The organism is Spirosoma sp. (genome assembly GCF_026391055.1).
Lineage (GTDB): Bacteria > Bacteroidota > Bacteroidia > Cytophagales > Spirosomataceae > Spirosoma.
Genome location: NZ_JAPLET010000031.1, coordinates 288,141 through 345,811, shown reverse-complemented (window position 1 = coordinate 345,811; position 57,671 = coordinate 288,141). Strand labels below are relative to the sequence as shown.

The 57,671-nt window shown below is 49.5% G+C and carries 52 protein-coding genes (2 of these 52 cut by a window edge); 31 read left to right on the top strand and 21 right to left on the bottom strand.

Annotated elements, in window-relative coordinates:
* The 6 genes from NT073_RS33230 to NT073_RS33205 all read left to right on the top strand — a co-directional run.
* A protein-coding gene (locus NT073_RS33230) for a pyruvate carboxylase (protein ID WP_297382655.1) crosses the window boundary here: on the top strand, window positions 1–2,462 show its 3' portion. The gene continues 988 nt to the left of window position 1, outside the view; only the last 2,462 of its 3,450 coding nucleotides appear in the window; the start codon falls outside the window, past its left edge; the stop codon is at window positions 2,460–2,462.
* Window positions 2,463–2,787: 325 nt separating this feature from the next.
* Window positions 2,788–3,177: a DUF4870 domain-containing protein gene (locus NT073_RS33225; protein WP_297382653.1), complete on the top strand. Its 390-nt coding sequence runs from the start codon at window positions 2,788–2,790 to the stop codon at window positions 3,175–3,177.
* A 49-nt stretch (window positions 3,178–3,226) separates the two neighbouring features.
* Window positions 3,227–3,547, top strand: a complete 321-nt coding sequence (locus NT073_RS33220; protein ID WP_297382651.1) for a DUF3467 domain-containing protein — start codon at window positions 3,227–3,229, stop codon at window positions 3,545–3,547.
* A gap of 156 nt (window positions 3,548–3,703) precedes the next feature.
* Window positions 3,704–4,132, top strand: coding sequence for a 30S ribosomal protein S12 (gene rpsL / locus NT073_RS33215; protein WP_012928934.1), 429 nt, complete (start codon window positions 3,704–3,706; stop codon window positions 4,130–4,132).
* Between the two features lie 147 nt (window positions 4,133–4,279).
* The gene (gene rpsG / locus NT073_RS33210; RefSeq protein WP_012928933.1) at window positions 4,280–4,747 is read left to right on the top strand and encodes a 30S ribosomal protein S7; all 468 of its coding nucleotides are present in this window, start codon (window positions 4,280–4,282) and stop codon (window positions 4,745–4,747) included.
* Window positions 4,748–4,833: 86 nt separating this feature from the next.
* The gene (locus NT073_RS33205) at window positions 4,834–5,706 is read left to right on the top strand and encodes an aldose 1-epimerase family protein (RefSeq protein ID WP_297382646.1); all 873 of its coding nucleotides are present in this window, start codon (window positions 4,834–4,836) and stop codon (window positions 5,704–5,706) included.
* Between the two features lie 85 nt (window positions 5,707–5,791).
* On the opposite strand, the gene NT073_RS33200 is transcribed toward NT073_RS33205, so the two are convergent.
* The 5 genes from NT073_RS33200 to NT073_RS33180 all read right to left on the bottom strand — a co-directional run bounded on the left by NT073_RS33200 (window position 5,792) and on the right by NT073_RS33180 (window position 12,504).
* Window positions 5,792–7,378: a hypothetical protein gene (locus NT073_RS33200; RefSeq protein ID WP_297382644.1), complete on the bottom strand. Its 1,587-nt coding sequence runs from the start codon at window positions 7,376–7,378 to the stop codon at window positions 5,792–5,794.
* Between the two features lie 276 nt (window positions 7,379–7,654).
* Window positions 7,655–8,317 (bottom strand): OmpH family outer membrane protein, encoded by a 663-nt coding sequence (locus tag NT073_RS33195; RefSeq protein ID WP_297382642.1) that lies wholly within the window; start codon window positions 8,315–8,317, stop codon window positions 7,655–7,657.
* Window positions 8,318–8,335: 18 nt separating this feature from the next.
* Window positions 8,336–8,908, bottom strand: a complete 573-nt coding sequence (locus tag NT073_RS33190; protein WP_297382641.1) for an OmpH family outer membrane protein — start codon at window positions 8,906–8,908, stop codon at window positions 8,336–8,338.
* A gap of 150 nt (window positions 8,909–9,058) precedes the next feature.
* Window positions 9,059–11,656, bottom strand: a complete 2,598-nt coding sequence (gene bamA / locus NT073_RS33185) for an outer membrane protein assembly factor BamA (protein ID WP_297382640.1) — start codon at window positions 11,654–11,656, stop codon at window positions 9,059–9,061.
* Window positions 11,657–11,766: 110 nt separating this feature from the next.
* Window positions 11,767–12,504 (bottom strand): isoprenyl transferase, encoded by a 738-nt coding sequence (locus tag NT073_RS33180; protein ID WP_297382638.1) that lies wholly within the window; start codon window positions 12,502–12,504, stop codon window positions 11,767–11,769.
* A 238-nt stretch (window positions 12,505–12,742) separates the two neighbouring features.
* Here NT073_RS33180 and NT073_RS33175 point away from each other — a divergent pair, with 238 nt between their 5' ends.
* From NT073_RS33175 to NT073_RS33155, 5 genes are all read left to right on the top strand, one after another.
* On the top strand, window positions 12,743–13,699 hold the full coding sequence (locus tag NT073_RS33175) for a fasciclin domain-containing protein (RefSeq protein ID WP_297382636.1): 957 nt from the start codon (window positions 12,743–12,745) through the stop codon (window positions 13,697–13,699).
* An 89-nt stretch (window positions 13,700–13,788) separates the two neighbouring features.
* Window positions 13,789–14,724, top strand: coding sequence for an FKBP-type peptidyl-prolyl cis-trans isomerase (locus NT073_RS33170; RefSeq protein ID WP_297382634.1), 936 nt, complete (start codon window positions 13,789–13,791; stop codon window positions 14,722–14,724).
* A 152-nt stretch (window positions 14,725–14,876) separates the two neighbouring features.
* The gene (locus NT073_RS33165; protein ID WP_297382632.1) at window positions 14,877–15,764 is read left to right on the top strand and encodes an FKBP-type peptidyl-prolyl cis-trans isomerase; all 888 of its coding nucleotides are present in this window, start codon (window positions 14,877–14,879) and stop codon (window positions 15,762–15,764) included.
* Window positions 15,765–15,974: 210 nt separating this feature from the next.
* Complete coding sequence (locus tag NT073_RS33160; RefSeq protein ID WP_297382630.1) at window positions 15,975–16,532, top strand: hypothetical protein; 558 nt, start codon at window positions 15,975–15,977, stop codon at window positions 16,530–16,532.
* A gap of 220 nt (window positions 16,533–16,752) precedes the next feature.
* Window positions 16,753–17,220 carry a hypothetical protein gene (locus NT073_RS33155; RefSeq protein ID WP_297382628.1) on the top strand — a complete coding sequence of 156 codons (468 nt, stop codon included), beginning with the start codon at window positions 16,753–16,755 and terminating at the stop codon, window positions 17,218–17,220.
* Window positions 17,221–17,251: 31 nt separating this feature from the next.
* Here NT073_RS33155 and rsmH read toward each other — a convergent pair whose 3' ends face one another.
* The gene (gene rsmH, locus NT073_RS33150; RefSeq protein ID WP_297382626.1) at window positions 17,252–18,157 is read right to left on the bottom strand and encodes a 16S rRNA (cytosine(1402)-N(4))-methyltransferase RsmH; all 906 of its coding nucleotides are present in this window, start codon (window positions 18,155–18,157) and stop codon (window positions 17,252–17,254) included.
* A 129-nt stretch (window positions 18,158–18,286) separates the two neighbouring features.
* Here rsmH and NT073_RS33145 point away from each other — a divergent pair, with 129 nt between their 5' ends.
* From NT073_RS33145 to NT073_RS33125, 5 genes are all read left to right on the top strand, one after another.
* Window positions 18,287–19,540 (top strand): TlpA disulfide reductase family protein, encoded by a 1,254-nt coding sequence (locus tag NT073_RS33145; protein WP_297382624.1) that lies wholly within the window; start codon window positions 18,287–18,289, stop codon window positions 19,538–19,540.
* A gap of 83 nt (window positions 19,541–19,623) precedes the next feature.
* On the top strand, window positions 19,624–20,094 hold the full coding sequence (locus tag NT073_RS33140) for a MarR family transcriptional regulator (protein WP_297382622.1): 471 nt from the start codon (window positions 19,624–19,626) through the stop codon (window positions 20,092–20,094).
* Window positions 20,095–20,209: 115 nt separating this feature from the next.
* On the top strand, window positions 20,210–20,692 hold the full coding sequence (locus tag NT073_RS33135) for a nucleotidyltransferase (RefSeq protein ID WP_297382620.1): 483 nt from the start codon (window positions 20,210–20,212) through the stop codon (window positions 20,690–20,692).
* A 9-nt stretch (window positions 20,693–20,701) separates the two neighbouring features.
* Window positions 20,702–23,137, top strand: a complete 2,436-nt coding sequence (locus tag NT073_RS33130; protein WP_297382619.1) for a 3-hydroxyacyl-CoA dehydrogenase/enoyl-CoA hydratase family protein — start codon at window positions 20,702–20,704, stop codon at window positions 23,135–23,137.
* A gap of 444 nt (window positions 23,138–23,581) precedes the next feature.
* Window positions 23,582–24,133: an RNA polymerase sigma factor gene (locus NT073_RS33125; RefSeq protein WP_297382618.1), complete on the top strand. Its 552-nt coding sequence runs from the start codon at window positions 23,582–23,584 to the stop codon at window positions 24,131–24,133.
* A 61-nt stretch (window positions 24,134–24,194) separates the two neighbouring features.
* On the opposite strand, the gene NT073_RS33120 is transcribed toward NT073_RS33125, so the two are convergent.
* Window positions 24,195–26,165 carry an acetoacetate--CoA ligase gene (locus tag NT073_RS33120; RefSeq protein WP_297382616.1) on the bottom strand — a complete coding sequence of 657 codons (1,971 nt, stop codon included), beginning with the start codon at window positions 26,163–26,165 and terminating at the stop codon, window positions 24,195–24,197.
* A 275-nt stretch (window positions 26,166–26,440) separates the two neighbouring features.
* Between NT073_RS33120 and NT073_RS33115 the strand changes: the two genes are divergently transcribed.
* The 5 genes from NT073_RS33115 to NT073_RS33095 all read left to right on the top strand — a co-directional run bounded on the left by NT073_RS33115 (window position 26,441) and on the right by NT073_RS33095 (window position 32,542).
* Window positions 26,441–28,303: a pseudouridine synthase gene (locus tag NT073_RS33115; RefSeq protein WP_297382614.1), complete on the top strand. Its 1,863-nt coding sequence runs from the start codon at window positions 26,441–26,443 to the stop codon at window positions 28,301–28,303.
* Window positions 28,304–28,401: 98 nt separating this feature from the next.
* A complete protein-coding gene (locus tag NT073_RS33110) occupies window positions 28,402–29,055 on the top strand; it encodes a deoxyribose-phosphate aldolase (RefSeq protein WP_297382612.1) in 654 nt (217 codons plus the stop codon).
* 70 nt (window positions 29,056–29,125) lie between these two features.
* Entirely contained in the window at window positions 29,126–30,580 is a 1,455-nt protein-coding gene (locus NT073_RS33105) for a TonB family protein (protein WP_297382611.1), read from the top strand.
* Window positions 30,581–30,650: 70 nt separating this feature from the next.
* The gene (gene gcvT / locus NT073_RS33100) at window positions 30,651–31,742 is read left to right on the top strand and encodes a glycine cleavage system aminomethyltransferase GcvT (protein ID WP_297382610.1); all 1,092 of its coding nucleotides are present in this window, start codon (window positions 30,651–30,653) and stop codon (window positions 31,740–31,742) included.
* Between the two features lie 89 nt (window positions 31,743–31,831).
* Window positions 31,832–32,542: a 2-phosphosulfolactate phosphatase gene (locus NT073_RS33095; RefSeq protein WP_297382609.1), complete on the top strand. Its 711-nt coding sequence runs from the start codon at window positions 31,832–31,834 to the stop codon at window positions 32,540–32,542.
* 66 nt (window positions 32,543–32,608) lie between these two features.
* Here the strand turns inward: NT073_RS33095 and NT073_RS33090 are convergent, their stop codons facing one another.
* The 5 genes from NT073_RS33090 to NT073_RS33070 all read right to left on the bottom strand — a co-directional run bounded on the left by NT073_RS33090 (window position 32,609) and on the right by NT073_RS33070 (window position 37,539).
* Entirely contained in the window at window positions 32,609–32,917 is a 309-nt protein-coding gene (locus tag NT073_RS33090; RefSeq protein ID WP_297382607.1) for a plasmid stabilization protein, read from the bottom strand.
* 160 nt (window positions 32,918–33,077) lie between these two features.
* The gene (locus NT073_RS33085) at window positions 33,078–33,311 is read right to left on the bottom strand and encodes an acyl carrier protein (protein WP_297382606.1); all 234 of its coding nucleotides are present in this window, start codon (window positions 33,309–33,311) and stop codon (window positions 33,078–33,080) included.
* A gap of 99 nt (window positions 33,312–33,410) precedes the next feature.
* A complete protein-coding gene (locus NT073_RS33080; protein WP_297382605.1) occupies window positions 33,411–34,745 on the bottom strand; it encodes a TolC family protein in 1,335 nt (444 codons plus the stop codon).
* A 62-nt stretch (window positions 34,746–34,807) separates the two neighbouring features.
* Window positions 34,808–36,421, bottom strand: a complete 1,614-nt coding sequence (locus NT073_RS33075; RefSeq protein WP_297382603.1) for a DHA2 family efflux MFS transporter permease subunit — start codon at window positions 36,419–36,421, stop codon at window positions 34,808–34,810.
* 5 nt (window positions 36,422–36,426) lie between these two features.
* A complete protein-coding gene (locus tag NT073_RS33070) occupies window positions 36,427–37,539 on the bottom strand; it encodes an HlyD family secretion protein (protein ID WP_297382601.1) in 1,113 nt (370 codons plus the stop codon).
* A 175-nt stretch (window positions 37,540–37,714) separates the two neighbouring features.
* On the opposite strand from NT073_RS33070, the gene NT073_RS33065 reads away from it, so the two are divergent.
* Both NT073_RS33065 and NT073_RS33060 read left to right on the top strand, forming a co-directional pair.
* Window positions 37,715–38,200 carry a MarR family winged helix-turn-helix transcriptional regulator gene (locus NT073_RS33065; RefSeq protein WP_297382599.1) on the top strand — a complete coding sequence of 162 codons (486 nt, stop codon included), beginning with the start codon at window positions 37,715–37,717 and terminating at the stop codon, window positions 38,198–38,200.
* A 107-nt stretch (window positions 38,201–38,307) separates the two neighbouring features.
* Entirely contained in the window at window positions 38,308–39,666 is a 1,359-nt protein-coding gene (locus tag NT073_RS33060) for an NAD-dependent succinate-semialdehyde dehydrogenase (RefSeq protein ID WP_297382597.1), read from the top strand.
* A gap of 8 nt (window positions 39,667–39,674) precedes the next feature.
* Here the strand turns inward: NT073_RS33060 and NT073_RS33055 are convergent, their stop codons facing one another.
* Both NT073_RS33055 and NT073_RS33050 read right to left on the bottom strand, forming a co-directional pair.
* Entirely contained in the window at window positions 39,675–40,322 is a 648-nt protein-coding gene (locus NT073_RS33055; protein ID WP_297382596.1) for a VTT domain-containing protein, read from the bottom strand.
* A gap of 85 nt (window positions 40,323–40,407) precedes the next feature.
* Window positions 40,408–42,300: an ABC-F family ATP-binding cassette domain-containing protein gene (locus NT073_RS33050; protein WP_297382594.1), complete on the bottom strand. Its 1,893-nt coding sequence runs from the start codon at window positions 42,298–42,300 to the stop codon at window positions 40,408–40,410.
* A 179-nt stretch (window positions 42,301–42,479) separates the two neighbouring features.
* Between NT073_RS33050 and NT073_RS33045 the strand changes: the two genes are divergently transcribed.
* The 4 genes from NT073_RS33045 (at window position 42,480) to NT073_RS33030 (ending at window position 46,089) form a co-directional block, all read left to right on the top strand.
* Window positions 42,480–43,484 carry a formylglycine-generating enzyme family protein gene (locus NT073_RS33045; RefSeq protein WP_297382592.1) on the top strand — a complete coding sequence of 335 codons (1,005 nt, stop codon included), beginning with the start codon at window positions 42,480–42,482 and terminating at the stop codon, window positions 43,482–43,484.
* Window positions 43,485–43,597: 113 nt separating this feature from the next.
* Window positions 43,598–44,074: a 2-amino-4-hydroxy-6-hydroxymethyldihydropteridine diphosphokinase gene (folK, locus tag NT073_RS33040; RefSeq protein ID WP_297382590.1), complete on the top strand. Its 477-nt coding sequence runs from the start codon at window positions 43,598–43,600 to the stop codon at window positions 44,072–44,074.
* Window positions 44,075–44,257: 183 nt separating this feature from the next.
* Window positions 44,258–45,475 (top strand): pyridoxal phosphate-dependent aminotransferase, encoded by a 1,218-nt coding sequence (locus tag NT073_RS33035; RefSeq protein WP_297382589.1) that lies wholly within the window; start codon window positions 44,258–44,260, stop codon window positions 45,473–45,475.
* Between the two features lie 428 nt (window positions 45,476–45,903).
* On the top strand, window positions 45,904–46,089 hold the full coding sequence (locus tag NT073_RS33030) for a hypothetical protein (protein ID WP_297382588.1): 186 nt from the start codon (window positions 45,904–45,906) through the stop codon (window positions 46,087–46,089).
* A gap of 85 nt (window positions 46,090–46,174) precedes the next feature.
* Here NT073_RS33030 and NT073_RS33025 read toward each other — a convergent pair whose 3' ends face one another.
* From NT073_RS33025 to NT073_RS33000, 6 genes are all read right to left on the bottom strand, one after another.
* Window positions 46,175–46,921 (bottom strand): RNA pseudouridine synthase, encoded by a 747-nt coding sequence (locus NT073_RS33025; RefSeq protein ID WP_297382586.1) that lies wholly within the window; start codon window positions 46,919–46,921, stop codon window positions 46,175–46,177.
* 88 nt (window positions 46,922–47,009) lie between these two features.
* Window positions 47,010–47,828, bottom strand: coding sequence for a 3-methyl-2-oxobutanoate hydroxymethyltransferase (gene panB, locus NT073_RS33020; protein ID WP_012928885.1), 819 nt, complete (start codon window positions 47,826–47,828; stop codon window positions 47,010–47,012).
* Between the two features lie 107 nt (window positions 47,829–47,935).
* The gene (locus NT073_RS33015) at window positions 47,936–49,363 is read right to left on the bottom strand and encodes a peptidoglycan DD-metalloendopeptidase family protein (RefSeq protein WP_297382584.1); all 1,428 of its coding nucleotides are present in this window, start codon (window positions 49,361–49,363) and stop codon (window positions 47,936–47,938) included.
* A 24-nt stretch (window positions 49,364–49,387) separates the two neighbouring features.
* Window positions 49,388–50,299 (bottom strand): DUF4292 domain-containing protein, encoded by a 912-nt coding sequence (locus tag NT073_RS33010; RefSeq protein ID WP_297382582.1) that lies wholly within the window; start codon window positions 50,297–50,299, stop codon window positions 49,388–49,390.
* A 93-nt stretch (window positions 50,300–50,392) separates the two neighbouring features.
* Window positions 50,393–52,177 (bottom strand): tetratricopeptide repeat protein, encoded by a 1,785-nt coding sequence (locus NT073_RS33005; protein ID WP_297382580.1) that lies wholly within the window; start codon window positions 52,175–52,177, stop codon window positions 50,393–50,395.
* Between the two features lie 247 nt (window positions 52,178–52,424).
* A complete protein-coding gene (locus NT073_RS33000; RefSeq protein WP_012928881.1) occupies window positions 52,425–52,724 on the bottom strand; it encodes a Dabb family protein in 300 nt (99 codons plus the stop codon).
* Between the two features lie 253 nt (window positions 52,725–52,977).
* On the opposite strand from NT073_RS33000, the gene NT073_RS32995 reads away from it, so the two are divergent.
* Window positions 52,978–54,684 (top strand): S41 family peptidase, encoded by a 1,707-nt coding sequence (locus NT073_RS32995; RefSeq protein WP_297382577.1) that lies wholly within the window; start codon window positions 52,978–52,980, stop codon window positions 54,682–54,684.
* Between the two features lie 78 nt (window positions 54,685–54,762).
* Here the strand turns inward: NT073_RS32995 and NT073_RS32990 are convergent, their stop codons facing one another.
* Entirely contained in the window at window positions 54,763–55,206 is a 444-nt protein-coding gene (locus NT073_RS32990; RefSeq protein ID WP_012928879.1) for a hypothetical protein, read from the bottom strand.
* A gap of 195 nt (window positions 55,207–55,401) precedes the next feature.
* On the opposite strand from NT073_RS32990, the gene accD reads away from it, so the two are divergent.
* The 3 genes from accD to NT073_RS32975 all read left to right on the top strand — a co-directional run.
* Window positions 55,402–56,244: an acetyl-CoA carboxylase, carboxyltransferase subunit beta gene (gene accD, locus NT073_RS32985; protein ID WP_297382574.1), complete on the top strand. Its 843-nt coding sequence runs from the start codon at window positions 55,402–55,404 to the stop codon at window positions 56,242–56,244.
* Window positions 56,245–56,332: 88 nt separating this feature from the next.
* Window positions 56,333–57,316 (top strand): radical SAM protein, encoded by a 984-nt coding sequence (locus NT073_RS32980; RefSeq protein ID WP_297382572.1) that lies wholly within the window; start codon window positions 56,333–56,335, stop codon window positions 57,314–57,316.
* A gap of 63 nt (window positions 57,317–57,379) precedes the next feature.
* Window positions 57,380–57,671, top strand: partial view of a hypothetical protein gene (locus NT073_RS32975; protein ID WP_297382673.1) — the beginning only. The gene runs 1,361 nt beyond the window's last position; only the first 292 of its 1,653 coding nucleotides appear in the window; it begins with the start codon at window positions 57,380–57,382; its stop codon lies beyond the right edge, outside the window.

The window sequence follows — 57,671 nt, the reverse complement described above, 5'->3', positions numbered from 1 at the left end:
ACAACGGAATTTATATCAATCACCAGAACGATGTTCCGCTCAACGGTTATGCCATCCAGTGTCGGATTACGACCGAAGACCCTGCTAACGGATTCAAGCCCGATTTTGGTACTATAACGGCCTACCGGAATGCGGCCGGTTTCGGTATCCGTCTCGATGAGGGAAGCAGCTACGCGGGTATGAAAATCTCGCCTTATTTCGATTCCATGATCGTAAAAGTATCGGCGCGTGGACGGACACTCAAAGGGGCCACCCAACGACTGACTCGGGCACTGGTCGAGTTCCGGATTCGGGGGGTGAAAACCAACATCGGTTTCCTGCTGAACGTGATCAGTCACCCGGTTTTCCAGCGGGGTGAAGCGCGGGTGTCGTTCATCGAAACCCATCCCGAACTGTTCAACTTTCGGAAGCCGCAGGACCGCTCGACGCGGGTACTCAATTACCTGGCCGATGTGATCGTAAACGGAAATCCAGAAGTTAAAAAGAAGGACGACAGCAAGATATTTCGTACTCCAGTTGTTCCCAACTTCGATATCTACGGGGCCTACCCGGCAGGAAATCGCGACCGGCTCAAGGAGTTAGGCCGGGAGAAATTCGTTCAGTGGGTTCTCGATCAGAAGAGCATACTGTATACCGATACTACGTTTCGCGATGGACACCAGTCACTGCTGGCAACCCGCGTTCGGACGCAGGATTTACAGAAAGTAGCCGAGGGGTTCGCCAAGAACCACCCGGAGCTGTTCTCAATGGAAGTATGGGGCGGGGCTACCTTCGACGTGTCGATGCGCTTCCTGTATGAAAGTCCGTGGAAACGGCTGGCCGCTCTGCGCGAAGTCATGCCAAACATGCTCCTGCAAATGCTGTTCCGAGGTTCCAACGCGGTGGGCTACTCGGCTTATCCCGATAACCTTATCGAGAAATTCGTGGAGCAGTCGTGGGAAACGGGTATCGACGTTTTTCGTATTTTCGACTCCCTCAACTGGGTCGAAGCCATGAAAGTAAGCATGCGGGCCGTACGCGAACGGACTGATGCACTGTGCGAAGCCGCCATCTGCTATACCGGCGATCTGCTAGACCCGAATCAGAAGAAATACACGCTCCAATACTACCTAGATATGGCGCGTCAGTTGGAAGACGAAGGGGCGCATCTGCTGGCTATTAAAGACATGGCTGGTTTGCTCAAGCCCCTGGCTGCTGATGTTCTCGTTCGGGAATTGAAGCAGGCCGTTAGTATTCCGGTTCACCTCCATACGCACGACACGCCCGGTATTCAGGCGGCTTCGTATCTGAAAGCCATTGATGCTGGTGTCGATATTGTCGATTGTGCGCTGGGGGCACTGTCGGGTCTGACCTCACAGCCGAACTTCAACTCCGTTGTGGCCATGATGCAGGGCCACGAGCGTGAATGTGAAACAAACCTTTCCTCACTAAACGCGTACTCGAATTACTGGGAAGATGTTCGAGAGTACTACTACCCATTTGAGTCAGGCATGAAGGCGGGTAGCGCGGAAGTGTACGAGAACGAAATTCCGGGTGGTCAGTATTCGAACCTTAAGCCTCAGGCTATCGCCACCGGCCTGGGCGATAAGTTCGAGACGCTGAAAAAGAACTACTCGGTAGCCAACCAACTCTTTGGCGACATCGTGAAAGTGACGCCATCCTCGAAAGTGGTGGGCGACATGGCTATTTTTATGACCGCCAATAACCTTACGGCCAACGATGTTCTGACGCGTGGCGAGTCGCTCTCTTTTCCTGAATCGGTGAAAGAACTGATGAAAGGAATTCTGGGCCAGCCGGTTGGTGGTTTTCCCGAAGACATTCAGAAAGTGGTCCTGAAAGGGGAGGAACCCATAAAAGGCCGTCCGAACGAGCACCTGAAACCGATTGATTTCGATGCCGATTTTAAAACCTTTCAGGAGAAATATCCGCAGTGCGACGGGTTCGTCGATTACCTCTCATACCAGATGTACCCGAAGGTGTATGACGAATACTATAAGGCGAATGTGCAGTACGGCAACGTGAGTATCATTCCAACGCCCGCGTTTTTCTACGGATTGAAGGAGAATGAAGAAATTCTGATCAACATCGAAGAAGGGAAGAACATCCTGGTTCGGTTGCTGTTCAAATCGGAGCCCGACGAATTTGGTATGCGGACCATCACCTTCGAACTTAACGGGCAGAGCCGTCAGGTCCAGGTGCGCGACCGGGCCTCAAAGGTAGAAAAAGCTATCAATGCCAAAGCGAGCAAGCCGGGAGATGTTGGTGCACCGCTGCAAGGACGCTTAACCCGAATTCTGGTGAAGGAAGGCGATGTTGTCAAGAAAAATCAGCCGTTGTTCGTAATCGAAGCCATGAAGATGGAAAGTATCGTGGCTGCCCAGAAAGAGGGTAAAGTAGCCAAAGTTGTGCTCAAAGAGGCTACGACCGTTGAGCAGGACGATTGCGTCATTGAACTGGCGTAAGAGGTATTATGTACCAAACAGCCTCTGGTAGTTTGTGGTCGGTGAGCTATACAACAGCCATTCCCTTTCCACAAGCGGCCAGAGGCTGTTTGTTATAAAGCAACACTCGTATGCGACACGCTGGGTTTTCAGCAATCGGTTTTCGACAACGGGTTTTATAGCTGAAATTGCTAACAACGGATGTACCTTTCTGGATATGGGTGGTTTGTTAACCTAATGGCACTTTCAGTTGTCGATAGACAGCGCGAAACAGGTGATGTATGAGGCTATTGTATCAATCAATGTTTTGTCGGAACTTGTTTATTCATCTAAACCGCTGTTCTTCATGGAAAACCAACCGCCTACTCCCCCTTTCTCACCTGTTCCTGCACCCATGAGTGAATCGGATGTCCGTATGTGGGCTATGCTGGCTCATTTGAGCGCCCTAACCGGCTTGTTTACGGGTATTGGGTTCATTATTACACCACTTATTGTCTGGCAGATTCAAAAAGACAAATCAGCTTACATCGATTACCATGGTAAAGAAGCGGTTAATTTTCAGATCACTATAGCTCTGGTAAGTGCTGTATCGTTTTTGCTGATGTTTGTTCTGATTGGCTTTGTCCTGATCTGGATTGTCGGCATCGTGTGGCTGGTTTTCACTATTATTGCAGCCATAAAAGCCAACAACGGCGAATATTACCGCTATCCTCTAACCATCCGGTTCATAAAATAGCCCCAATTCTGTCCATCTTTTATACAGGCTTTTGCTAACTACATCGCATATGAGTCCTCAACAAACAAACCCCGAAGGCGCAATTGACGTCGAATTGAGTGAAGAGATCGCCGAAGGTGTTTATGCTAATCTGGCCATGATCGCTCACTCGAACAGTGAGTTTATTTTAGATTTCATCCGCTTGATGCCGGGCGTTCCCAAGGCGAAAGTAAAAGCCCGTATTATTCTTACCCCCGAGCACGCCAAGCGTTTGCTGGAAGCCCTACGCGAAAATATTAGTCGTTTCGAAGAAGCTTATGGCGGCATCAACGAGCCTAATGACTTCAAGTTTCCTGCCGGTGGTTTCGGCGGGCCAGTCGGGCAGGCATAAAGGGATTCGCATAGTACAACTTACGAACGACGAATTTAGCTCGCATCAGGCCAAATCGTCGTTTGTAACTTATAAATCCTTTGGCTTTCAAACACTTTTACGTATCTTTGCACCTCAAAATTCGGGAAGACTGTTTTTTCGTAAACAAAACTAAGAATGCCTACTATACAACAACTCGTGCGTAAGGGCCGCGAAAAGCTGATCGACAAGTCGAAGTCGCCTGCTTTGGACTCTTGCCCACAACGTCGGGGCGTGTGTACGCGTGTGTACACAACGACGCCGAAGAAGCCGAACTCGGCCCTTCGGAAAGTTGCCCGGGTTCGTCTGACGAACCAAAAAGAAGTTAACGCTTACATCCCAGGCGAAGGTCACAACCTCCAGGAGCACTCAATCGTATTGATTCGTGGTGGCCGGGTTAAAGATCTTCCAGGTGTACGTTACCACATCGTTCGGGGTGCTCTGGATACGGCTGGCGTAAGCGGTCGTCTGCAAAGCCGTTCGAAATATGGTGCTAAACGGCCAAAACCAGGTCAGGCTCCAGCTAAAGGTGGTAAAGGTGCACCGCCAGCGAAAAAGAAAAAGTAATTTAGTGTAGTTAGTTAATTCGTTCAGTATGTGTAATTAATGGGTTTTAAACTTACTACACTACTTCACTTAATTAACTGCTTACCAAAAATTAACTGGGCGTTGGAAGGACTGCGTCCAGAGTAAGATCAAAAATCTGAAGAAATCATGAGAAAGGCGAAACCGCCCAAGCGTTACGTATTACCCGACCCGAAGTATAAAGAGGTCCTCGTAACCAAATTTGTAAACAACCTGATGTACGAAGGCAAGAAGAGCCTGGCGTACTCCATCTTCTACGACGCTCTCGATGTAGTTGCCAAGCGCACCAGCGAAAGTGGTCTGGATACCTGGAAAAAGGCATTGAACAATGTTATGCCATCAGTTGAAGTAAAAAGCCGTCGTGTCGGTGGAGCTACCTTTCAGGTGCCAACCGAAGTACGGGCAGACCGAAAAGTCGCGGTAGGCATGAAATGGCTTATTAAGTATGCTCGTTCACGTGGTGAAAAAACCATGGTAGACCGGTTAGCTGCTGAAATCGTTGCAGCCGCAAAAGGCGAAGGCGCAGCAGTGAAAAAGAAGGATGATACGCACCGTATGGCCGAAGCCAACAAAGCGTTCTCTCACTTCCGGTTCTAAACCAATAAAACTGGCCAAAATCCCGATGGCCGTTACCTTTGCAAAAGCTATCCAACATTGGGTAGCTTTTGTTGTTTTTACCCTATATGACAACTTTAGAAAACGACAATCTCCGCGTCGTCATTCAGCCCAAAGGTGCCGAACTGACCTCTATTTTTCATAAACCATCGGGTATCGAGCACCTCTGGCAGGCCGATCCGACTGTTTGGGGCTGGCATGCGCCGAACCTGTTTCCGGTCGTGGGCGGGTGTCTGAATAATCAATTGCTGATCGGAGGGGAAACGTACCCGATTGAGCGGCATGGCTTTACTCGTCAGTCGGTTTTTGAGAATACAGAGTCTACCCGAACACATGCTATATTCTCCTTAGGGTCGAGTGATTCGACCCGTGTACATTTTCCGTACGAGTTCGAGTTTCAGATCATCTATGAACTGGACGGACCGAAACTGACGGTTACGTATCGGGTGGTGAACGAAGATGAACAGACTATATTCTTCTCGGTGGGGGCACATCCTGCTTTTGCCGTGCCGTTTATGGCTGGAGAAGCCTATCAAGATTACTTTGTCGAATTTGAGAAGGCAGAGCCGCTGGAAACGCACATGCTTTCATCAGCAGGGTACTTTACCGGAGAAACTAAGTCGGTTCCGACAGTTGATGGCAGTAAGCTGCCTTTGACAAAGCACTTGTTTGATGCCGATGCGCTCGTGTTTAAGAACCTGAAGTCCCGCCGGGTAACGATCCGAAGCAACAAGCACGATCAGACTTTATCGGTCGACTACCCTGCCTTCCCTTATCTAGGTATCTGGGCCAAGCCAGGCGCGCCTTTTGTTTGTATAGAGCCCTGGCTGGGCTGTGCAGACAGCGAAGGTGAGCCAAGGCCAATTGAGGAAAAAGAAGCCATTCAGCAGTTGGCAGAAGGAAAGGTGTTTGATGCAGCTTTTACAATTACAATCCAGTAAACGTGCACACAGTAGTTGGCTGGCTATCGTAATCGGCTGGTATCAGCCGTCTTAAGGCGTTAGCCAACCAACTACTGCATACTCCTTATTGCGTTTCCTCCAGTGGCGTAAAGTCTTTAAATCTACGCTTGAGCGCTTTATCATTCGCTTCCTTTTTGGTTTGCCAGTTCGCGTCCAGCTCCAGGGCAACCAGGCCGCTCAGGCTCATCGAGTTACGGAAGTCGTCCAGTTTTTTGATAAACTCGCCACTGCGACGAGCTGATTTCAGCGCAAACTCCCGGGCAAACACATCGCCTTTATTTTGTAATTCGCTTCGCTTTCCCAATACATAATTGTAGCGATCGAGCAAATCTTTCATTGACTTACCAATAACCTCCGTTGCTTCCAGCGTCCCCATAGTCAAAACTGCGGTACCCCCAATAGCCGAAATAAGGCGGCCATTTTTCTGCGCTTCTGCGCTAGTACTCGATCCTGTTACGGCCGGAGTTACGCCCGTAACAGCACCCAGCGACGCATTGGCTACAGAACGGTTACGCTTACCACCTTTGGCTTTTTTGTAGTCGTGCTTAAGTTGCTCTTCCTTATCGCTTAACTGTTCAACGAGTCCCCAGGCCTGTACCAGCAGCTGACGATACTGATTATAATAATAACGATCTTTTTCGGCTTCGTTAATTGTATTGAGCACGGTAAAGTTAATCCGACGCTCCTCCCGGTTCTGTGCTTTGTCAAGCACATAGAAGGTTACGGTAACACCTAGTGAATCGTAAGGATCTTTTACAAAGTCGTAGCCTGGCTGCCAGATGAACTCGTACTGGTTATCGGTGTTTTTAACTAAAGCTGTTTTGGGAATCTGCTGATTATCTGATAAAAAGCCAAAGGCCGTAATATCGTCGTCGCCATTTGGATCAGAGAGATAAAACTTGAGGTTGACCGTCGCATTTTCCTTCAGTTTATAATAGGTGTCTTTAGGAATTACGGCGATATCAGGCGGTAAGTCCATGGCCGTCACCTCCACTTTCAATCTGCCTTTGGTGCGTGTTTTGGCAGGTTGATCTTCTACCCAGAACTCTATATACTGATGTGCCTGCTTCAGTTTATTGAATTGATTGAGGGATAATGTCCAGGTAAACTCTCCCTGCGACGACAGTTTACTGCCTTCGGGCATCTGGTCGGCAATCGGGATGAAAACGATAGGGTCGCCATCGTCGTCACGGACTATCTGCGAATCCATCTTGTACGTGTTCTGCGTACGGTAGCTCACGTAAAATGGCCGTAGCTCGCCAATAACCGGTGGACGGTTTACATGAATTACCTTAAAGTCGATACTCTGCGTTGCTGTTTGCCCGTGTTGGTTTCGAACTTCAAAGCTAACCGGATAGGTTTTTGTCGTCTGAATACGGTCGGCCAAATCGAAGCCGGGTGTCCAGCTAAAATGCCCCAGTGAGTCCAGTTGCATGCCTTCCTGCCGGTCATTTCCAAAGCCAAAGGTAAGCGTGTCTGTAGACGCCCCAGTGGCTTTTAAATCAAATCGTACCGTGCTGCCTTCATGCACCACGTTCCAATTAGTTTGGGTGGGTAAGAGTAGTTGTAATGATCTGGAATCCTGCGCATGGATGCTACCAATTGTAATAGTCGATAACATGCACGCTACTATACCGGCAGTTCGGTTCATAACGACAGTCAATGGTGGTCTGTTTTGAGAAACGTAAAAATAAGCCGAAGATTTTGTCCGGGTTACTTTATAAAGCAGTTTTAAGACTTTTCTTAGCATTAATACCGTTTTTACTCGTAATAATTATACTTCTCCGGGAAGTAATAAGGCTATACAGAGATTATTTTTTGATGCATTATTTTTATTGAGGTATGGATAGTTGCCGGGACGTTAACGAAAAATCGCTTCCCCATCTCTGAAGAAGCGATTTTTCGTTAACGTCCTGGTGAACAAACCTTAGTTTTTCTTCGGCGTAGCAGAGCCCGTAGGCTTAGCGGCTGCTGGTGCACTGCCACCAGTGGTAGCTGGTTTAGCAGCGGCAGCGGCTTTTGCAGGATCGATGCCCAATTTTTTCAGAACCAACTCCGTGATGTTGTTGTCTTCGGGAGCAACCAGCAAAATAGGAATGGTGTTGGCACCTGCATCCAGGTTGAACACATACTGATAGCCGTTTTCTTTAGCAACAGCATCAATACCTTTCTGGATTTTCTGCACAACCGGGTTTACCAACTGCTGGTATTTCGTTTGCAGCGATTGCTCAGCCGTGCGACCAAACTCCTGAATCCGGGCCTGAAGTCCCTGTAATTCAGTTTCGCGGTCTTTTCGGATCACATCCGACATCTGAGCGGCTCCTTTTTCGTAGGCACCGTATTTGTCTTCCAGTTCTTTCTGCATCCGCTTCAGTTCGTTTTCCGATTGCGTACGCTGAATGGTTAACTGATTCTGAATATCTTTTGCTTCAGGAGTTTGCGAAAGGATGTAATCGATATTGGTATAGCCTAACTTCAATGGACCAGCAGAAGCTGTCGTAGCCGGTGTTGTCGTTTGGGCTTGAGCCTGTGCGTTTAAACCGCCCAATAGCAGAGCTGCTGCAAACGCAATGACGAGGTTTTTCTTCATCTCAAATTATTGTTTGTATTACTTAGGTTTTGTGGTTGTGTTATTGATTGGATTACTGTTGGTAGCCGTTGGTTTAATGTCAAGTCCCAACTCTTCCATTACATAATCCGAATAATCGTGCCTTGGGTTCGTGTAGAGCATAACAAAGTCAGACGCTTTGTCGAACATAAAGTCCAGTTTCTTCTGCAAACACACTTTTTCAACGGCCCGGTTTACTAACTCCATCGGGGATTTCATCAACTCTTTTTTCTTCTCGAAAAGAAGCCCCTGATACCCAAACACTTTATTGTTGTAATCCCTTGCTTCTCGCTCTTTGTCGCTAATGGCACGTAGCCGCTCGCGCTTCATGTCTTCGGTTAGTAGAATCTCCTCTGCCTGATACGCTTTCTGCAATTTGTCAATCTCAACGTATTTATCCTGAATATCTTTCGACCACTTATCGGCAAACTTGTCGATTTCACCCAGTGCCTTCTGATACTCGGGCATTTTGCTGAAAATGAACTCAGTATCTACGTACCCAAATTTCTGTGCTTGTGCGGGCGTCGATGCCCAAACAGCGCACAAAAGTACGAAAAATAGGGCTTTCTTCATTGATTATGCCTCAAATATTTGCAGGAACTGATTGATTGTCAAATGGATTTGTGAAGCAAAATTGACGACTTACGATTGGTTAATCTGTACTACATCGTAAATCGCCATTCGTGCTTTGTAAATCTACTAAACGTTTAATTTGCCTCAATCTTATCTAATCTGCTGGCCAATCGTGAAGTGGAATTGACCGGAAGCTTTGTCTTTTACGCCCGGAATCTTGTCGAAACCGTAGCCGTAGTCAATACCAATCAGACCAAACGCCGGCATAAAAATACGTGCACCGAAACCAGCCGACCGTTTCAGATCGAACGGGTTATACTGCTTGTAGCTTCCCCAGTTGTTACCAGCCTCCAGGAAGGTTAGCACGAAAATGGTCGCCGACGGGTTCAGCGAAACCGGGTAGCGCAACTCGGCAACAAACTTGTTGTATACAACGCCACCCTGGCTACGGGAGGTAGCATCAACAGCGCGATCATAATCGGCGGTATACACGCTTCTGTCATCGTAGCCGCGCAGACCGATAATGTCCTGCGCTAAGGCAAACTGGCCCTGCCCGGCCAATCCCGAACCACCCAGTACAAATCGCTCAAATGGCCCGATGGATGTGCGCTTATTGTAGCTGCCCAGGAAGCCCAGGTGAGCACGGGTATTCAACACCAGTTTACCAAAAACAGTCTGGAACCAACTGGCGTCGAACATCCATTTGTGGTATTCCACAAACTTATACTTGTCTTTTGGTGCCTCCGTTGCGGTGGTTGTACGCCAGGCCGAATAAGGTGGTGTAAACGAACCACTCAGCGTAAACGACGAACCGGCACGCGGGAACTGCGGGTTATCAATACTGTTCCGCGACAGGGTGGTATTAAAAGTAATGTTGTTGGAAATACCGTCCTTGTAGCCGATGTAGAACAGATCGAGGTTGTTCAGGTCATACCGCTGAAACGAAATCGAATTGCTCAAGCTGAAGTAATCGTCGGGGACTTTTAACTGACGACCCAAGCCAATGGTAACCGCCGTGTTGGTATATGATCCGGTTGGCGTGCGACCTTTCAGACTTTGATAAATACTGTATGGATTCGAAGGGTCGTAAAATGTTTTATAGACCGTATGGCTGGCACTTACCGACAGCGCATTGGGTTTTCGGCCACCTAACCAGGGCTCGGTGAAGGACAACGAGTATACCTGATATTGTGAACCGTTCGCCTGAAAGCGCAACTGCACCCGCTGACCATCTCCGGCTGGCAAGGGACGCCAGGCCTTCATGTTTGGAATGTTACGGGCCGAGAAGTTATTGAACGTTAAACCGAGTGTTCCGACGAAGCCTACATAACCACCCCAGCCGCCCGATAGCTCGATCTGGTCGGATGGTTTCTCTTCTACGGTGTATTCGATATCAACAGTTCCATCGTTCTGCGGAACGGGATTGATGCCAATTTTCTCGGGGTCAAAATAGCCAAGCGTTGACAGCTCGCGCTGGGTACGGATCAGGTTGGTTTTTGAGAACTTCTGACCGGGCAACGTACGAATGGTACGCATCACCACGTGATCGCTGGTTTTCGTGTTTCCGTTCAGAATAACCTTGTTAATGGTAGCCTGTTTGCCCTCGAAAATACGAATTTCAAGATCAATTGAGTCACCTTCAATGGCCCTTTCGATGGGCTGGGCATTGTAATACAGATAGCCCAGGTCCATGTATTGAGAGCTTAAATCCTGTCCCGGATTACCGTTCAGGCGCTTGTCCAAATCCTCGGGATTGTAAATGTCTCCTTTGGTTATACCCAGTACCGAACGAAGCTGATCGGCGGTATAAAGGTAGTTGCCCGAGAAGTCGATATTACGGTAATAATACTGACGCCCCTCGCTTACCTTCATGTTGATGGTAATCGTGTTGCTGTTTCCGCCGTTGTTAATGACGGTATCTTCTTCTATAGTGGCATCGCGGTAACCGAGTTTGTTATAATACTCGATCAGCTTCTGTTTGTCTTCTTCGTATTTTTTGGGAACGAATTTCGACGGTGTAAACACCCGGCCAAAGCGTTGTTCTTTGGTGCCTTTCATCTTCATGCGCACCGCCGACTCTTCTACTTCCTCAATTCCCTCGAAGTTGATTTTTGCAATTTTTACTTTCTGCCCTTTATCAACCAGTACGCGCATGGTTGCATTATTCCGGGTGCTGTCGGGGATGGTCGTGATTTTTACCTTGGTGTTCAGATACCCCTTGTCAACAAAATATTTACGCGTTGCCATCTGGGTGTTTTTAATAATCGTATTAGTCACGATTTTACCCAAGTTAAGCTTCACCTTGTCTTTCAGATTGTCCTGTTCACCTTTTTTGATGCCCATGAAGCTAACCCGATAAAGGCGGGGTCGTTCCAGCACTTTGAACATAAGGGTCACTTTGTTGTCAGTGGCATTGGTAGCAAACAGCTCTACGTTGTCCAGCAGGCCCGACTCCATGAGCTTTCGCACCGATGAGCCGATGGCTTCGCCCGGAATGCGGATTTTGTCGCCCACTTTCAATCCCCCGAGCGAAACCAGCGAGTTCGGATCGAGATACCGGGTTCCCGTTACGCTCAACCCGGCAATTTCGTATTCTTTGGGATTGGCGTAGTTGAGCAGATCGTTCGTTTCCGTCTGGGCGGGAGTGTCGCGACCAACGCCGACACGTACCTGAGCCCAGGCTTGAGCAGGCAATAGACTGACAAGCAGGCAAACGGCTCCTACTAGGTATTTTATACGGTGTTCCAAGTTATAATAGCTAATATGTTATTGATTGTCAGGACTCCAGATAAAGCAAAAGGGTTGGATTGTGCCCCAGTTTTTTTGCCGGTTCGTCCGCAAAAATTACCCCTTCTGTCTTACTTGACCAATTGTTCACTAGTTTTTCCAAACCGCCGTTCACGCTGCTGGTAACTTACTATGGCATTATACAAATGTTCCTTGCGGAAATCGGGCCAGAGCAAATCGGGCATATACAACTCGGAGTAAGCCAGTTGCCACAGCATAAAGTTACTGATACGCATTTCACCACTGGTTCGGATCATCAGTTCGGGGTCGGGTATACCCTTCGTGGAAAGATGCTGACCAAAGGTGGTTTCATCAATCTGATCCGGTGTCAGTTTGCCATCGCGCACATCGGCAGCCAACTGTCTGGCTGCTTCCAGAATCTCCCAGCGGCCGCTGTAGCTTAACGCCAGTATGAGTGTTAAACCGGTATTCTGACTGGTTTCACGCATGGCTTCGGCTAACTCGCGCTGGCAGTCGCCGGGCAAACTTTCCGTATGGCCAATGGTTGCCAGCCGCACGTTGTTGTCCATGAGCGTCTTGATTTCTCCCCGTATGGTCCGAACCAGCAGCGTCATCAACGCGTCTACTTCGTATTTGGGGCGATTCCAGTTCTCGGTTGAAAAAGCGTAAAGAGTCAGGTATTTTACACCCAATTCAGCGCATCCTTCCGTCACTTCGCGTACGGCCTTTATGGCGCTGTTGTGGCCAAACACCCTGGCAAGGCCCTGCCGTTTTGCCCAACGTCCGTTCCCGTCCATGATAACGGCTATGTGCTGGGGTAGATTGCTCGGGTCAATATGTTCCTTCATCCCAATGGGGGAGTTTTAACAAAAGTTAACAAGACCGCGAAGATACGGAATTTTAGTCGGTAAGTGAGTCAGTAAGTTGGTAAGTTAATAAGTCGGTAAGCGTCTTTGCCTAAGTTGGTAAGTCAGGTAAGTCAGTAAGCCGCTTACTGCCTCACTTACTGTATCTTTGCCGCAAAGACTACAGGCTGAGAGTTTTCGTTTGTAGTGACAGATTCTTAATAACTCGATTTGCTTTCGTATGAACGCTCTTTTTTTGAAAGGTACCCGTCTGATGTCTGTACTTTTTCTGGTACTGACGGTTTTAACAGGCTGCACAAAAAGTGATGATACCGTCGCCACTCCCCAGACAATTACTGACCGTATCCTGGAAGACAGTCAATTTTCGATACTGCGGGCTGCTGTTACCTATGCAGAGGTGGGTGACTTGCTCAAAGGAGGTAATCTGACGCTTTTTGCGCCCAACGATGCTGCTTTTCAGGCAGCCGGGTATGGCTCGCCAACGTCTATTGTCACGTTGTCGAAAGAGCAGGTACGGACTTTATTATTGTATCATGTGCTGGAGGGACCTGTACCTGCATCGGCAATTCCGGGTGGACTTAATCCGGTAACGACGGCCGACAAAGGCATTGCTTATATCAACAAAGCATCGGATGGCAGGGTCTTTGTCAATAATGCCCAGGTGATTCAGGCCGATATTCAGGTGGCGAACGGATACATTCATAGTATCGATCGGGTATTGACGCCTTCGGTTGGCAACTTATTGACGGCTATTCAAACCAATCCGAATCTTACTCTGCTCACGGCTGCCGTAAATCGAGTTGCTGCCAGTAATCCCACTCTGTTAGCCACCTTGAGCAACGATGCATCGACAAACCTGGTCACTATATTCGCACCGAATGATGCGGCTTTCAGGTCAGCAGGTTATACCGATCTGGCAGCTATCAACGCGGTTAATCTGCAAACACTGACAAATTTGCTGCTGTACCATGTAATGTCCGGTGTGATTTTTTCCAACCAGTTTCAGACGGGTACATTCAACACGTTACTTAGCGGAAACCGACTGACCATATTGTCGACGGCGAATCTGCTAACGATCAAAGGAAATAAGAACACAACAACCGCTACTGTCAAGCAGGGTAACATACCGGCAACCAATGGCGTGATTCATATTATCGATCAGGTACTACTCCCTTAATCGACAAAAAACAGAGGATGTACAACCTTTTGCCACGTTTTGGGGTCAATGGGCGTAGTATTTATGTTTTCTTAGTTATACTCTTCTTCATGCGTACATTTCATTTTGCCATTTTGGGAGCATTGCTGATTGGCGGGCTGGTAGCCTGCCAGCCACAAAGTATCGACTCTAATGCCGATGCAGCCACTGTCTTTCAAGCTAATCAGACCGACATTAACAATTATGTGATTAGTAAAGGCCTTTCGGGAACGACATCGGCTTCCGGTCTTTTTTTCCAGACAACCGTACCCAGTTCCTCAACAGTCGTACCGACTTATGGTCAGGAAATTGAGTTCAATTACAGGCTATATGTATTGAATGGACCAAGCAATACGGCCGTTACCACTACAACGGCCGTTACCGATAGAATAGTGGATTCGGCCTATGCGACAACATCTGCCTACTTCCCATTTTTTGCCGGTTCATTGAAGTCGGGTCTGGAAGAGGGGATCAAAAAAATGCATGAGGGTGAGTCAGCCATCATGATCATGCCGTCGTTACTTGCCTTTGGTAATGTGGCTTCCTCGGATAACACCGTTCCTGCCAATTCGCCCGTTCGGTTCGACGTTACCATGCGTCGGGCGCGGACCGAAGATCAGCAGATTGATGACTATATAGCTGCCAACAAGCTGGTGGTTACCGAGAAGACGGCTACGGGTTTGCGCTTCATTAAAACGAAAGATAATCCAACCGGTGCAACCCCAACGGCGAATCAAACCATAACGATAAACTTTGCCGGTAAACTGCTGCGGGCTACAACCGGCTTTGCGGGTGGTACCGGAACCGATACTAAAACCGTTGGCGTATCGAAATATGTACCCGGTTTTGAAGAGGGATTGTCTAAACTTAAAGTAGGCGACAAGGCAACCGTTATTTTCCCGTCGTCGCTGGGGTATGGGGCAACGGGAGCCGCCCAGAATCAAACCTACGTGATTCCGCCATATTCGCCCCTTAGCTTTGACCTCGAAGTGGTATCCGTCAAGTGATTTTTCGGCTTTCTGAAAGAAAAATGGTTTGTGCTGACGACACAAACCATTTTTTGTTGGTCATGTCAGCGGGCAGGCATTTATTCCGTGAAACACCGGTACTTTGCTACCTTTGCAGAATAATATACCTATACTTCTTTACCTTTATTTTCATGCGTAACTCTCTTCAATTGATTTTTGGTTTATTGCTGGTTGGTGGCTTCATTTCTTGTCAAAAAGAAAATGTTGATACCAGTGGAGGTGATGTTTTTGAAGCCGATAAGGCAATCATTCAGGATTACGCGGCCAGTAAAGGGCTTAATGGGTCAATGACCGCCAATGGCGTGTATTACGCACTGACCAAAGCTGGAGCCTCCACCGTAAGCCCCGCCAACGGACAGGAGGCCGAGTTCAGTTACACATTATATACACTGGTTCGGGGTAGCGGCACTGCCGTAACCGACAAATTCGTTGATTCGACCTATGCCACCAAGTCCAGCTATGCCTATCTGGTGGCTACAAATCCGGGCTTGACGGAAGGGCTTTTCCGTATGCGCGAGGGCGACCAGGGGGCTATCCTGTTGCCGTCTGATTATGCATTTGGCTCATCGGGAAGTTTGGATGGCGCTATTCCGCCCAACACACCGGTTCGGCTGAACGTAACCCTAAAACGAGTACGTACTGAAGACCAGCAGATAAACGAATACATGACGGCTAACAAACTGACGCCTACGGAGGTAACGGTAAGTGGCCTACGGTTTATTAAAACGGTAAGTAACAGCACTGGTGCAACCCCCCTGGGCAATCAAACCCTTAATGTGCGGTATAGAGGCACTTTGCTAAGGTCGTCGTCGGCTTTTGACAGCACAGGCACTGGTACCGTTGGGTTTACGCTGGGCCAGTCTGTTGCCGGTTTTGATGAAGGGCTGTCCAAACTCAAAGTTGGTGAGAAAGCAACGATCATCATGCCATCCAAAATTGGCTACGGAGCTACAGGCCGGTCGGTTATTCCGCCGTACGCACCCATGCGCTTCGATATTGAACTGGTGTCGGTCCAGTAACTAAGGTCAGTTTGAGTAAAGGGAGCCGGGTAGGGCAGAGCGTCTATCCGACTCCTTTTCGTTTGTATGATGGAGAAAAAAGCCTGATTACAATAAAAATTCAGCACCCGTTTACAACCTTCCGGTGCATGGACGAGTCTTTATTTAAAACCTGAACATACGTAACCTTAAGAGATTTCTGTTAGGTATTGGTAAGACAACTCAACGCACATGAAGCCGCTGCATAACATCAAATTGATCGTAAGTTATTGTGCCCTACTGGGGGCGCTTGTGGCTACAGTTACCGCTTGTTTCAACGAGCCTGACTATTCGAATGTCCCGCAAATTGAGTTTAAAGGATTTAGTAAGTACACCTTGGAAGCGGGAACCGGCGTGGGTCAGCAACGGCGCGATTCGCTGGTGATTACGATTGGATTCAAAGACGGCGATGGCGATCTGGGAAACAACATGCCGATCAGCAGCGCTGAGGAGGATCGGTATATGCAAGCTGGTGGATGGGGCAATTACCAGATTCGGACGTTTCGCCTGGAGAATAATCAATTCAGAGAACTGGCCAATACAGAAGATAGATTCATGCTATTTCCCCGATTGGCCCGCGAAGGAAAAACCGGTCCCATTGAAGGCAGCCTCGACCTGTGGAAAATTTATCAATATGGTAGAACGTCCACGAACTACCGGGTCAAATACCGGATTCAGGTTAGGGATCGGGCGTTGAATGTCAGCAACGAAATCGAAACCGATACCATCACAGTCCCTTACGCTAACTAAAGCAACATAGTAGTCATTAACATACGAACCGGCAGCTATAGGGTATACAGATCGTAGCTATATTGCTCCTTCATCCAGTCATCTTCCGACTTTTATGAAAAAACCTCTTTTCGCAATTCTCGTACTAAGTACTCTATGTTTTTGTCAATGCAAGCCCGACCCGCAAGCAATTCCTGTTGTTAATGAAGAACAGGCTACCAGGGCTTTACTTACAAACGAAGTGAATCAGCTCGTGGGCAAATGGCGTATACAGGAATCGACCATTGAGCCGCGCCAGTTTAACCCGTATCAGGTAGAGCTAGCTATTTCCAAAGACACCGTATTGCGCGATCTGGCTACCCTGACAATCCAACCCGCCCCAATGCCTAACCGGCTGGTACAGGGTTGGCCGTCTTCTCATTATACGGAACTGGAGGGCACGCTTGACTACGGTGGTAAATCGTACCCGGTTTATATCAGCCTGGTCATTCCAGACGAAGTGACCGGTGCCCGCAGCGGAGTAATTAAACTTTGGAACTTCCTGCCGGGTAATTTCGAGCCAGAAGCCGAGGCCGTTTTATTTAAGAAACTGGGCTTCTTTCATACCGACTTTACGTTAACAACGCCATCCGATTCATCCGTAATGCATTGGCGAGGCACGGGTCAAATCTCGTCGATTGGGTTAACACACGTTAAGTTTATAAAGTAGCTGTAGTTATTTCAGACTGCCTGATTTCCGCTTATAGTTTCTCGGCAATCCTGAGCTTGGCGCTGCGGGCACGGGGGTTACGGGCTGTCTCTTCGGGCGTCGCTTCAACGGGTTTGCGCGTGATGGATTGCAAAGGTTTGAGGTCATTGCCGAACAGATCTTTCTCTACTTCTCCCTGAAACTTCCCTTTGTTGATGAAGTTCTTCACGAGCCGGTCTTCGAGCGAGTGATAGGACATCACAACCAGCCTGCCGCCGGGTTTGAGAATATCCGGCACCTGCTCCAGAAACTCCTCCAGCGCCTGTAGCTCCTCGTTTACTTCAATGCGCAGTGCCTGGAAAACCTGCGCAAAATACTTGTTCTCTTTACCGCGTGGTGCCAGTCGCTGCAAAGCGGCTTTCAAATCATTGACCGTCTTGAGCGGCCGGTTAGAGCGGGCTGACACCAGCGCTGCGGCTGCTGTTCGGGCATTAGTAATTTCACCGTACATGCCCAAAATCCGATGCAACTCGGCTTCCGGATACTCATTAATGACTTGCCGGGCCGTTTTATCCGCATTCTGATTCATCCGCATATCAAGATCAGCATCGAAGCGGGTCGAAAAACCACGTTCGGGGGTGTCGATCTGGTGCGACGAAATGCCGAGGTCGGCCAGGATGCCGTCTACCTGTTCCGCTTTGTAAAGCCGTAGGTAACGCTTGATGTTACGAAAGTTAGACGCCACAAAGGTAAGCCTGGGGTCGCCGATGGCCTGGGCGTTGGCGCGGGCGTCGGCATCCTGATCGAAGCCGAAAAGCTTACCGCCTTCCAACTGATTCAAAATTTCCCGGCTGTGGCCTCCTCCGCCAAAGGTAATGTCGACGTAAGTGCCGCCAGGTTGTAGATTCAGCCCATCGATGCAGGCCTGTAATAAAACGGGTTCGTGGTAAGTAGCCATTCAGAAACTAACCGTAGTTAGCAGTCGTTATTTTGGACGTTGACAATCAGTTAGTAGGCTCTATTTGTACCATTTAGTACGTATAATTGTCTACCAGCTACAGCCTGCATCCTGAATTTATTGAACACTATGAAACATCTTCTTCCCATGGCAGCCCTCACGTTGCTGCTTTTGCCATCGGCTTGTTCTAGCCAATCGACTCCGGCAACGGTTAAACCCGGTACCTATCGGGCCGTCCTGACAACCAAAGGGGGCGAATTGCCTTTTGGCCTGGACATTCAGCCAACGGCCGCCGATGCCAAAACGTACACAGTCTTTGCCATCAACGGTAACGAACGCCTAAAAATGGATCTTGCAACCGTTCAGGATGATTCGCTTCGCATCCCGATGACATTGTTTGAGTCAGAATTAATTGCAAAGATAGACGGTAATCAGCTACGGGGCGTATGGCGTAGGCGTCGAACCGCCCAACAGACGCAAACACTGCCCTTTAGTGCCCAGCATGGCCTGACCTATCGGTTTGTGCCCGACGATAAATCGGCCGCTACCAATTTAACGGGAAAGTGGGCTACGGACTTCGGCAGCAAAAGCGGTAAAGTGGATACCGTGAACGCAGTAGGCGTTTTTGATCAGAAAGGCAATCACCTGGCTGGTACATTCCTGACCCCCACCGGCGATTATCGCTACCTCGACGGCAACGTAGTGGGCGACAGCTTATTTCTGTCCTGTTTCGATGGGTCGCATATTTACTTGTTCAAAGCCAAACACGATCCGGCTACCAAAACCCTCACGGGCGGGCACTGGGCGGGCGTATCGGGTTACGAAGCCTGGGTGGCCCGTTTCGATCCCAAGGCCGACCTTCCCGACCCGGCTAAGTTGACATACCTAAAGCCGGGTGCCAAAACCCTCAACTTTTCGTTTCCTGAGCCGGGTGGCAAAACGGTATCGACCTCCGACCCGCGCTTCAAAAACAAAGTGACGATTGTTCAGGTCATGGGTTCGTGGTGCCCCAATTGCATGGACGAAACCAATTTTCTGAGCCCCTGGTACAAGCGAAATAAACAACGTGGTGTTGAGGTGGTAGGCTTGGCTTTCGAGCGGTCGCCGGAGATGAGCGAGTCGGGACCGAAAATCGAGCGGATGAAGCAGCGGTTCCAGATCGACTACCCTGTTGTGCTGGCCGGTACGAATGACAAAGCGCAGGCGTCCAAAGCTTTACCTGATTTAAACGCCGTTGTCGCTTTTCCAACCACCATTTTTATCGACAAGAAAGGGCAGGTTCGGCACATACATACCGGCTTCTCTGGCCCCGGCACAGGTAAATATTACGATCAGTACGTTGAAGAGTTTAATCGATTGGTTGATAAACTGCTGGCAGAGTAGTTAGATATTAGTATGCAAGCATACTATTTTCAAAAAAAATAGTAGATTTACATCCAGAAGTTGGACTGAGGACGACGTGGATCATGAAAAAAGAGAAAACGGTTGATTTTCATATAAAGTGGGGTTGGCATGCCATTTCACGCATGTACAACGCTTATGCCTCCCGGTTCGGCATCACCATGGCGATTGGCTACGTGTTGCTGAATATTGATCTGGAAGAAGGTACGCCAGCTACAAAAATTGGTCCCTTGCTGGGTATGGAACCCCGCTCTCTGGTTCGGATGCTTAAAAGCCTGGAAGAGCGGGGGCTGATTCGGCGGGAAGTGGACGGAAATGACAAACGATTTGTCCGGATCTACCTCACCGACGAAGGGAAGGCTAAACGGGAAATGGCCCGCGATGGCGTTATCCAGTTTAATAACATGATTCGTGAGAAAATCCCACTTGATAAACTGGTGACCTTTTTCGATGTCATGAAAGAAATAAACAAGATGGTCGAGGAAGAAAATATTAAAATTAAAGCCACTGAATCGGAAGAACTGTCTTTGGAGTAATGATATGGACGTTACGCTCGATAACCTCGCTGAAAACCGACTGAAGGCCTTTACGCGGCTTATGAGTCTGGCGTCTAAACTATATCATGCCAACCCAAAGAACCCACCAAAACCGATGAATATTGCCGATGATGAGGTTTTATCTCTATTGAAAAGTTTGAACCGGCATAAAGTTCAGTTTTTATTGGTGGGGGGCATGGCGGGTGTTGTGCATGGACATATTCGAACAACCCAGGATATGGATTTATGGCTAAAATCCGATGCGGAAACGAAAGCGAGTTTAATTCTTGCCCTCAAAGAGAACAATGTAGTGGGTGCTGACTACCTAAAAGATGTACCATTACTATTTGGCTGGACAACGGTTGCTGTCGGGAAATATGGGTTCACATTGGATATGGGTTATCAATTGAAGGCGTTTCGTGATGTTGATTTTGAGGTCTGTTACGAACGGGCCATTGACATAGTATTTGACGAAGTGCCGTTTAAAGTTATTCAGCTAAATGACCTGATAACAGAGAAATTGGCGACCGGACGGCCAAAGGATCTGAATGATGTTGACGAGTTAATTAAAATCAAAAAAGATAGGAACGCCGACTAAACTAAACACATGGAAGCTACCTTAGAAAAACCCAAAGCTCAAATAAAAAATAGAACGATCCGGCGCGTTGCCGTACTGGGCTCCGGCATTATGGGCTCACGCATTGCGGCTCATTTCGCTAATATCGGTGCCGATGTGTTGCTGCTGGATATCGTTCCCAAAGAACCCAATGCGGCTGAACAGGCCAAAGGATTGACTACCGACAACCCGGCAGTGCGTAATCGGGTTGTGAACGAGGCTTTTCAAACCATGCTGAAAGCCAGTCCAGCCTCCTTATATAGTCCTAAATTTGCCGAGCGGGTCAAGCTGGGCAACTTCGATGATAACCTCAAAGAAATTGCTGCCTACGATTGGGTGATTGAAGTCGTTGTGGAGCGGTTGGATGTCAAACGGTCGGTTTACGAACGTGTTGAACAGTTTCGCAAGCCGGGGACGCTCATCACCTCGAACACGTCGGGTATTCCAATGCACCTGCTGGCTGAGGGCCGGAGCGAAGATTTTCGCCGTAACTTCTGCGGAACGCACTTTTTCAACCCACCCCGCTACCTGCGATTGCTTGAAATCATACCCGGCCCCGACACCGATCCGGCCGTTATTGATTTCCTGATGAACTACGGTGATTTGTACCTTGGTAAAACAACCGTATTGTGTAAAGATACCCCCGGCTTCATCGCCAACCGGCTTGGGATTCAGTCCCTTATCCAAACCATTCGCGTAGCCGAAGAACTGGGACTCACGGTTGAGGAAGTAGATAAGCTTACCGGTCCGGTTGTTGGACGGCCCAAATCGGGAACGTTCCGGTTATCGGATGTGGTGGGGCTGGATACGACCGTCAACGTAGCCGGTAATCTGGTCAAAATGGAGCACGACGAATCGCGGGCGAGTTTTGAACTGCCCGCTTCGGTGCAGAAATTAATGGAGAGCAAATGGCTGGGCGATAAAACCGGTCAGGGCTATTATAAAAAGACAAAGGACGAGAAAGGTCAGACCCAGATTCTAGCGCTCGACCTCAAAACGTTCGAGTACAAGCCGTCGCAAAAAGTAAAATTCGCGACACTGGAAAGCACTAAAGCGATCGATAACTTACGGAAGCGCTTTCCGGTACTGGTTGCCGGTAAAGACAAGGCCGGTGAGTTTTACCGCAAAACCTTTGCCGATGGGTTCCAGTATGCCACGCACCGTATTCCAGAAATCTCCGATGAACTGTACCGGATCGATGCGGCCATTACAGCTGGTTTTGGCTGGCAGTTGGGTTTATTTGAAACCTGGGACGCTGTTGGTGTAAAAAATGGTCTCGATATGATCGAAGCCCAGGGGAAAAAGCCTGCTCAATGGGTGTATGATATGCTCGACGCCGGCTTCGATAGCTTTTACAAAGTAGAAGGGGGCAAGCGTAAATATTACGACATTCCGACGAAAAGCTACAAGGCTATTCCGGGCGTAGAGGCTTTTACAATCCTGGAGAATCTGAGCAACAACGTGGTCTGGAAAAATGCCGATGCGTCGATTTATGACATTGGCGACGGTATCCTAAACGTCGAATTCCGGAGCAAGATGAACACCTTTGGGCAGGGTGTTTCGGAAGCACTCAACAAAGGTATTTTGCTGGCCGAAAAAGACTTCCGGGGGTTAGTTGTTGGTAACGACTCGGCCGAAGCTTTCTCGGCGGGGGCTAATCTGGCAACACTGTTTATGTTTGCCGTTGAGCAGGAGTTTGACGAGGTAAATCTGATGATTGCCCAGTTCCAGAAACTCATTACCCGGCTGCGCTACTCCTCTATCCCGGTGGTGGTTGCTCCGCATACGCTCACCCTGGGTGGCGGTTGTGAAGCCGTCCTGCACGCCGACCGCGCCGTGGCACATGCCGAAAGTTATATTGGTTTGGTAGAAGTGGGTGTTGGCCTGATTCCGGCAGGTGGTGGTACCAAAGAGATGGCTGCGCGTGCGTCAGACCTGTACCAATCCGGCGACCCTGAGCTGAACATCCTGCAAAATGTGTTTATGAACATCGCCACGGCTAAAGTGTCTACCTCGGCGCAGGAAGCCCGCGAGATGAACTACCTCCGCTCGACCGACCAGATTGTGCTCAACCGTAGTCGGCTGCTGGCCGAAGCAAAACAGGCGGCCATTGAACTAGCCGACAACGGTTACACACAGCCCAAACCCCGCGCTGACATAAAAGTGCAGGGCAAAACCGGAATTGCGCTGTTTAAGGCTGGGCTGACGGCCATGCGAATGGGACGCTACATTTCGGACCACGATATGAAAATAGCCGATAAACTGGCCTACGTTATTTGCGGGGGTGACCTGAGCGCACCGCAGGTAGTTTCGGAGCAGTATCTACTGGATCTGGAACGTGAAGCGTTCCTGTCGCTCACGGGTGAGAAGAAAACGCTGGAACGTATCCAGAGTCTGCTTACGGGGGGTAAACCGCTGCGGAACTAACGTATTTATTTATCAAGTAACGCATTAAGCCGTAAGGGGTAAAGGGAAACGATCTCTTTGCCCCTTACGGCTTAATGCGTTATTATGTTTTGAGTAATGATTCATGAACTAGACATAATGCATAAACAGAAGATGACGGTTAACGAGTATAGTCAGTGCCTGCAGCATGCCACAATTTAAAAATCAGCCTTGAAAGCGTCTATTCGGCATAACTAACTAATAGTTAGTAGTTAATAATCGTTAATCAGTAACCAATACTCAACTTTTAAGTACATGTGACCCTTATTAAGACACAGTAAATAAGAATATGTCTTCGCTGGTCACGATTAAAGCCGTTGGATATGTTTCCGCTGACCTGCACAAACTGTATATAGGAGTCTTTACGTATCTTGTGAATACCAGAACGCGTGTGCGAACGGGAGCACTAACCTATATACCTTATAAATGAGTACTCGTTTGAGTGATGAAGAGTTGATTAGACAGTATCTGTCAGGTCAGCCTACGCACTGTTTTAAGGCTCTTTACGATCGGTACGTTAACAAAGTTTACCGACGATGTTTGTCCATGACTAAAGATCCTTCGAAAGCCGAAGACTTTACCCATGATATCTTTTTAAAAGTATTCAATAAGTTAGACGCCTTTCAGGAACGGTCGAGTTTTTCTACCTGGCTATATTCAATTTCGTTCAATTACTGCTCCGACCAGATTCGACTGGCAAGACGGGTTCAGATGACCGATATTGAGGATAGTGCCAATTACAATATCCCAGACGCTACAGAAGAGCATCTGCATGAAGAGACGCTTCATCTGGTAAATCGGGCAATGAAATCCTTGTCGGCAAACGAGCAGGCATTGCTGCGACTCAAATACGAAGATGGTATGAGCATAGCAACCATTAGCGCAATGCTCAATCTTAAAGAGAGTACCGTGAAAATGAGACTCAAACGGAGTCGGGACAAGATTTATAAACTGTACAGCCGACTACACACGACCTGATACGTTGCGTTGATGGGGTTAGCTGTACAATGGATTAAATCACGCTCATCGTCTGTTTCTTTTATCTGATAAAGTTGACAAAATGGGCCAATGCCGTCGGATTTCGAAGGGTATCTTTGCTCGTTGCCAGGGAAACATCCATGCCGGACAGGATTTTCTTTATGGGCGTTTCAAGCTTCTTACCGCTAATTGTGTACGGAATATCAGCTATGGCGTAGACGGCGTCCGGCACATGACGAGGGCTGAACTGCTTACGTAAAGTATCTTTAATACGCGTTGTCAGTTCGCTGGTTAGCGTAACGCCATCTTTAAGGACGACAAACAACGGCATAAAATACGTTCCGCCGGGTTGTTCCAGCCCAACCACCAGGCTATCCATAACTTCCGGAATACTTTCTACTGCACTATAAATCTCGCTGGTCCCAATACGAACCCCATCCCGATTGAGAGTTGCATCAGAACGGCCATAAATGACGATTCCATTTCGCTCTGTGATCCGTATGTAGTCGCCATGTCGCCAGATACCGGGGTACTCTTCAAAGTAACTCTTGCGGTAACGATCATTGTTGGGGTCATTCCAGAAATAGACCGGCATGGAGGGCATGGGTTCTAAAATGACCATTTCGCCCAACTCGCCCCGCACTGGTTTCGCCTTTTCGTCGAAGGCCTCTACTTTGCAGCCCAACAACCGACACTGAATTTCACCCTCGTAGACGGGCAGCAATGGATTACCACCCACAAACCCGCTGCATACATCGGTACCGCCACTGAGCGAAATCAGCCAGACCTTAGACTTTATTGATTCATAGATCCAGCGGAAACCTTCCGGCGGCAGGGGAGAGCCTGTTGAGCCGATGGTTCGGAGGTGTGTTAGTTTGACCGTATCGACTGGTTTGAGGCCTGCACGTAAGCAAGCGAGATAATAAGCTGCTCCTCCTCCAAAATGAGTGACCTTCGCTTCATCGGCCAGTTTCCAGAGCACATTAAGGGTTGGGTAGCCAGCCGCTCCATCATACAGCACCAGCGTTGAGCCTACCAGCATCGACCCCAGAGCATAATTCCACATCATCCATCCCGTAGTGGAATACCAGAAATACCGCTCCCCCGGCCTGACATCCTGGTGCAGCCCGAGGGCTTTCAGGTGCTCGAGAAGGCAACCGCCTACGCTGTGTGTGATGGCTTTTGGCTTGCCCGTTGTTCCTGATGAGTAAAGTACCCAGATGGGGTGCTCAAAAGAAACAGGCTCAAACGTTAGCCCGTCGGGAACTGGTGTATCCAGCACATCACGCCAGGAGATTGTACCCTCAAGCTGGCTGTGTGTATCCAGATAAGGTATCCAGATGACATGCTGAAGGGTTGGCAGTTCATCACGCAGCTCACGAGCTGTGTCTGTCTTATCAATCCGTCGGCCATTGTACGAATAGCCATCGGCCACAATAAGGATTTTAGGCTCGATCTGCTGAAACCGATCAACAATGCTGGATGTACCGAAATCGGGTGAGCAACTCGACCATACGGCGCCAATAGCATTGGTTGCCAGAAAGGCCACAATGGCTTCGGGACCGTTTGGCAAAACAGCGACTACCCGGTCACCCACGTTTATCTGCTGATTGCGGAGGTAAGTGGCCATAGCAGCCACCTGATGTTCGAGGGTATCCCACGATAGGCTTCGGACAGTAGGCTGTAACTCGGACGAAAAAAGGATGGCCGGTCGTTGGGGTGTACGGTGCCGGAAAATATGTTCGGCGTAATTGAGCGTTGCCTCCGAAAACCAGCTTACGCCAATCATATCCCTCTGACTGGGTCTGAAAACTACCTGATGATAAGGTGTATGGCTCTGGACATCGAAAAACTGCCAGATACTTTCCCAGAAGTGTTCCAGATCCGTGACGGACCAATCCCACAAATCGTCGTAATCCCGAAAATAGAGCCCTTTTTTCACAAAAAGCCAGTTCATGTATCGTTTCAACAGACTTTGCTCAATCGAATTGCGGTCGGGCGTGTAAAGTGGGGTTACGATTGGTTGCGGCATACAATGGAAGTCAGGCGGTAATTGATGGTAGAAAAGGAGGTAGTGGTATCGCTTTCCCGATAGCCGTCAGCAACGGTACCGGTAGCTCGGTATTGACTAACGTGAAATCAGTTCTGCGGATTGTTTTTGGGATAAAAAGCGTTGCAACAAAAGGGATATAATCAGGTTATCCTGAAAAGCCCTAACTTTGTACCCCATTTTGTATTTTATTAGAACAGGTATGCTGATTATCAGCCAGATTAATTATAAAAACAGCTGATTTACTGTATTTTTCCATGAGTCAAGATTCAGAACAGAACGACCGAAACACCGGCCCAGGCCGTGATGGTGATTCGAACCGGCAGAGCGGTCGTTCCTTCGGCCGTCGGGATGACGTCCGCAACAGTGGCACAAACTCGTCACGACCTAACCGGGATTCAGATCGCCCCCGTTTTAGCCGGGATAGCGACCGGAATGACCAGCCAAAATTTAACCGGCCTGCCGACGGCGACCGGCCCCGTTTCAACCGCGATGACCGTAACGACGGACCGCGTAACGACGGACAAAGAGGAGGTAACTCCCGCGATACGGGCCGCCCTTTCCGTAATGACGGACCACGTAATGACGGACCACGTACCAATGACCGTAACAGCGATCAAGGCAAACCCCGTTTTGACCGCAATTCAAACGACCGCCCTTCCTTCAACCGGGATAATGACCGTTCTTCATCCAGTCGGGATTCGGAACGTCCGCGCTTTAGCCGGGATAATGACCGGGGTGATCGCCCAAAGTTCAACCGCCCTGCCGATGGCGACCGGCCTCGTTTTAACCGCGATGATCGCACATACCGGCCCGCTGGAGCCGGTCCCCGTCCTGATTCTGCATCACGCCCTAATCGGGACGACCGACCGGAGCGACCCCGTCGGGATGCCGATTCTCCAAGATTCTCCAGCGATAGAAGCCGTAGCAATGATCGTTCGGACAACGACCGACCAAGACGTGACGACCGTCCTTCGTTTAATCGGGATCCGGAACGCTCACGCTTTAGCCGCACGGATGCATCGCGTGATACGAACCGTGAGTCGAAAAATGACGGACCGGCGCGTTTCCCTCGGGAGCGTAAAAGTACAGGTGGATTTGCTCGCCCCGAAAAGCCCGCGTTCAAACGAGTAGGTGGTTTTAGCCGCGAGGCCGACGAACGCAATAATTTTGGCGGTGAAGACCGTCGTGGTGAAGACCGTCGCGGTAACCGTGACGAAGAGTCTGGTTTCACTGGCCGTCAACGTAAAGAGTCTGGAGATCGGCGCACAGGAAATTTTACCAAAGCACCGGATTACAAGCTGGAGCAGGTACGGGCAAACCAATTTGCCAAACGAAGCCGTCCAGATGATCGGCGTGGTAGCCAGGATAGCGATTTGGAAAAAGGCAAACGTACGCCCGCCAATGACGGAACGACCCGTTTAAATCGATTCATTGCTAACTCGGGTGTTTGTTCGCGTCGGGAGGCCGACGAACTTATTGCCCACGGCGATATTTCTGTAAATGGCAAAGTTGTGACCGAAATGGGCTACAAGGTAAAGGAGGGGGATACCGTCAAATACGGTACCAAAGTCCTGAACCCCGAACGGTTCGTCTATGTGCTGCTCAACAAGCCTAAAGATTATATTACCACAACTGAAGATCCGGAAGAGCGGAAAACGGTGATGGAACTGGTAGCCGATGCTGGCAAATTCCGGATGTATCCGGTAGGACGCCTGGACCGGAACACCACCGGGTTGCTGTTGATTACCAACGATGGCGAACTGGCCGATAAACTGACGCACCCATCGAACAACATTCGTAAAATCTACCAGGTTGAGCTGGACAAACCCATCACCGATGAACATTTCGAAGCCATCAAAAAGGGCATCGAATTGGAAGATGGCCCAATCAAACCCGACGCGATCAGTATTGTTACGCCGGATGCCTATGTGGTCGGTATCGAAATTCACTCGGGACGTAACCGCATTGTGCGCCGTATTTTTGAAAGCTTCGGGTACGAAGTAACAAAACTCGACCGCACAACCTACGCTGGTTTGACCAAGAAAGAACTGCCCCGTGGCAAATGGCGCTTCCTTGACCCAAAAGAGGTTGTGAAGTTGAAATATCTGAACTCCTAACTTGCAATGAGTAAATGAGGGAGTGATAGAATGAGTGAATATAGGCTTGCGTCAGCTATTCACTCATTCTATCACTCCCTCATTTACTCATTATATCTATGAACCATCTCTTTCCCTACATAGAGCGGACGCTGCTGCATCCAGACGTAACCATCAACGAGCAATACGATGCCCTTGATGAAGTTGTCCAGTTAGGCATGGCTGGTCTGACTGTGGCTCCCTTCTGGGTAAAGAAGTTTCGGCGGGAAATGGGCGATACACACCCGGCCATGCTGTCGACCGTAGTTGGGTTTCCATTCGGTTACCAGCGTACCGAGGCCAAACAAACCGAAACAGAGTGGGCCCTGCGCGATGGTGCCACCGAAGTAGAAGTTGTCTTGAACACATCGGCTCTGTTTTCACCAACGTCTGTCTGGTTGAAAATCGAACTTGCCAAACTGGTGGCAATGGTTCATGCTCAGGAAAAGTACATAACGGTTATTCTGGAATCGTCGCTGCTCGATGATGAGCAACTGCAGAAAATGATTAAGCTCTCTGCCGATGCCGGGGCTGATTTTATTAAAAATACTACGGGCTTTACGGCCGGTGAGAACGGGGTTTCTTACCACCACGAGTCGGCTTTGCGGTTCCGTCAACTCGTCCCCAAATTAGTAGGTGTCAAGATTGTGGCCGATGGAGCAATGGAGTTTCAACTGGAAGACTTAGTTGCGGCAGGCGTAGAGCGGCTGTCGATTCGGCGGCTGGATTTGTAATTGCATTTTCGCTTTTGGGAGCTTAACTCCTTTTTAATATATTACGGACGATTCATTTACTCGTTCCGTTATGAAGTTCTGCACCACAATTCTCTTCCTTCTTTGTGCTTTATCTGCTTTCGCTCAAACAACCGTTTATCAAGCGTTTGAAGCTGATAGTGCCGCCGAACCCCGTGGCGGTATGCCATATGTCACCACATTTCTTCAGGCAAACCTCCGCAAGCCAATCGCTGCAGAAGCCCAGGGCGTTGGTGGGCGTGTTGTTGTGATGGGCATCGTTGAACCCGATGGGCGCATCACCGACGTAAAAGTTGTCAATAAATTCAGACCCGACTGCGACCGGGAAGCCGTGCGGATTTTCTCCCTCTTCAAGGCCTGGAAACCGGGCTACAAAGACGGAAAGCCCATTCGGCAGTACGTCAATATTCCGGTCACGTTTAAGCCTAGCCCACCTTTTTTATATGAAAACGGCGCTCGTGTGAGCTACTTCGACAAGGATGACAAACTCATTGCCGATAGCAGTAAGGCACAATACAAGCAACTTGTGCCGGTCGATTCGTTAGGTATACCCAGCGGAGATATTATTGTGTATAAAACAAAGGGTAAAGTCTGGAAAGAGGAAACCCGTATGCCCCTGATCCGCAAAGAGAGTAGCGCTCGTGGGCCGTCGGGTAAAACAGAATACCTGATTGGCTACCAGGATGGGATCATTCAATGGAATGGCCTGCTGGTTCGTGTCGATGATAAAGGAGCCATTCTTCGACAGACCTATTTTCAGGATGGAAAACGGTCGGGTACTGAGCTGGTCTATCACCCGAATGGCTCGGTGTCCGAAAAGACCGAGGAGTTTGATGACAAATACGTAACTACTTCCTGGTACCCAAACGGGCAGATCCGGCAAATTCAATCCAGTGCCAAACAAAAGCCCAACGTACCTACCCCGCCCGATCATGTGCTGGCTTACTGGCAGGACACCGGCCGGCAGATGGTCAGAGACGGCGCTGGCCGAGCCGTTTACCAAAGTCAGGTGCCCTTGCCTACCGACACCACGAAGTACATCGCTTTTGTTGAAGAAGGCATGTATGAGAATGGATTTAAGGAGGGTATCTGGAAAGGCCGCTATGCTGATGGTTCCTATTCATATGAAGAGCAGTATGATAAAGGGGTCTGCCAGATGGGTAAAGCCCGACAGGCAGATGGCACTGAATTGCGCTATACGGAGGTGGAGAAGCAGGCAGAATTCAAGGGGGGGATGCCTGCGCTGGGACAGTTTCTGGCCTCGAATCTGCGTTATCCCGCCGACGCCCAGCGAGCCAGAGCGCAGGGTAAAGTATTTATCACCTTTGTGATCAATACGGATGGCTCTATTGCCGACGCCAAGGTTTTGAAGGGAGTAGGGTACGGTGCAGATGAAGAAGCATTGCGGGTTGTAAAAGCCATGGTTGGACGGTGGAACCCCGGTCTATTGCGGGGGAAGCCCATTCGGGTAAAGTACAATCTGCCCATTAATTTTACGCTTCAGTAGGGCTTCCATCAGGGATACAGGTTGAAAGCCGTGGATACATTTGTAAATTTGCGGGATAACCCCCGCGCAAATGTCGCTTAAGCAAGTTCCCCTTCATCATATCCATCAGCAGTTAGGTGCGAAGATCGTACCGTTTGCGGGTTTCGAGATGCCCGTTCGCTACTCCTCCGATCTCGATGAACACAATACCGTGCGGAACGCCGTTGGTATGTTCGATGTCTCGCACATGGGCGAATTCATCCTCAAAGGCGAGGGTGCGCTCGACCTCATTCAGCGAGTGTCGGCCAATGACGCCAGTATTCTGTTCGACGGTAAAGTGCAGTACAGCTACCTGCCCAACGGGCGCGGTGGTATTGTCGATGATTTGCTGGTGTATCGAATTAGCCAGACCGAGTACATGCTTGTCGTAAACGCATCGAACATCGAAAAAGACTGGAACTGGATTAGCCAGTATGCATCCGAGTACGCCCTCACGATGGTGAATGTGTCTGACGATATGTGTCTTTTCGCTGTTCAGGGGCCGCTGGCTGCCAAAGCCTTACAATCCCTGACCCCGGCTGATCTGGAGTCGATGGATTATTATACATTCGAGAAAACCGATTTTGCCGGGTATGCCAACGTTATTGTTTCGGCAACGGGCTATACCGGGGCGGGTGGTTTCGAGATTTACGTGTCGAACCACCAGGCTGAGGGTGTCTGGAATGCCATCATGGAGGCCGCCGGTCCTTTTGGCATTAAACCCATCGGTCTGGGCGCCCGCGATACGCTCCGCCTTGAAATGGGCTACAATTTATACGGTAACGACATCACCGACGAGACCTCACCCATTGAAGCGGGCCTGGGATGGGTGACCAAATTTACCCATGATTTCATCGATGCCGATGTGCTAAAAGCGCAGAAGCAACAAGGTGTACCCCGTAAACTGGTTGGCTTTGAACTCCTCGACCGGGGCGTTCCCCGCGGCCATTACGAACTCACTGATGCCGACAGCAATAAAATTGGCGAAGTAACTTCCGGCACGCAGTCGCCCACGCTTGGCAAAGGGGTTGGTCTGGGCTATATCCAGACGGCGTTCAGCAAACCGGGAACGGAAATTTTCGTCAAAGTGCGCGACCGGCTGTTGAAAGCCCAGGTTGTTAAACCTCCTTTCGTGAAACAATAACAGGTATAAACTAGTGTCGGTTTTAAGAAACCGACACTAGTTTATACACAAGTGTCGGCTTTGAGAAACCGACACCACATTTAACCAAAATGAAACAAATTGACGTTTGCTTAACCCCGGAATTGTTACACCTCCACACCGTTGAAAACACAATTGTTGTGGTGGCGGATGTTTTTCGGGCTACATCGTGCATGGTAACGGCCTTCGCTTATGGCGTAAACAGTATCATTCCAGTGGCTACCATAGAGGAATGCCGAAGCTGGCAGGAGCGGGGGTATTTGGCCGCTGCCGAACGAAATGCCCAACGTGTAGATGGGTTCGAATTGGATAATTCGCCCTTCACGTACATGGACGAACAGATTCGGGGGGCCAATGTCGCCATGACCACTACCAACGGAACCCTGGCCATCACTAAATCGCGGTCGGCGGTAAAGGTGCTCGTAGGGTCATTTTTGAATCTGGACGCTATTGCCCGCTTTTTACAAAGCGAACGCTACGATGTAATGGTACTTTGTGCCGGTTGGAAAGGCCGTGTCAACATGGAAGATACGCTCTTTGCCGGGGCTTTGGTGGATCGGCTGAAAGACAGTTATACAATGGCCGAAGATAGCGCCATGATGTCGTGGCGGCTCTATTGCCAGGGGAAAGATAATTTGCCAAGCTACCTGGCCAACTCATCACACATCCGTCGGTTGCAGCGGCTGGGTATCCAGAAAGATATTACCTACTGCCTGCAGCACGATCTGTACGATGTCGTACCCGTATTACGGGGCAACGCGCTGGTGAGCATGCAGGTTTGATTAGTTAATGGTTGGTGGTTAATGGTCATCAATAGCTAATAACCATTAACCACTAATCGATCACTATCAATCAGCGGCCGCGTTCCTCTTCCGGGTGGCGGCTGCTTTTTTTGCGGATGCCGACCGCTCCTCCGGCGTACGCGATGCCGATGCGGCACCCCCTTTTTTACCGCCTTTCTTTTCGGGTTCTTTATTTTCGGCATGTCCGCGCCCGGAACCGCTCTTTTTACCCCCGCCCGATACTTTGTTTACCGTTGCCCAGGCACGGCTTTCGGCTTCTTCTTCGGGTACTCCCCGCTGTTCGTAACTCTCCTCAATATGTTCAGCCTGTCGTTTCTGCTTATCGGTATAAGCTGACTTATCTCCTCGTGGCATAGCTGTAGCTGGTTTGGTTCAAGATGTACTTTTCCCGATGTAGCCACTACAACTCATCATCTTCCCATTGTGTTTTGCTGATAAAAAAAACACCGGCAAAAATGACCGTCCAGTCATTTTTGCCGGTGGATATGTCGGTTTAACTGGAAAATTGGCTGTATCAGGCTGTTGCAGCCTGTTCGGCTTCGAGGTACGTTAATACATCTTGCATAGTGGTTAGCTTGTAATGATCTTCATCCGGAATGCGAATGCCAAACTCCCGCTCCAACTGCATGATCAAGTCAACGCTGTCGAGACTATCCATTCCTAAATCGCGTGCGAAATGGGTTTGGTCTGTGATTGATGATTCGGGTACGCCAAATTCCTTCAGAATGTCAATTACTCGCTTTTTCATAACTCGCTTATTTACATTGCCAACCTATCTATTTCTTTATACAAGTCTTTTTAACCCGATTTAGTATGTGCAGAAAGCGCGTATTAACAAATTTTAACCCTATAGCAACGGTTCACCCAGCAATCGTTTTAATTCAAGCTGATTGAGCATTAGCTGGTATTGAAAATTTAATCGTCCTAGTTCGGCTTCTTCCACACCCGTCTCGGCACTTTGTAACTCGACATTGGTAATGACCCCATTTCGTAGCCGGGCGTTGGCAATCTGAAGTGCTTTTTGTGCCTGCAACACCTGTGTTTCGAGGTTAGTAAGGCGTGACTGGTTGCTGCGAATGTCGGCGTTAAGTTGGGCAATGCTTTGTTTCACCTGTGCACTGGCATTTTCAACGGCGTAGCGACTGGCATTCAGGTTGAGCTGAGCGGCTTGGTTTTGCAGTTGATACCGCTTGCCGGCATAAATGGGAACGGTAAGCGACACACCCGCAGCTATGTTGAAGCGAGGGGTATTAATTTCCGGCAGATATCCATTGCGATAGCCCGCCGAACCCGAAAAACTCAGGTTCGGACGCCCGGATAAGTCCGATACCAGAATGTCCGTTTCGGCCTGCCGAACCCGATCCTGCGCCAGTTGCACGTCTTTATTGCTAGCCAGCGGGTTCTGCCCATCGGCAATCAGGAACGGCTGCGTTGTTACACGACCACCCGACGCTTCCAGATTGAACTGGCTCATCGCCCGGCTTACATCCGGATTTGGATTGCCGGTCAGATAGGTAAGAAAAGCCAGCTGACGCTCCAGCTGATTCTGGATTTCGATTTTCCGGTTTTGCGCCGTTTTCACCCGCACCTGCTGGGTCAGCACATCATATTCCAGCGCATCGCCGTTTTGTAGCCGTGTTGTGAGAAGCCGTACGTTGGCACCGGCGGTCTGAATAACTGAATCCTGCACGGACAGACTACGCTGTAAAAACCCGACGCCATAGTAAGCTGCAGCGACTTGGTAAGCCAGTGTTTGCTGCGTAATTTCCAAACCCCGGCGTAGTACCTGTACGTTATCGGCCGCTTGCTGGACCGATGCATTCGTGCGGCCCCAGTCGTAAATGGTTTGCCCAACGCCAACGGAGGCATTTACGTTGTGGTTTGGCTGAAACTGTATGGTTCGGTTCACACCGTCTACCGGCAGCGTAGCTTTCGCAACCGGCGTAAGGTACTGGTAAGATGCTGTACCGTTTACGTTGGGCCGAAGGGCCGTCCGGGCGATATCTGCCCGCAGATCACCCGCTTGGATAAGCTGCTGTTGTTGCTTCAGGCTGGGGTAGTTTGTATTTGCCTGCTGAACCAGCGCCCGGAGGTCGTCGGGTAGCTGCATTGGCTGGGTTTGCGCCTTACCGGCCCCGGCGGTGAGTAATATAGTCGCTACTATGTAAAGTCTGTAAGTCATGGTTGGCGATAGTTAAGTTTTCCGCTGTCGGGTTGTTGATAACCCGACAGCGGAAGCCAGAATCAGTGGGCGGCATCGGCAACTGCTTTGGCAGCAGCCGCGTCCATTTTTTTACTTTTGAGGAGAAACAGCAGCGGGAACGAAATGACGAAGAACAGGCCCGCCAGCCTGAATGTATCCAGGTACGAGATCATCAGGGCTTGTCGGGATATGATTAAATCCATCGTTTTGTAAGCGTTCGTCACTGCATCGAAGGAGTTGACACCTTTGGCGATCAACCCCTGCGTAATAGCATTAAGCCGTTCCATTGTGAGCATTTCGCCCGGTTGCAGGTTCGATACCAGATCGCCCCGGTGTACGGCTGTGCGCTGGGTAACGTAGGTGTTGGTAATGGCGACCCCGAAGGCGCCCCCCACCTGACGCATCATGTTCACAATGGCAATGCCGGTTGGTAACTGTCGCGGTTCCAGCGTTGCTACCGACTGGTTGATGAGCGGCACGTTCACAAAGGCTAGCCCAATCCCCCGAATGATAAGTGCCGTAATAAAGTCGCCGTTCGAAGCATCCATGTTGTAGGTTGCCATCATGAAACAGAACGATGCAAAGGCAACGTACCCCACCGCGACAAGTGTTCTGGGCGACGCTCCTTTCGCCAGCAACCGTCCAACAATGGCAAACATAGGTAAGGTGACGATGCCGCCCGGAATGAGGAGCTTACCCGTCTGGGTGGCCGTTAACCCAACAATACGCTGGGCAAAAAGCGGGTAGAGCAGCACCGACGTAAAGAGACCGTAGCCAATTACCACCATCAGAATGGAGCCAATGGCCAGGTTTCGATTCTTGAACGTTCGGAGGTCCACTACCGGCTCTTTCGTGCCCTTGAGTTCCCACAAAATAAAGGCCGGAATCGCTACCGCAGCCGCCACCGCCAGCCACAGGATCACGTTGCTGTCGAACCAGTCGTCGGCTTCACCCCGTTCCAGGACGTATTGCAGACTCCCAATACCAACGGCCAGCAGAAGAATGCCCATCTGGTCGATGTGGATGGATTTTCGGTCAATATTCAGTTCATCTGCTTTCTTGTCGATAAATGCAAGACTCAGCATAACCGCTGCGATACCAATGGGCACGTTGATGTAAAACATCCAGCTCCAATGGTAATTGTCGATGATGAAACCGCCCAGCGTGGGGCCGAGGGTTGGGCCGAGTACAATGCCCATCCCAAACAGCGCCGAAGCCAGCGGACGTTGTGACGGCGGAAATGCATCGAACATCAACCCTTGCGAAGTAGACAGCAACGCGCCACCCCCAATACCCTGTAAAAAGCGGAAGGCAACCAGCGTCCATAAACTATCTGCAAAGCCACAGCCGTAAGAGGCTATGGTAAAGAGAATAATGGACCCGATGTAATAATTCTTTCGACCGAAATACCGTTGCAAAAAGCCCGTCATCGGAATAACAATGACGTTGGCAATAGCGTAGGCTGTTACTACCCACGATACATCTTCGACCGTAACGCCCAGGTTCCCCGCAATGTCGGTCAGGCCGACGTTTACGATGGAGGTATCAATTAATTCAATAATGGCGGCCGAAATAGCGGTCACGACAATAATCCACTTTTTAAATCCAGTGGGCATTGCCGCCTGCGTCGGGAGAGCCAGTGGTTGAGTTGCCATACGTATTAATTAACGACTCGTACCTCAGCATCGACGCTCAGGCCCGCCCGCAGTTGATTTTTGTATTTCTCCGGATTCAAAATCTCGATCTTTACCGGCACCCGCTGCGTGATTTTGACGAAGTTGCCTGAGGCATTATCCGCCGGGAGCAGCGCAAACCGCGCTCCGGTAGCATCCGATAAAGAGGATATGCGGCCCTTAATGTCGAGGTCAGGATACGCGTCGAGCTTGATGTCGACGGCCTGCCCAAGCTGCATTTTCTCCAGCTGCGTTTCCTTGAAGTTGGCAACAACCCAGAATGTAGAATCGGCAACGATGGTGAACAGATTCTGACCAGGCTGTACATACTGACCAACCACTACGTTTTTACGGCCAATTTTACCGGCAATCGGAGCGGCCAGACGGGCATAGCCTACGCGCAGTTTAGCATTGTCGATGGCAGCCTGTTTTACCTTCAGTACGGCCTGAATTTTCTGGATGTTGGCTTGCGCTTTTGCAATACCTGCCTGCGCTACACCCTGCGACGTTTTGGCCAGGTTGATCTGCTCAACATTGGCGTCGTACTGGCGTCCCTGCACTTCGGCATTGTTCTGCGAATCTTCCAACTGCTTCCGCGTCAGGGATTGCTCTTTGTAAAGGTTCTGGTCGCGCTGCAAATCCTGACGTGATTTGTCCCGCCGGGCGGCCTGCACCTGCGCGTTCGATGCCGCAACTCGGGCATTCTGAGCCACGTTGCGGGCGTTAGCCTGAGCATTTTGCAAATCAGCACGGGCGTTTTCGAGATCGGCCAGTGACTGCTGATAATCGGCTTCGGCCTGGGCCAGCGCTACGTCGTATTCCTGCGGGTCGATAGTAACCAGCGGCTGACCGCGTTTCACATTGGCGTAATCGTCTACATTCACGGCGGTAACATAACCGGCTACCCGAGCGAGTACGGGCGCTGAATTGCCTTCGATCTGTGCGTTGTCAGTAGTTTCGTATTGCTGGCTGTGTACGTAAGCCTTGTAGCCAAAATAACCACCAACGAGTAAAACGAGGGCTATAATGATACGGGGTAAATACGCTTTAATTCCGCTTTTTTCGTCTGTGGTTGCCATTGGTTCAGTTATGGTTGCCATAGTTTGAGTAGTGTTTAGACATAGGCCGATGTCGTGAGAAGAACTTAGTATATAGTCAACGTGTTTGACTAGTAAGCAACAAAAGTAAACCAGGTTGACTATGAAGTCAAGTAGGTTGACTATATTTGTACAATCTTTTGAAAAGAATTGTTTCAGTATTTTTTATTTTGCCAGCATGTTCGCGGAAACAGATAAAAATTCCTTTGATTTCACCCAATATCAGGCGATTCGAGATCGGTCGATCGGTCGCTTATTCTGGCGGCTCAAACGATTTACGAGTGACTTTATCGAGCCACGTCTGCACGCAAAGGGATTTGTCGATTTCAAAATGAGTTACCTGATGTTCCTCTCTAATATTGAGGAGGGTGGAACGACCAACAATGAATTAGCCAAACGGGCCTGTGTAACAAAACAGATGATGAGTAAGATCGTTGGACTGCTCGAAGTAGAAGGTTATATCTATACGCAGAAAAATCCCAGCGATTCCCGTTCCAGCATCATCTTTCTCAACGAGCGGGGCAAAGAGCTGTTCGTTTCGCTTAAAGACTGCATGCAGGAAGCGCGTGACAAATTCGACGGTATCGTTGGTCACGACCGAATGGAGCAGGTTATTGAAATCATGGCCGAGTTAGTGAATAAATTAGAAAACGACGAACAGTAGGGAGATGTATGGTGTATAATATAGGATATATGTATAGGGAGCAACGTGATTATGTCAACTAAGTACCCTCAGCCATACATCATATACCCTACCTCATACATCCCGCTATGTTTACATCCATAAATCCATACACGCAAAAACGCATTAAAACCTATCGGGCCGATAGCGTAGGCGTCATTGAGCGTAAACTGAAACAAGCCGACCGGGCCTTTGCCGAGTGGTCGGCTTTGTCGCTTCCGGAGCGTACGGATTATTTACGCAAAGTTGGTCAGTACCTAACCGCCAACAAGCAGCGATACGGCGAGTTGATAACGGCCGAAATGGGAAAGACGCTTAAAGAAGCCGTGGGCGAAGTAGAGAAATGTGCCGCCACCTGCGTTTTTTACGCCGATCATGCCGAGGCTTTCCTCGCCGATCAATCCATCCAATCAGATGCCGGGAAGAGCTTTGTGACCTACCAGCCACTCGGGGCTGTGTTGGCCATTATGCCCTGGAATTTCCCGTTCTGGCAAGTCATGCGCTTTGCCATTCCGGGCCTGATTGCGGGCAATGTCGGGTTGCTTAAACACGCGCCTAATGTACTTGGCTGTTCAATGGCCATTGAGGAAGCTTTTCGGGAGTGTGGATTGCCGACTGGTGTTTTCCAGTCGCTGCTGGTCGATGTGCCCGTTGTCGAAAACCTGCTGAAAGACAAACGAGTCAAAGCTGTAACGCTTACGGGTAGCGGACGAGCCGGTTCATCGGTGGCCAGCATTGCCGGACGGGAAATCAAGAAATCTGTACTGGAACTGGGAGGCTCCGATGCACTGATCGTCCTGGCCGACGCTGACCTTGATAAAGCTGCGGAAACAGCCGTGAAGTCGCGCATGCAGAACGCCGGGCAAAGTTGTATAGCCGCCAAGCGATTCATTGTCGAAAAATCCGTAAAAAAAGCCTTCACCGAACGGGTGCTGCATCAGATCAGCCAAATCCGGCAGGGCGACCCTACCGATGAAGCGACCACTATGGGACCAATGGCGCGGCTCGATCTGGCCGATTCCATTGAGCGCCAATACCGGCAAACACTCGCTAAAGGAGCTAAACGACTATCGGGTGGTGAGCGTGAAGGCTGTAATGTTCAGCCAATGCTCCTGGACAACGTGAAACCCGGCATGGCGGCTTTCGACGAGGAAACCTTCGGGCCGCTGGCTGTACTGATCGACGCCAAAGACGAAATAGACGCTATCCGATTGGCAAACCACTCGGATTTTGGCCTTGGCTCCGCCCTCTGGACCAAGGATCTGGATAGGGCCGAGCAACTGGCCCGTCAGATTCAGGCCGGGTCTGTTTTTATTAATGGGCTGATGCGCTCCGATGCCCGCGTGCCTTTTGGCGGTATCAAAACATCGGGCTTCGGCCGCGAATTATCGGAAGCGGGTATCAAAGAGTTTGTGAATATGAAAACCGTTTGGGTTGAAAAGACCTGAGGCTAGTCCTAGTCGGTGTTTACTTCGGCTTTCTTTTCTTTGCGGGCGTTTAGATAGCCTTTTACGACCGTGAATGTGGTTATGGCTAGGAAGAAGAAAATGATGTACTGAACATAGTCCACAATTCCCGGGAATCGCTCACCGAAGAAGAAGCCACCCCCCACCAGCGAAATTACCCAGATAGCACCCCCAATAACGTTGTAGAGCATAAAAAAGCGGGGCGGCATGTGAATAAGGCCAGCCAGCAGCGGGGCAAACGTCCGGACAATGGGCAGAAACCGGGAGATTATCAGGGCACTGTTGCCATATTTAATAAAAGCCTCCCGTGTGTTTTCGATGTACTTCTGCTTGAAAAACAGCGAATCAGGCCGGTTTTTGATTCGCCCACCAAAATAATAGCCGGTCAGATAGCCAGTAAGCGAACCCAAAACTGCTGCTGCGAAAACGCAGGTCAGCAACAGCCACAAAGGAACATTTAACAACTTTATTCCCGCAAACACACCCGACAGAAACAACAGGTAGTCGCCCGGCAGGAAGAAGCCGAAAAATATGCCATTTTCAACGAAGACAATCAGTGTAATCAAGACAAGACCGCCCGTTCGGATAATGTCTTCGGAGTTGAGCAGTGTCTGGAAAAAAGCTATGATCTGATCCATATACAATAATAGAATTCTGAATGAGTGAATGATAGAATAGTAACCTGTGAACTATTTATTCATTCTATCATTCACTCATTCAGAATTAAATAAACTCCGCCAGCTCCAGCCAGCGATCTGATTTCTGGGCAATGGTTTGGTCAATCTGTTCAATTTCCCTCGACCATGCTATCAACTGTTCGTGGTGACCACCTGTGTTGAGAAGATTCACTACTTCATCTTTACGTTGCTCCAGCGACTCAATTTCTTTTTCAAGTGCTTCGTACTCTCGAATTTCCTTGAAGGAGAGCTTGCGTTTTGCTCCGTTCTGATTAGCTGGTGCCAATGGGACTACAGGAGCCGTTGCCTGGCTCTTAACGTCGGCCGGTGCTGGTTTATTCGGCCGTGCATTGGCTTTAGGCTGCGAATCCCGCCACTCCCGGTAATCGGTGTAGTTGCCCGGAAAATCCCGCACCTTGCCTTCACCCTCCATCACAAAAACGTGTTCAACCAGCCGATCCATGAAATACCGGTCGTGTGTAACAATGAGCACACAGCCGGGGAAGTTGAGCAAAAAGTCTTCCAGCACGTTTAGCGTGGTAATATCGAGGTCGTTGGTCGGCTCGTCAAGAATCAGGAAGTTCGGGTTTTGAACCAGCACCAATAGAAGTTGCAGACGCCGTTTTTCTCCTCCGCTCAGTTTGGCAACAAAATCATACTGCTTGGATCGGTCGAACAGAAACCGGCTCAGGAGTTGCGTTGCCGTGATGGTATCGCCGTTAGCCAGCTTCATTACTTCGGCCACATCCTGTACCACGTCAATAACACGCTGGTTTTCGGGTAAGTCCAGTTCGGTTTGGGTGTAATAACCAAACTTAACCGTGCCCCCCGTGCTGATTTTGCCGGAGTCGGGCCGAAGTTGCCCCGTCAGCATGTTCATCAGCGTGGTTTTACCCATGCCGTTTTTACCGATCAGCCCTACCCGGTCGGGTCGTTTGAAGGTGTACGTAAAATGGTCGAGTAGTACTTTCTCGCCAAAGCGTTTGCTCAGGTTCTCAACCTCCAGAATTTTGCTGCCCAGCCGGGCCATGCGCAGATTCAGGTCCAGATCGCCGTCGTTCTTCTTGCCGCTGGTCTTTTCTTTGAGGTCTTCAAAGGCATCAATCCGGTACTGCGCTTTGGTACCGCGCGCTTTGGGTTGCCGACGCATCCATTCCAGTTCCCGCCGGAAGGTGTTACGGTCTTTTGTCAGTTCGGAGGCTGCGGCTGCCTCCCGCTCATCTTTTTTCTCCAGAAAATACGCGTAGTTACCTTTGTAGGTGTACAATTGCCCGTTGTCCATCTCAGCAATCTGGTTGCAGACCCGGTCCAGAAAATACCGGTCGTGCGAGACCATCAGCAGTGTACCATTGTTGGTATTCAGATAATTTTCGAGGTATTCGATGGCTTCCAGATCGAGGTGGTTGGTGGGCTCATCCAGAATGATCAGATCGGGATTTTGAATGAGTACCCGTGCCAGCGCAACGCGCTTGCGCTGTCCGCCGGATAACGAGCCCACAATTTGCTCGAAATCCTGGATTCCTAATTCACCCAGGATTTGCCGGATCTGCGCTTCGTAATCCCAGGCTTCGAGCTTCTCCATGTCGGCCATGGCTTGTTCGAGACCTTTGTTGTCTTCGTGAGCCAGCGCATGCTCATAAGCCCGCACAGCATCGAGCTGAGCACTTTCACCCGCCAGCACAACTTCCATCACGGTTAGGGCATCATTGAAGTCGGGTTGCTGGTCTAGGTAGCCGATGCTGATGTCTTTACGGTGGCTCACAATCCCGGCATCGGGCGGCATTGCCCCGGCCAGTATAGACAACAACGTTGTTTTGCCGGAGCCATTGGCCCCAACGATAGCTACTTTATCCCCCCGGTTGATACCAAATGTGAGGTTTTTAAACAGAGTACGGTCGCCGTAGGTTTTAGATAAATTTTCGGCTGAGAGATAGTTCATTCGTTAATCTTATAGCGAACAGAGGAGAAAAGACCGTAGTCTTTCTGCCGATTCAATCGGCTAAGCTTGCGCATCCGTCCGGCCGCGTTTTCATTTATTTATACAAAGGTACAACAAAGGAAATCGTTCGTACTTTTACCTGTCAATCAATACAGATTCCTTTTCCTATATAACCAACAATGCGCCTAAAATATCGCTTACTGGCCATCGCCTTTTTATCAGGTGTTCTGGTTCGTACAAGTGCCCAAACCACAACAGAATTTAAATCGTACACACAAACCGTTCCGGGGAGTAACCAGACGTATGCGCTGGTGGCTATTCCGGGCGGTACGTACATGATGGGAAGCCCGGCTACCGAAAAAGGCCGTAGTGCCGATGAAGGCCCGCAGCACAAAGTGCAGATTGAGCCTTTCTACATGGGCAAATACGAAGTGACCTGGGACCTGTACGACTTGTTTGCCTTTACCAACATGGAGAAAGAAATGGCCGCCAAGTATACCGAATCGGATGCGAACCTGACGAGGACAGATGCTACCACACGTCCTAGTCCGCCTTACGTCGATATGTCCTTCGGAATGGGACGTGCGGGCTATCCGGCCATCAACATGACCCAGTATGCAGCTATTAAGTTCTGCGCCTGGCTTTATGCCAAAACAGGCGTGTTTTTTCGGTTACCAACCGAAGCCGAGTGGGAGTATGCTTGCCGGGCCAATACCACAACGCCCTACTCATTTGGTGCTGATGTGAAGAAACTTGGCGAATACGCCGTGTTTACGGGCAACAGCGACGGGGCATATAAAAAAGTAGGTACCAAAAAGCCGAATCCATTTGGCTTGTACGACATGCACGGCAACGTGATGGAGTGGACAAAGGATCAGTATATCGCCGACTATTATAAGCAGGTAGCCAGTGGCAAAGTAAAAGAGCCCTTTGCGCCAACCACAACGCTTTACCCCAATTCCGTGCGGGGCGGCTCCTGGGACGATGCTGCGACCGTACTTCGGTCTGCTGCCCGGACGCCCTCGGCCCCGGCCTGGAAAGTACTTGACCCCCAAAGCCCCAAATCGGACTGGTGGCTGACTTCGGCCTCGTTTGTGGGTTTCCGGCTGGTTCGCCCCGCCAAAACACCCAGTGAGGAGGAGATAAAGGCTTATTACGATATCAAGCCGATTAAGGATTATTAAATAGGTATTATGTATGATATATGAAGTGTAATAAGGCATGTAGGCTCTGACAAATATGCCTGGCTGTTAGTCAAGTCAAGACTTCATATATGATATATCATATATCCTACAGCATGATATATATTCTTCTAGGCGCCAACCTCGGTAACCGTGTTCAGACGCTTAATCGAGCCGTTGACCTGATTTCAGAACGTGTCGGACCGGTCCTTCATGGGTCGTCTTTCTACGAAACGGCACCCTGGGGCGTTACCGACCAACCAGCTTATGTGAACCAGGTGCTGGCAGTTGAGACTACTTTTCTGCCTGAAGAAGTGCTTATCCAGACGCAGGGTATTGAGCAGGAACTCGGTCGGGTGAGGCTGGAAAAGTGGGGTGCCCGCGTCATTGACATTGATATACTGTTTTACGATCAACTCATGCTGCGTACAGACGCCTTAACGATTCCGCATCCGCTTCTCCACCAGCGACGCTTTACGCTCGTGCCACTGGCTGAAATAGCCCCGGATTTTGTGCATCCTATTCTGCAGAAAACGACCCTTGAGTTACTGGCTGATTGTGAAGACGAAGGGGAAGTGATGCTCGTGTATTGAGTTATTACACAGAGCTACGAAGAGCAAAAAGAGATTCGAGGAGAAGAAAAATAGGCTCCGTGCATCTCCGTGCCTTCTCCATGACACAACCATTTTTAATTTGACAAAAACCGCGCCCCTCCGCTGAAAACCCACTACCTTTGCGGTCAGTTTGTTATCATTTTCTCAAAAACATCACTGATTATGTCTGCCACGCTTGACACCGTGAGTTTGTTAGCCGACCGCATCAACGCGCTGGAGGAGTCGTCCACGCTGGCGATGACCAAAAAAGCCCGTGAATTGGCCGCTCAGGGCCATAAAGTAATTAGCCTGAGCGTTGGGGAGCCGGATTTTAAAACACCTGCACACATCTGCGAAGCGGCCAAGAAAGCCATTGACGATGGTTTCCACGGCTATTCGCCCGTTGCCGGTTATCCTGACCTTCGCAAAGCGATTGCCGATAAATTCAAGCGCGACAATAATATTGACTGGAAACCCGAAAATATCGTCGTGTCGACTGGTGCCAAGCACTCGCTGGCAAACGTTATTCAGGTACTGGTGAATCCGGGCGACGAAGTGATTATTTTCTCGCCCTATTGGGTTAGTTACTCCGAAATGGTGAAACTGGCCGAAGGTAAAGCTGTTGTGGTGGATGGTAGCTTTGAAAATAATTTCAAAGTAACGCCCGAGCAGTTTGAGGCCGCCATTACCGACCGGACCAAGATTGTGATGTACGCATCGCCGAACAACCCAACAGGTTCGATCTATTCAGAGGCCGAACTCCGCGCCATTGCCGATGTAGTAGCCCGCCACGAGAATGTGCATGTGCTGGCCGATGAAATTTACGAATACATCAACTTTACTCCCGAAGGTCACTTCAGCATCGGATCGATTCCTGAAATTGCCGAACGGGTGATCACGGTGAATGGCGTGGCTAAAGGCTATGCCATGACGGGCTGGCGGATCGGGTACATTGGTGCCGCCAAGTGGATTGCCGATGGGGTTGAAAAATTACAGGGTCAGGTAACGTCCGGAACCAACTCCATTGCTCAGAAGGCTACGGTAGCCGCCTTGAATGGCCCAAAAGAACCTTCTATGGAAATGGCCCAGGCTTACCACCGTCGTCGTGATCTGGTCGTAGGTTTGCTGAAAGAGGTGCCTCATTTCCGGACAAATGTACCGGAAGGGGCTTTTTATGCCTTCCCTGATATCAGCTATTACTATGGCAAGTCGGATGGAACGACAACGATTCAAAACTCGGATGATTTTGCTGGCTGGTTACTGACTACAGCGCATGTGGCAACTGTTGCCGGCTCGGGCTTTGGTGCTCCTGATTGTCTACGTATCTCAACGGCCGCGTCCGACGAATCACTCGTCGAAGCCGTACAGCGTATTAAAGATGCAGTAGCCACATTAAAATAAAAACAGAAAAAGGTTGAGGGACGAGAAAGCGCCTGTGGTTCATCCAGGCATTTTCTCGTCCCTCAACCTTTTTTATGGGCTCAAATGACTATTTTTATATTAATTAGACGGCGATAGTAGCATTAATTGTAGTCTTACTACACTGTTACACTGAAGTTTTTTGAGGAAAATATTGATTCGGCTTCTTTAATTGAATTTCTGGCACGGTAATTGTTAAAGATGAAGGTAGGTAATGGTGGTGACAATTAATTAATTTGTTTGTACTAAATTGATGTACATTAACAGTAAACTTTTTATTCTAGCTCTTGTTATTGTACAAAGACAAGGTTAATTTTGAATATCGATAGAAAGTGTTACTTCAGCTAAAGAAGATTAGTTGTCATTCTTTCAAAACCGTAAACTTAACTTTAAAAATAATTTTTAAGCCGATGAGGAATTTTCGTTTGCACATGGCTTTCCAGTGGATCTTCTTCTTGCCAATCATTCTGCCCCTATGCATAGTCTTCGGAGCTCTTCGGGGGATTGTTCAGATGGTTGAACGAGTGATGGAGCAGATTGTGCTGGATGTAGCCCCTACCGAGCCCAATGCCCCGACTTTGACTGAACAGCGATAGTACGTTAATTCTGTATATAAAAAATGCTCCATCTTCTTTTCCGGGAAGATGGAGCATTTTTTATATACAGAATTATTAACTGGTGTTACTCGAAGGTGATATCCAGATTCTTGTCATTGTATATCTCGGTGTCCAGTTCGAGAAACTCTTCCCAGAACGGGTCATTCGGTAAACCTGCTTTGCAAATAATAGGTCGATCTTCAGCCCCGGCTTGCTTGATCGGGTGAATGAAATACAGCCGACGGGCGTGTAAATAGATTTTCTTGTCCGGAACAGCCCGGTCGTATCCATATTTAATATCGCCCCGAATCGGACAACCCATATGTGCCAGCTGTGAGCGAATCTGGTGGGGACGACCCGTTATGGGATTTACTTCAAGCAGGTAATGTTCGTTGATTTTGCCAAGCACCCGGTACGAAAGTTCGGCTTTCTGCGACTTGGGTACTTCGTAATCATAGACCGTTACCTGGTTTTTCTGTTCATCTTTGATAAGCCAGTTAACCAGCTTATCCGAATCTTTGGGTGGTTTTCGCCGGACTACAGCCCAGTACGTCTTTTGTACCTGACGTTTCCGGAATATCTCGTTCATGCGTTCCAGCGCTTTCGACGTCCGCGCAAAGACAACAAGGCCGCTTACGGGGCGGTCGAGCCGGTGAACGAGGCCCAAGAAGACTTCACCGGGTTTGTTGTACTTTTCTTTTATATAGTCCTTAAGTACGTCTAGCAGTGTAATATCGCCCGTGCGGTCGCCCTGTACCAGAATACCGGGGTCCTTATTAACGATAAGCAGGTGATTGTCTTCATAAACCACCTGAAATGGTTTCTTTTTCATAATGTATACTGTGTAATGAATACTGTACAATGAGAAATGGAAGCCTATTATTCATTAGGCATTGTAGCATATTCATTTAACTTCTAACTCAATACGCTTCTTTCTCGTTCGGGAAGTCGTTGGTTTTCACATCGTCTACGTAATGAGCGATGGCCTCGGTCATGATTTTATGCAGATCAGCGTACCGGCGCAAAAACCGGGGTTTGAATTCATTGGTGATGCCCAGCAGGTCATGAACAACAAGAATCTGCCCATCGGCGTCCGGGCCGGCACCAATACCAATCGTTGGGATAGTCAGGCTTTCCGAAACCGTTTTGGTGAGCGCTGCCGGAATTTTTTCGAGTACCAGCCCGAAACAGCCAATGTCTTCAAGCATGTGTGCATCGTCGATCAGCTTCTGGGCTTCGGCTTCTTCTTTGGCGCGAACGGCGTAGGTGCCAAACTTATAAATGGACTGGGGCGTCAGACCCAGATGCCCCATAACGGGTACGCCCGCGCTTAAAATCCGGACAATAGATTCTTTGATTTCCAATCCGCCTTCCATTTTTACGGCATGGGCACCCGATTCTTTCATGATCCGAATGGCCGACCGCAGGGCTTCCGTTGAGTTACCCTGGTAAGAACCAAAGGGAAGATCGACCACCACCAGCGCCCGTTTAACCCCTCGCACTACTGAACAGGCGTGATAGATCATCTGGTCGAGGGTAATGGGCAACGTTGTTTCGTGGCCAGCCATAACATTGGAGGCCGAGTCGCCCACTAATATCAGCTCCACTCCGGCGGCATCGACCGCCTTAGCCATGGAGTAATCATAGGCGGTTAATGCCGATATTTTTTCGCCTTTATTCTTCAGTTCCTGAATTGTATGCGTCGTAACGCGTTTGATATCGGGATTATGAACAGACATAGTGTCGGTTTGCTGTTTACGGATTTTGGTAAAAGGCTATAAAAGTACGGTTTTTTACCGATGGTCTTTTCATCAGTAACTTATCGTCTCAAACCGAAGCGGCTGCTTTAGCGGGGAGTAAGCCACGACTCGGGGTTGAGTTTGGTAAACTCCTTCCAGATTTGAAACTGGATTTCAGATACCCCGTTTTTATCGGTTGCCACGGTACCAATGGATTCACGGGCTTTTACCCGTTGCCCAACCCGAACCGATACGCTGCGCAGTTTGGCGTAAACCGTGAAGTAATCGCCGTGCTGAATGGCTACTACGTTGTTCATCCCCGGCATACTGGTTACGTCCTGTACAATTCCATCGTATACCGACCGGACGCCTTCGCCTGCGTTTGTCTGAATATCAACCCCCTGATTCTCCACATAAATCCCTTTTAGGACCGGGTGTGGTTTTCGGCCAAAACGGTCAGAGATAAACCCTTTGGTTACGGGCCAGGGCAGGTGTGCCCGCGATGATGTAAAGGACGAAGCCAGTGCTGTTTCTTCGTCATTGAGGTTGTTGTTCCGGCGTTCGTCCGGTTTTTTCGGCGCTGGTTCCGGTTCTGCCGGGCGCTCTACTCTGGCTACATCGGCCGGGGCCGGTTTTTCTCCGGCCTTCTCCGCAGCGGCAATGGCGTCTTCGGCCCGTTTGCGCTCAGCCGCTTTACGAGCGGCTTCGAGCCGGGCAATGCGGTCACGCTCGGCGCGTTCACGGGCTTCGCGTTCGGCCCGTTCGCGGGCTTCCCGGACAATCAGTCGTTTGATCAACGCTTCAAGTTGTCCAACAGCCCGGCGGCTTTCGGCCAGTTCGGTTCTCAGTTCAGCCTCCTTTTGACCCAGTTCTTTGACAACCTGGTTTTTAACCACCTTGAGGGTTTCGAGGCTTTTGGTTTCCTGCACTTTGGCCCCAATCGTATTCTTTTGCTCCTGGCGTTTTCGCTGAGTGGCCCGCTGTTTGCCGTCCAGCATCGTCCTAACGTTCGACATCTGTCGTACCTGACTCTGGCGAGCATCGGAGTACTGCCGTAAGTAGCGATAACGGGCAACCAACTGATTGAAGTTATCGGCGGCAAACAAAAAACCTAAGGGATTTACCTGTTGGCGCCGTTTATCGGCTGCGTAAATCATGGAGCCGTATTCGTCCCTTAGTTTATCAAGGTCTTTAGAAAGGGTCGTGCTGGCTCGTCGGAGTTCGGCGATTTCCGATTCGGTTAGCTGAAGGTCTTTATTGAGCAGTCCAATCTGCTGTGACTGTGTATGAATTTGCTGGTCCAGAGCCTTTAACTGGCCTAGTCCGGCCTGTTTTTCAGAAGCTGTCTGTTTCAGGATAGTTCGAATCTGGTTCATTTTTTCCAGATTCTGCTTTTTCTCTTTTTCCAATACCTGTCGGTCACGCATTGTCTGCTGCGCCTGTGCCGCTGGCATTGACCACACCCAGCCAAAGACGACTAGTCCGATTACCGACCAGCGAACAACATGAGGAGCGTGGGGAATTTTTAACTGCATAAGTACTTTAATCGACTAATAATCTTAAGGTCGACGGGTATAATTAGCTGGAATGGTAAAGGGGAATCCCGGCGTCTTATCGATCAGTTCAACTTTGTTATGCTTGATACGCAGCAATGTCTGGTAAAACTGTCCGTCAGACTTCGACTTGTAATCGACGGTAACCAGGCTGGTATAGGGAAAGAGAAAGTTATTGAGTGAGGTAAAATCTTCGTAGTCCAGCCGAAGCGTATTTTTTGTTGGCTGCTCGGTTACCATTAGTTTCTTTAACTTTCGGTCTTCCTCGCCAATGTAGTTTTCAACCAGTACTTTGCCTTCACTTTGCCGTAGCAACAGGTAATCCCGCTCGTTCTTTATTTTTTGTGCTGGTCGTTTGGGTAAAGGAAGATTACCCACAATCAACGCCTGAAGCAGATCGAAGCTCAGGTTAAAATGGAACTGTTTGCTCAGTGTCGGGAAGTCATACACAGAGTATTCACGGTGTATTTTATCGACAATCAGGATCGAGTCACGGGTGATCATGCCCCGAACGGCTTCGATCCCGAGCTTGGACACCGACACCCAAATCAGGCTGTCTTTCCGGACCCGGATACTTACATTGGCGTTATCAATATCCTGCTGTTGTCCTTTAAACGAGATTTTGGATTTGGCAGTCAAATACCGGAAGTCGATTTCCGCAACATTGGCGCGGGCCTCTTCGATGCCTGGCCTGGATGGGTCTGGCTTTGAGAGGTCCGGTTTTGATAACCCGGGTGTTATCTGTGCAGAGTCGGCAGGGAGATTTGGCACCGGATTAGCAGCAAGAGTAGAATCGGCAGGGTTGGAAGCGGATGAAACCGGCGTCGGGCCTGTATTGCGCGACATACGCTGACGTCGACAACCTTTCGAACTCAGAAATACGCTTATCAGGAGCGTAAATAGCAGGTATTTGTTCATTTAGGTGCTTTTCGGTTTATCGTTCTTCCATCTACGGCCATCAGGATACATTGCCTGATAGGGAATGCCGGACTTAATGGATCGTAAACCGGTTTACATTTTGCCAGAGCTTACTTTCTTATCTATATCGGGGCTGGCACCACCTTTCATCTTCGCTTTCTTCCACTGTTCAAGTGCCTTGTCGGCTTGGCCCAATTGGTAAAGCGCATCGCCATAATGTTCAATGATAGTGCCGCTTACGTTTGCCGGATCGGCCAGTGCTTTTTCGAGATACTGCTTTGCCTTTGCGTAATCTTTCGAGACATAAAGCACCCAGGCGTAGGTGTCCAGATAAGTCGCATTCGTTGGGTTGCGTTCAACGAGTTTCTGGGCAAGCTGTAAGGCACGGGGCAGATTTTCTTTCCGTAAAGACAGAAAATAGCTGTAATTGTTTAGAACGTGATCATTCAGAGGATCTACTTTCAGGACGGTTTCGTACGATTCGTCCGATTTGGCATGATCGCCAAGGCCGTTGTACGCATCACCTAACTGGGCATAAATGCCCTTTTTCAGCTCATTGTTCGAACTGGCGGCCAGCAGCTTCTGACTTTCTTCGAGGGCGTCAACGGCCTGCTGATACCGGCGCTTGTATAGGTTGGCCGACCCGTTGGAATACCAGAACAGGCCCTGCGTTGGAAACACTTCCAATGCTTTTTCGGAGTGGACGAGCAGGCTATCGACCTGATTCAGCTCACCGTCGAGCTGAATCAGCGCTCCCCAAACCTCATAAACGGAGCCGTCTAGGCGGGCGGCTTTGGCATACGCATCGCGGGCCTCGGTTTTCTTTCCCTGCTGCATAAGCAGATTGGCCAGCATTACCTGTGTTTTTGGGTCGTTGGGTGATGTTTTGGCCAGGTTCTGCGCCATAACCAGAGCATCCTGCTGCGCTGCGGTATTAGAGCCGGTCATACCCATATAGCTCGACAGGATTCTGGCTTTCAGGCCTGCTTCGAGATTCGGGTTAGCCAGTACCTGATTGAGTTCTTTACTAACCCGATCCATATCCCCTTTTTTGCGGTAGATATCGGCCAGTAGCACATGCGCCTGGGGTAAATCGGAGCTTAGCTTAAGGGCTCGGTCAATCCAGCTGATCGCCTGATCGGCCCGGTCGTTGGCAATGAGCAGTTCGGCACCTTCGAGCAGGTAATCAGGGTCGGAGGGTTCCGATGCCACCAATTTTTCAGCTTCTTCAATGGCCTTGTCTATTTTGTTCTGCTTGAGATAGATGCGTTGCTTCTGCCGGGTGATTTCTTCATTCAGGCCCAGCTCACGCTCTACTTTATTGTACGCTTCAAGCGCTTTGTCGGGCTTTTCATTGAAGAGGTATATGGCCGCTAGTTCAACGCCATACTCCGCGTTTTCGGGTCCTTTTTTCAACAAGGCTTCGTAGAGGTCTTCGGCCTCGCCGTACCGCTTCTGCTTGACATAAAGTTCTGCCAGCAGTAGGGAATAAAATTTATTGTCGACATCCAGGGCATGCGCTTTAGTCGCAAACGGAAGGGCTTCGGTCACCTTTCCGCTTTTGAGGTACGCGCTGGCTGTGGAGTATTGAGCGGCTGCGTTATTGGGGTCCTTTTGCAGCACCTTGGCAAACTGGGTAATGGCTTTAGACGGTTCATCCGTCATCAAATACCGGATACCATCCGTAAACTGCGTCTCGGCCTCCATCCGAACGGTAGTGGTCGAGGTAGAGCCGGGTTTAGCCAGAGCGGTATCGGCTTTATCGCGCTTACGCTGCGCCACGGCAGGTAGATCGGCAAGGCAAAGGAGCAGACCTACACTACTTGCTAACCCAATGAGTAGCCGATGGCTTCGATATGTAGAATATACTGAATTCATGTTGGTCGGCGTGTCGTGATGCATACGTACGAAAAACGCGGCTCAACCCGGTCTATTGCAGTTTCGGTTTAAATAAACCGCTAAGACAAAGGTAGTTTAAAATGGTGAATGTCCGTAAACGTTCAAATGGGAGTTAGTTAGTGTGCGGAGTTAGGAGGGCTGACGCATGTGTTGCTTTCGCCGGTCCGCCGACCGTCCGCGGCTACGCCCATGCGGTGCGCTCAGCTCTCCTCACTCCTAATACTAACTATCCCACTGCATCATAAATCTGCACGCGTTCCCAGAGGTGAGCGCAGTTGGCAACGAAGGCCAGGTGAATAGGATGTTCCTGATAGACATCGTGAGCGGCTTTATCCGCAAAGACCAGCGTTAACGAAAAATCGTAGGAGTGGTCGATAACCGGACGACGGGTTTCGGCGGGGGTGCCCACGTAAGCCGTTGAGATGTCGGTTATTGATTTCAGGGTTTCGAGACCGGCACGTAAGGCCTGGTGGTCGTCCTGGCTTTCAGGATGGCGAAGCCAGAAAAAAACAGTATGAACGAACATAAGCGTAGTAGCAGGCTATTTACTGGCTGCTCCGTAAAAGTAAGCATACTTTCCTGTAAACACCGCTCCGTAATCAGCAGAAACAGTAGCCGCAGAACCGGTAAATGATAATGGTAAACCATGAATGCCAGCCAGTCAGTTTTTTTTATCGTCTTATGCCTTTTCTGGCAAACATTTCGCTACCTTAAAAACGTTATGGGGGTATAAATGACATTATTTACGCGACGAACGAATGGATGGAGATGGTAACGCTATGAAAACACCGGGCATGCCTGATAGTCAGGATAATAAAAACCGGATTCAGAATGATAAAGCAACCGTGCGTATACCAATGCTGCTGGGTGTTGCGCTCGCAGGGGGCATGTTAATTGGAGCGACATTCTTTGGTGGCACCCAGAGCATGAACAACATCGGACGGGGGTACAACAAATACAAGGAGATTCTACAACTTATCGAGAACAACTATGTCGATACCGTCAATACGGACGATTTGGTCGATTACTCGATTACCAAAATGCTGGAGAAGCTTGATCCGCATACGGCCTATATGAACCCGCAGGATGCCGTGGCCGCCCGGTCGCAACTGGAAGGTGGATTTGATGGCATTGGCGTTGAGTTTAATATCTATAAAGACACCGTTTATGTGGTGACGCCCCTAGCCGGTGGCCCATCCGAAACGGCGGGTATTCAAAGTGGCGACAAGATCATCAAGGTCGACGATAAACCCCTGGCTGGTGGCAAAATAGAAAACAGCGCCGTGTTTAAAGCCCTGCGCGGCAAACGAGATACAAATGTCAAATTGACTATCCTGCGAAAAGGCGACAAGCAACCCAAGGAGTTTACAGTTACGCGGGGCCGTATTCCGACGTACTCCGTCGATGCCGCCTATATGATTGATGCCAAAACCGGTTACATCAAAATTAACCGGTTCTCGGAAACAACGTATGATGAGTTCAAGACGGCGCTGGCGTCGCTTAAGGCAAAAGGAATGTCGCAGCTGATGATGGATCTACGGAATAACCCCGGAGGATACATGGACCGGGCTACCAATATTGCCGACGAATTTATTTCGGGCAACAAACTGCTCGTCTATACCGACGGAAAAGACAACCGATACGACCGCAAAACGATGGCCCATATTGCAGGGCAGTTTGAAGAAGGTGCGTTGGTTGTGTTGATCGACGAAGGAAGTGCATCGGCTTCTGAAATTGTGTCGGGTGCGTTGCAGGACCATGACCGCGCGTTGATTGCTGGTCGGCGGTCGTTCGGGAAAGGGCTGGTACAGATGCCGGTAACGCTGTCTGATGGCTCCGAACTGCGGTTGACCATTTCGCGCTATTACACACCCAGCGGCCGTAGTATTCAGAAACCGTACGTGCCGGGGCAGGAGGGTGACTATGAGAAAGACCTCGAACTCCGCTCGAAACGGGGTGAGTATTACATTGCTGATTCCATCAAAAACGATCCTAAACTGAAGTTTAAAACCGACGGCGGACGGGTTGTGTATGGTGGTGGCGGTATTACGCCGGATTACTTCATCCCCCGGGATTCAACCTGGCAGACGGCGTATCTGGTGCAACTTTACGGGAAGAACATCATCCGTGAATTTGCGATGGAATATGCCAACGATAACCGGAAGAAACTGGAGAAGATGTCTTTCGATGAGTTTGATCGGACCGTTGCTATTAACGATGAGCAGATGAACCGTTTGGTGAAAGACGCTACGGCAGAGGGTATTAAGTTCAACGAGAAGGAATACAACCGCTCGAAGAACTACATCCGTACGCAGATCAAAGCGCTGGTAGCCCGGTCTATATTCCAGAAGAACAATAAGGGGGGGCAAAACAATGAATTCTTCCGAATCATTGCCCAGACGGACGATACCTATCAGAAAGCGTTAAAACTCTTCGACCGGGCCAACAAACTCGAACACGGAGCAATGACGTATAATCAGAAGTAAGTAGTTAGGAGGGCTGGCGCGGGTATTGGCCCGCGTCAGCCCTCCTAACTACTTACTTCTACATACTAACTCCTTTCTTTATGGTTTCTTCGAAAACTGATAGACGAAACCCAGGAATGATTGAAGATTTCCGGTTTTAAAGTCTTTTCTGGAATAAGGGGCCAATTCAAAGGCTACGCGCAGGTTGGGCATGAATAGAAGCGGCTTGATGCGCACGCCGACATGCAGCGAATACCCCTCCAGAACATCCCGATCGTCAATGCCATTCAGCGCATTGAAGCGAACACCAAGTCCCGTATAGTAATTGACCTGCGCTTTACGGGCCACATTGACCATAGGGCAGATAGTGGTACTCAGTGAGCCAAACAACGTATTTGTTTGCATACGGGCGTCGGCCCAGAAAGCACGGTCGGCATTTGTGCTGACAGTAATCAAGCTATTAAACGGATAATACGCTACAGACGCCTGACCAAAGGCCGTCATCGTAACACCTAAAAGAAGTGCAGTTAAAGCATGTTTCATAGGCGCAAAGCAACAACTTTATTGGTATAAAAAAAGGTAACCTGCCCGAAACCGACTGTCTGGTTTTGCCGCTCCGGTCGGGTAGCGTTTAGACGCTGTTCACCAATTGATCGCCTGCGAATGCAGAACTATACTATTTGATCCTGCTTTTCTTTGTACCTTTACCGCTCCTTTGCTGATAATTACTTACAGAAAATGTCTTGGTTCGTCCGAAAAGATAAGGGTATTCAGACCCCAACCGAAATGAAACGGGAAGCTCCCGACGGGTTGTGGTATCAATGTCCGAACTGCAAAAAGATAATGAATACGCGGGAACACAAACTCAACGCGTATACCTGTGTTCATTGCAATTACCATGAAAAAATAGGCTCCGACGCTTATTTTTCCCTCCTGTTCGATGAAAACGAATTTACCGAACTCGATGCCAACATGCAATCGGCGGACCCGCTTAAATTCGTCGACACAAAAGCTTATCCGGATCGGGTAAAGGCAACCATTGCCAAAACAGGGTTGAAAGACGCTGTTCGCACAGCTTACGGCCCCATGAATGGTCTGATTGTAACGGCAGCGGTAATGGACTTTAATTTCATTGGCGGTTCGATGGGTTCGGTCGTGGGCGAAAAAATTGCCCGTGCGATTGACCATGCTATCGAAAACCGGACGCCATTTCTGATGGTGTCGAAGTCGGGGGGAGCCCGGATGATGGAGGCCGGTTTCTCGCTGATGCAAATGGCCAAAACGTCCGCTAAACTAGCGTTGCTCGACAAAGCCAAATTGCCGTATGTTTCGCTGCTGACCGACCCAACTACGGGTGGTGTCACCGCTTCGTACGCCATGCTTGGCGATTTCAATATTGCCGAACCCGAAGCGCTAATCGGTTTTGCCGGGCCGCGTGTTATTCGCGAAACCATCGGTAAAGACTTGCCGAAAGGCTTTCAAAGTGCAGAATTTGTCCTTGAACACGGCTTCCTCGATTTCATCGTCGACCGAAAGGATCTGAAAGATAAACTGGTTAGCCTGTTTACAATGTTGTTGTAATAATAGTATTGAGGAGTTAGGAGCGAGGAGATAGGAGCAGGTACGTTGGTATGCTCGCTTCTATCTCCTCGCTCCTAACTCCTTTTTTATGCGCCTTGTCTCCCATCCTGTTCTCTGCAACTACTATGTCACATATCGCTGTAATGCGAGCTGTGGTTTTTGCGATATATGGGAGCGCCCTTCCCCCTATGTTACCCTCGAAAACGCCCGTCAGAACCTGCGTGACCTCAAACGGTTAGGCGTTCGGGTGGTCGACTTTACGGGTGGAGAACCCCTGCTTCACCGTCAACTTCCCGAGCTTCTCCGCGAAGCCAAGGCCCTTGGGCTAATTACAACCGTTACGACCAACGCGTTGCTGTACCCAAAGCAAGCCGAAAAGCTGCGCGGTCTGGTCGATATGCTCCACTTCTCGCTCGATTCGCCCATTGCTGAAGAGCATGACACTTCGCGCGGGGTAAAGTGTTTCGATAAGGTAATAGAGTCGATCGCGCTGGCCCGTAGCCTTGGCGAACGCCCTGATATTCTTTTTACGGTTTTTGAGCATAACGTGCATCAGATCAAACAGATGCATCAGGAAATTTGTCTGCCTAACAACCTCGTGCTGATTCTCAACCCGGTATTTGAGTACAATGCCGTTGACACTGGCGATCGGCTCTCGGAAGAGGCTCTACAACAGATGTCTTGGTGGGGCAAGCAGAAAAATGTGTACCTGAACGATGCGTTTATCCAGCTTCGACGCGATGGGGGGAATCACATCGAAGACCCCATCTGTCGGGCCGCCAGCACAACCATTGTTATTTCTCCGGAAAACAAGCTCGTGCTCCCCTGTTATCATTTGGGATTGAAAGACTTTACCATCGACGATAACCTATATGCCCTCTATCGCTCCGACGAAGTACAGAAATTAGTGGCGCTGGAAGGTCGTTTGCCCGCCTGTGAGGGCTGCGCCATAAACTGCTATATGCAGCCATCGTTTGCGGTCGAAATAAATAAATACTTCTGGCGGGCATTGCCCAGCACGCTTAAATACAACTGGGTAAAAGGCACCTGGAAACAGTTAATTTCTTCCTGATTAAGTAAATCATCCCAAGTAGTAGCTTGTCTGACATGAATACCGACTAAGCTCACTCTTATGATGAAGTATGCACTCCTGACGTTCCTTTTATCAATTGCCGCACTGGTAACACAAGGGCAGCCTGAAAGCTCGCCCGAACAGGTAGTGATCACCTCCGAGAAGGGCAAAATCCAGGTGTCCAGCCTTGAAAATGGGAAATTACACGTTAATGTGCCGCCAAAAGCTGTCGTTAAATACAAAGCCGTCGGACTGGTTCATTATAGTGACTTCGGCGCCAAAGGCAATGGCAAAACTGACGATATAGATGCCATTGCGGCCACTCATGCATTTGCCAACCTGCATGGCCTTTTGG

Excerpts from the sequence above, each read along its gene's own strand:
- NT073_RS33225 (WP_297382653.1), top strand. The coding sequence starts at position 2,788 with ATGGAAAACCAACCGCCTACTCCCCCTTTCTCACCTGTTCCTGCACCC.
- NT073_RS33220 (WP_297382651.1), top strand. The coding sequence starts at position 3,227 with ATGAGTCCTCAACAAACAAACCCCGAAGGCGCAATTGACGTCGAATTG.
- rpsL (WP_012928934.1), top strand. The coding sequence starts at position 3,704 with ATGCCTACTATACAACAACTCGTGCGTAAGGGCCGCGAAAAGCTGATC.
- rpsG (WP_012928933.1), top strand. The coding sequence starts at position 4,280 with ATGAGAAAGGCGAAACCGCCCAAGCGTTACGTATTACCCGACCCGAAG.
- NT073_RS33205 (WP_297382646.1), top strand. The coding sequence starts at position 4,834 with ATGACAACTTTAGAAAACGACAATCTCCGCGTCGTCATTCAGCCCAAA.
- NT073_RS33200 (WP_297382644.1), bottom strand. The coding sequence starts at position 7,378 with ATGAACCGAACTGCCGGTATAGTAGCGTGCATGTTATCGACTATTACA.
- NT073_RS33195 (WP_297382642.1), bottom strand. The coding sequence starts at position 8,317 with ATGAAGAAAAACCTCGTCATTGCGTTTGCAGCAGCTCTGCTATTGGGC.
- NT073_RS33190 (WP_297382641.1), bottom strand. The coding sequence starts at position 8,908 with ATGAAGAAAGCCCTATTTTTCGTACTTTTGTGCGCTGTTTGGGCATCG.
- NT073_RS33180 (WP_297382638.1), bottom strand. The coding sequence starts at position 12,504 with ATGAAGGAACATATTGACCCGAGCAATCTACCCCAGCACATAGCCGTT.
- NT073_RS33175 (WP_297382636.1), top strand. The coding sequence starts at position 12,743 with ATGAACGCTCTTTTTTTGAAAGGTACCCGTCTGATGTCTGTACTTTTT.
- NT073_RS33170 (WP_297382634.1), top strand. The coding sequence starts at position 13,789 with ATGCGTACATTTCATTTTGCCATTTTGGGAGCATTGCTGATTGGCGGG.
- NT073_RS33165 (WP_297382632.1), top strand. The coding sequence starts at position 14,877 with ATGCGTAACTCTCTTCAATTGATTTTTGGTTTATTGCTGGTTGGTGGC.
- NT073_RS33160 (WP_297382630.1), top strand. The coding sequence starts at position 15,975 with ATGAAGCCGCTGCATAACATCAAATTGATCGTAAGTTATTGTGCCCTA.
- rsmH (WP_297382626.1), bottom strand. The coding sequence starts at position 18,157 with ATGGCTACTTACCACGAACCCGTTTTATTACAGGCCTGCATCGATGGG.
- NT073_RS33145 (WP_297382624.1), top strand. The coding sequence starts at position 18,287 with ATGAAACATCTTCTTCCCATGGCAGCCCTCACGTTGCTGCTTTTGCCA.
- NT073_RS33140 (WP_297382622.1), top strand. The coding sequence starts at position 19,624 with ATGAAAAAAGAGAAAACGGTTGATTTTCATATAAAGTGGGGTTGGCAT.
- NT073_RS33135 (WP_297382620.1), top strand. The coding sequence starts at position 20,210 with ATGAATATTGCCGATGATGAGGTTTTATCTCTATTGAAAAGTTTGAAC.
- NT073_RS33130 (WP_297382619.1), top strand. The coding sequence starts at position 20,702 with ATGGAAGCTACCTTAGAAAAACCCAAAGCTCAAATAAAAAATAGAACG.
- NT073_RS33125 (WP_297382618.1), top strand. The coding sequence starts at position 23,582 with ATGAGTACTCGTTTGAGTGATGAAGAGTTGATTAGACAGTATCTGTCA.
- NT073_RS33120 (WP_297382616.1), bottom strand. The coding sequence starts at position 26,165 with ATGCCGCAACCAATCGTAACCCCACTTTACACGCCCGACCGCAATTCG.
- NT073_RS33115 (WP_297382614.1), top strand. The coding sequence starts at position 26,441 with ATGAGTCAAGATTCAGAACAGAACGACCGAAACACCGGCCCAGGCCGT.
- NT073_RS33110 (WP_297382612.1), top strand. The coding sequence starts at position 28,402 with ATGAACCATCTCTTTCCCTACATAGAGCGGACGCTGCTGCATCCAGAC.
- NT073_RS33105 (WP_297382611.1), top strand. The coding sequence starts at position 29,126 with ATGAAGTTCTGCACCACAATTCTCTTCCTTCTTTGTGCTTTATCTGCT.
- gcvT (WP_297382610.1), top strand. The coding sequence starts at position 30,651 with ATGTCGCTTAAGCAAGTTCCCCTTCATCATATCCATCAGCAGTTAGGT.
- NT073_RS33095 (WP_297382609.1), top strand. The coding sequence starts at position 31,832 with ATGAAACAAATTGACGTTTGCTTAACCCCGGAATTGTTACACCTCCAC.
- NT073_RS33090 (WP_297382607.1), bottom strand. The coding sequence starts at position 32,917 with ATGCCACGAGGAGATAAGTCAGCTTATACCGATAAGCAGAAACGACAG.
- NT073_RS33085 (WP_297382606.1), bottom strand. The coding sequence starts at position 33,311 with ATGAAAAAGCGAGTAATTGACATTCTGAAGGAATTTGGCGTACCCGAA.
- NT073_RS33080 (WP_297382605.1), bottom strand. The coding sequence starts at position 34,745 with ATGACTTACAGACTTTACATAGTAGCGACTATATTACTCACCGCCGGG.
- NT073_RS33075 (WP_297382603.1), bottom strand. The coding sequence starts at position 36,421 with ATGGCAACTCAACCACTGGCTCTCCCGACGCAGGCGGCAATGCCCACT.
- NT073_RS33070 (WP_297382601.1), bottom strand. The coding sequence starts at position 37,539 with ATGGCAACCATAACTGAACCAATGGCAACCACAGACGAAAAAAGCGGA.
- NT073_RS33065 (WP_297382599.1), top strand. The coding sequence starts at position 37,715 with ATGTTCGCGGAAACAGATAAAAATTCCTTTGATTTCACCCAATATCAG.
- NT073_RS33060 (WP_297382597.1), top strand. The coding sequence starts at position 38,308 with ATGTTTACATCCATAAATCCATACACGCAAAAACGCATTAAAACCTAT.
- NT073_RS33055 (WP_297382596.1), bottom strand. The coding sequence starts at position 40,322 with ATGGATCAGATCATAGCTTTTTTCCAGACACTGCTCAACTCCGAAGAC.
- NT073_RS33050 (WP_297382594.1), bottom strand. The coding sequence starts at position 42,300 with ATGAACTATCTCTCAGCCGAAAATTTATCTAAAACCTACGGCGACCGT.
- NT073_RS33045 (WP_297382592.1), top strand. The coding sequence starts at position 42,480 with ATGCGCCTAAAATATCGCTTACTGGCCATCGCCTTTTTATCAGGTGTT.
- folK (WP_297382590.1), top strand. The coding sequence starts at position 43,598 with ATGATATATATTCTTCTAGGCGCCAACCTCGGTAACCGTGTTCAGACG.
- NT073_RS33035 (WP_297382589.1), top strand. The coding sequence starts at position 44,258 with ATGTCTGCCACGCTTGACACCGTGAGTTTGTTAGCCGACCGCATCAAC.
- NT073_RS33030 (WP_297382588.1), top strand. The coding sequence starts at position 45,904 with ATGAGGAATTTTCGTTTGCACATGGCTTTCCAGTGGATCTTCTTCTTG.
- NT073_RS33025 (WP_297382586.1), bottom strand. The coding sequence starts at position 46,921 with ATGAAAAAGAAACCATTTCAGGTGGTTTATGAAGACAATCACCTGCTT.
- panB (WP_012928885.1), bottom strand. The coding sequence starts at position 47,828 with ATGTCTGTTCATAATCCCGATATCAAACGCGTTACGACGCATACAATT.
- NT073_RS33015 (WP_297382584.1), bottom strand. The coding sequence starts at position 49,363 with ATGCAGTTAAAAATTCCCCACGCTCCTCATGTTGTTCGCTGGTCGGTA.
- NT073_RS33010 (WP_297382582.1), bottom strand. The coding sequence starts at position 50,299 with ATGAACAAATACCTGCTATTTACGCTCCTGATAAGCGTATTTCTGAGT.
- NT073_RS33005 (WP_297382580.1), bottom strand. The coding sequence starts at position 52,177 with ATGAATTCAGTATATTCTACATATCGAAGCCATCGGCTACTCATTGGG.
- NT073_RS33000 (WP_012928881.1), bottom strand. The coding sequence starts at position 52,724 with ATGTTCGTTCATACTGTTTTTTTCTGGCTTCGCCATCCTGAAAGCCAG.
- NT073_RS32995 (WP_297382577.1), top strand. The coding sequence starts at position 52,978 with ATGAAAACACCGGGCATGCCTGATAGTCAGGATAATAAAAACCGGATT.
- NT073_RS32990 (WP_012928879.1), bottom strand. The coding sequence starts at position 55,206 with ATGAAACATGCTTTAACTGCACTTCTTTTAGGTGTTACGATGACGGCC.
- accD (WP_297382574.1), top strand. The coding sequence starts at position 55,402 with ATGTCTTGGTTCGTCCGAAAAGATAAGGGTATTCAGACCCCAACCGAA.
- NT073_RS32980 (WP_297382572.1), top strand. The coding sequence starts at position 56,333 with ATGCGCCTTGTCTCCCATCCTGTTCTCTGCAACTACTATGTCACATAT.